The organism is Neomoorella sulfitireducens, assembly GCF_024733845.1.
Classification (GTDB): Bacteria; Bacillota; DSM-521; order Neomoorellales; family Neomoorellaceae; genus Neomoorella; species Neomoorella sulfitireducens.
The window spans coordinates 346,030-403,700 of sequence record NZ_JANRHG010000001.1; the positions used below are offsets into that span (position 1 = coordinate 346,030).

51 protein-coding genes, 4 tRNA genes and 1 pseudogene (2 of these 56 only partly in view) are annotated in these 57,671 nt (G+C 56.5%); 11 read left to right on the top strand and 45 right to left on the bottom strand.

The window, feature by feature from the left end; translation table 11 throughout:
* From NWF31_RS01600 to NWF31_RS01625, 6 genes are all read right to left on the bottom strand, one after another.
* On the bottom strand, window positions 1-924 hold the 5' portion of the coding sequence (locus tag NWF31_RS01600; protein WP_258358748.1) for an acetylornithine transaminase. The gene continues 285 nt to the left of window position 1, outside the view; the window shows 924 of its 1,209 coding nt (coding positions 1-924); the start codon lies at window positions 922-924; its stop codon lies off the left edge, out of view.
* A 17-nt stretch (window positions 925-941) separates the two neighbouring features.
* Complete coding sequence (gene argB / locus NWF31_RS01605) at window positions 942-1,832, bottom strand: acetylglutamate kinase (protein WP_258358749.1); 891 nt, start codon at window positions 1,830-1,832, stop codon at window positions 942-944.
* A gap of 42 nt (window positions 1,833-1,874) precedes the next feature.
* Window positions 1,875-3,092, bottom strand: a complete 1,218-nt coding sequence (argJ, locus tag NWF31_RS01610) for a bifunctional glutamate N-acetyltransferase/amino-acid acetyltransferase ArgJ (RefSeq protein WP_258358750.1) — start codon at window positions 3,090-3,092, stop codon at window positions 1,875-1,877.
* Between the two features lie 297 nt (window positions 3,093-3,389).
* A complete protein-coding gene (gene argC / locus NWF31_RS01615) occupies window positions 3,390-4,430 on the bottom strand; it encodes an N-acetyl-gamma-glutamyl-phosphate reductase (RefSeq protein WP_258358751.1) in 1,041 nt (346 codons plus the stop codon).
* 285 nt (window positions 4,431-4,715) lie between these two features.
* Window positions 4,716-5,675 (bottom strand): hypothetical protein, encoded by a 960-nt coding sequence (locus NWF31_RS01620; protein WP_258358752.1) that lies wholly within the window; start codon window positions 5,673-5,675, stop codon window positions 4,716-4,718.
* 27 nt (window positions 5,676-5,702) lie between these two features.
* Window positions 5,703-6,890, bottom strand: a complete 1,188-nt coding sequence (locus tag NWF31_RS01625) for a M20 family metallopeptidase (protein WP_258358753.1) — start codon at window positions 6,888-6,890, stop codon at window positions 5,703-5,705.
* A 110-nt stretch (window positions 6,891-7,000) separates the two neighbouring features.
* Here NWF31_RS01625 and NWF31_RS01630 point away from each other — a divergent pair, with 110 nt between their 5' ends.
* Window positions 7,001-7,273: a hypothetical protein gene (locus tag NWF31_RS01630; protein ID WP_258358754.1), complete on the top strand. Its 273-nt coding sequence runs from the start codon at window positions 7,001-7,003 to the stop codon at window positions 7,271-7,273.
* Here the strand turns inward: NWF31_RS01630 and NWF31_RS01635 are convergent.
* From NWF31_RS01635 to amrA, 3 genes are all read right to left on the bottom strand, one after another.
* On the bottom strand, window positions 7,270-8,202 hold the full coding sequence (locus tag NWF31_RS01635) for an aminopeptidase (RefSeq protein ID WP_258358755.1): 933 nt from the start codon (window positions 8,200-8,202) through the stop codon (window positions 7,270-7,272). The two genes, NWF31_RS01630 and NWF31_RS01635, sit on opposite strands and share 4 nt — an antisense overlap.
* A gap of 119 nt (window positions 8,203-8,321) precedes the next feature.
* On the bottom strand, window positions 8,322-9,314 hold the full coding sequence (gene amrS, locus NWF31_RS01640; RefSeq protein ID WP_422880233.1) for an AmmeMemoRadiSam system radical SAM enzyme: 993 nt from the start codon (window positions 9,312-9,314) through the stop codon (window positions 8,322-8,324).
* 80 nt (window positions 9,315-9,394) lie between these two features.
* Complete coding sequence (amrA, locus tag NWF31_RS01645) at window positions 9,395-10,771, bottom strand: AmmeMemoRadiSam system protein A (protein ID WP_258358757.1); 1,377 nt, start codon at window positions 10,769-10,771, stop codon at window positions 9,395-9,397.
* A gap of 227 nt (window positions 10,772-10,998) precedes the next feature.
* Between amrA and NWF31_RS01650 the strand changes: the two genes are divergently transcribed.
* From NWF31_RS01650 to NWF31_RS01660, 3 genes are all read left to right on the top strand, one after another.
* Window positions 10,999-12,714, top strand: a complete 1,716-nt coding sequence (locus NWF31_RS01650) for a sensor histidine kinase (RefSeq protein WP_258358758.1) — start codon at window positions 10,999-11,001, stop codon at window positions 12,712-12,714.
* The gene (locus tag NWF31_RS01655) at window positions 12,702-13,460 is read left to right on the top strand and encodes a LytR/AlgR family response regulator transcription factor (RefSeq protein WP_258358759.1); all 759 of its coding nucleotides are present in this window, start codon (window positions 12,702-12,704) and stop codon (window positions 13,458-13,460) included. Before NWF31_RS01650 ends, NWF31_RS01655 begins: the two co-directional genes overlap by 13 nt.
* 117 nt (window positions 13,461-13,577) lie before the next feature.
* A complete protein-coding gene (locus NWF31_RS01660; protein WP_258358760.1) occupies window positions 13,578-15,014 on the top strand; it encodes a carbon starvation CstA family protein in 1,437 nt (478 codons plus the stop codon).
* A gap of 62 nt (window positions 15,015-15,076) precedes the next feature.
* On the opposite strand, the gene NWF31_RS01665 is transcribed toward NWF31_RS01660, so the two are convergent.
* A complete protein-coding gene (locus NWF31_RS01665) occupies window positions 15,077-15,808 on the bottom strand; it encodes an N-acetylmuramoyl-L-alanine amidase family protein (RefSeq protein ID WP_258358761.1) in 732 nt (243 codons plus the stop codon).
* Between the two features lie 143 nt (window positions 15,809-15,951).
* Here NWF31_RS01665 and NWF31_RS01670 point away from each other — a divergent pair, with 143 nt between their 5' ends.
* Window positions 15,952-16,932, top strand: a complete 981-nt coding sequence (locus NWF31_RS01670; RefSeq protein ID WP_258358762.1) for an ATP-binding cassette domain-containing protein — start codon at window positions 15,952-15,954, stop codon at window positions 16,930-16,932.
* 13 nt (window positions 16,933-16,945) lie between these two features.
* Window positions 16,946-17,740: an ABC transporter permease gene (locus NWF31_RS01675; protein WP_258358763.1), complete on the top strand. Its 795-nt coding sequence runs from the start codon at window positions 16,946-16,948 to the stop codon at window positions 17,738-17,740.
* A 101-nt stretch (window positions 17,741-17,841) separates the two neighbouring features.
* Here the strand turns inward: NWF31_RS01675 and NWF31_RS01680 are convergent, their stop codons facing one another.
* The 26 genes from NWF31_RS01680 to NWF31_RS01805 all read right to left on the bottom strand — a co-directional run bounded on the left by NWF31_RS01680 (window position 17,842) and on the right by NWF31_RS01805 (window position 45,569).
* Window positions 17,842-19,485, bottom strand: coding sequence for a sodium:solute symporter family protein (locus tag NWF31_RS01680; RefSeq protein WP_258358764.1), 1,644 nt, complete (start codon window positions 19,483-19,485; stop codon window positions 17,842-17,844).
* A gap of 66 nt (window positions 19,486-19,551) precedes the next feature.
* The gene (locus NWF31_RS01685; protein ID WP_258358765.1) at window positions 19,552-20,010 is read right to left on the bottom strand and encodes an OsmC family protein; all 459 of its coding nucleotides are present in this window, start codon (window positions 20,008-20,010) and stop codon (window positions 19,552-19,554) included.
* A 221-nt stretch (window positions 20,011-20,231) separates the two neighbouring features.
* Window positions 20,232-22,334: a sigma 54-interacting transcriptional regulator gene (locus NWF31_RS01690; RefSeq protein ID WP_258358766.1), complete on the bottom strand. Its 2,103-nt coding sequence runs from the start codon at window positions 22,332-22,334 to the stop codon at window positions 20,232-20,234.
* Window positions 22,335-22,416: 82 nt separating this feature from the next.
* On the bottom strand, window positions 22,417-24,144 hold the full coding sequence (locus tag NWF31_RS01695; RefSeq protein WP_258358767.1) for an aldehyde ferredoxin oxidoreductase family protein: 1,728 nt from the start codon (window positions 24,142-24,144) through the stop codon (window positions 22,417-22,419).
* 51 nt (window positions 24,145-24,195) lie between these two features.
* Window positions 24,196-24,810, bottom strand: a complete 615-nt coding sequence (locus NWF31_RS01700) for a cyclase family protein (protein ID WP_258358768.1) — start codon at window positions 24,808-24,810, stop codon at window positions 24,196-24,198.
* A gap of 30 nt (window positions 24,811-24,840) precedes the next feature.
* Window positions 24,841-26,355, bottom strand: coding sequence for a glucose-6-phosphate dehydrogenase (gene zwf / locus NWF31_RS01705; protein ID WP_258358769.1), 1,515 nt, complete (start codon window positions 26,353-26,355; stop codon window positions 24,841-24,843).
* Between the two features lie 67 nt (window positions 26,356-26,422).
* Window positions 26,423-27,673 (bottom strand): multidrug effflux MFS transporter, encoded by a 1,251-nt coding sequence (locus NWF31_RS01710; protein ID WP_258358770.1) that lies wholly within the window; start codon window positions 27,671-27,673, stop codon window positions 26,423-26,425.
* 241 nt (window positions 27,674-27,914) lie between these two features.
* Window positions 27,915-27,989 (bottom strand) — tRNA-Gly (locus tag NWF31_RS01715).
* Window positions 27,990-28,042: 53 nt separating this feature from the next.
* Window positions 28,043-29,722, bottom strand: coding sequence for a ribulokinase (locus NWF31_RS01720; RefSeq protein ID WP_258358771.1), 1,680 nt, complete (start codon window positions 29,720-29,722; stop codon window positions 28,043-28,045).
* Window positions 29,723-29,765: 43 nt separating this feature from the next.
* Window positions 29,766-31,232, bottom strand: a complete 1,467-nt coding sequence (locus NWF31_RS01725; protein ID WP_258358772.1) for a rhamnulokinase — start codon at window positions 31,230-31,232, stop codon at window positions 29,766-29,768.
* A gap of 30 nt (window positions 31,233-31,262) precedes the next feature.
* A complete protein-coding gene (locus NWF31_RS01730) occupies window positions 31,263-32,480 on the bottom strand; it encodes an acetate/propionate family kinase (RefSeq protein ID WP_258358773.1) in 1,218 nt (405 codons plus the stop codon).
* A gap of 143 nt (window positions 32,481-32,623) precedes the next feature.
* Window positions 32,624-32,902 carry a EutN/CcmL family microcompartment protein gene (locus NWF31_RS01735; protein WP_258358774.1) on the bottom strand — a complete coding sequence of 93 codons (279 nt, stop codon included), beginning with the start codon at window positions 32,900-32,902 and terminating at the stop codon, window positions 32,624-32,626.
* A 4-nt stretch (window positions 32,903-32,906) separates the two neighbouring features.
* A complete protein-coding gene (gene pduL / locus NWF31_RS01740) occupies window positions 32,907-33,590 on the bottom strand; it encodes a phosphate propanoyltransferase (protein WP_258358775.1) in 684 nt (227 codons plus the stop codon).
* An 85-nt stretch (window positions 33,591-33,675) separates the two neighbouring features.
* Window positions 33,676-34,221, bottom strand: a complete 546-nt coding sequence (locus tag NWF31_RS01745; protein ID WP_258358776.1) for a BMC domain-containing protein — start codon at window positions 34,219-34,221, stop codon at window positions 33,676-33,678.
* Window positions 34,221-35,582 carry a 4Fe-4S dicluster domain-containing protein gene (locus tag NWF31_RS01750; RefSeq protein ID WP_258358980.1) on the bottom strand — a complete coding sequence of 454 codons (1,362 nt, stop codon included), beginning with the start codon at window positions 35,580-35,582 and terminating at the stop codon, window positions 34,221-34,223. Before NWF31_RS01750 ends, NWF31_RS01745 begins: the two co-directional genes overlap by 1 nt.
* 20 nt (window positions 35,583-35,602) lie before the next feature.
* Window positions 35,603-37,075 carry an aldehyde dehydrogenase family protein gene (locus NWF31_RS01755; protein WP_258358777.1) on the bottom strand — a complete coding sequence of 491 codons (1,473 nt, stop codon included), beginning with the start codon at window positions 37,073-37,075 and terminating at the stop codon, window positions 35,603-35,605.
* A 14-nt stretch (window positions 37,076-37,089) separates the two neighbouring features.
* On the bottom strand, window positions 37,090-37,362 hold the full coding sequence (locus tag NWF31_RS01760) for a BMC domain-containing protein (protein WP_258358778.1): 273 nt from the start codon (window positions 37,360-37,362) through the stop codon (window positions 37,090-37,092).
* Window position 37,363: 1 nt separating this feature from the next.
* Window positions 37,364-37,660 carry a BMC domain-containing protein gene (locus NWF31_RS01765; RefSeq protein ID WP_258358779.1) on the bottom strand — a complete coding sequence of 99 codons (297 nt, stop codon included), beginning with the start codon at window positions 37,658-37,660 and terminating at the stop codon, window positions 37,364-37,366.
* A 58-nt stretch (window positions 37,661-37,718) separates the two neighbouring features.
* Window positions 37,719-37,991, bottom strand: a complete 273-nt coding sequence (locus NWF31_RS01770; RefSeq protein WP_258358780.1) for a BMC domain-containing protein — start codon at window positions 37,989-37,991, stop codon at window positions 37,719-37,721.
* Window positions 37,992-38,069: 78 nt separating this feature from the next.
* Window positions 38,070-38,870: a class II aldolase/adducin family protein gene (locus NWF31_RS01775; protein ID WP_258358781.1), complete on the bottom strand. Its 801-nt coding sequence runs from the start codon at window positions 38,868-38,870 to the stop codon at window positions 38,070-38,072.
* A 35-nt stretch (window positions 38,871-38,905) separates the two neighbouring features.
* Complete coding sequence (locus NWF31_RS01780; RefSeq protein ID WP_258358782.1) at window positions 38,906-39,880, bottom strand: sugar phosphate isomerase/epimerase family protein; 975 nt, start codon at window positions 39,878-39,880, stop codon at window positions 38,906-38,908.
* Window positions 39,881-39,956: 76 nt separating this feature from the next.
* Complete coding sequence (locus tag NWF31_RS01785) at window positions 39,957-41,003, bottom strand: autoinducer 2 ABC transporter substrate-binding protein (protein ID WP_258358783.1); 1,047 nt, start codon at window positions 41,001-41,003, stop codon at window positions 39,957-39,959.
* Between the two features lie 116 nt (window positions 41,004-41,119).
* On the bottom strand, window positions 41,120-42,130 hold the full coding sequence (locus tag NWF31_RS01790) for an ABC transporter permease (RefSeq protein ID WP_258358784.1): 1,011 nt from the start codon (window positions 42,128-42,130) through the stop codon (window positions 41,120-41,122).
* 14 nt (window positions 42,131-42,144) lie between these two features.
* On the bottom strand, window positions 42,145-43,143 hold the full coding sequence (locus NWF31_RS01795; RefSeq protein ID WP_258358785.1) for an ABC transporter permease: 999 nt from the start codon (window positions 43,141-43,143) through the stop codon (window positions 42,145-42,147).
* Between the two features lie 36 nt (window positions 43,144-43,179).
* The gene (locus tag NWF31_RS01800) at window positions 43,180-44,694 is read right to left on the bottom strand and encodes a sugar ABC transporter ATP-binding protein (RefSeq protein ID WP_258358786.1); all 1,515 of its coding nucleotides are present in this window, start codon (window positions 44,692-44,694) and stop codon (window positions 43,180-43,182) included.
* Between the two features lie 59 nt (window positions 44,695-44,753).
* Complete coding sequence (locus NWF31_RS01805) at window positions 44,754-45,569, bottom strand: DeoR/GlpR family DNA-binding transcription regulator (protein WP_258358787.1); 816 nt, start codon at window positions 45,567-45,569, stop codon at window positions 44,754-44,756.
* Between the two features lie 244 nt (window positions 45,570-45,813).
* Here NWF31_RS01805 and NWF31_RS01810 point away from each other — a divergent pair.
* The 5 genes from NWF31_RS01810 (at window position 45,814) to NWF31_RS01825 (ending at window position 46,594) form a co-directional block, all read left to right on the top strand.
* Window positions 45,814-45,889 (top strand) — tRNA-Lys (locus NWF31_RS01810).
* A 7-nt stretch (window positions 45,890-45,896) separates the two neighbouring features.
* Window positions 45,897-45,971 (top strand) — tRNA-Glu (locus NWF31_RS01815).
* A 5-nt stretch (window positions 45,972-45,976) separates the two neighbouring features.
* Window positions 45,977-46,053: transfer RNA gene (locus NWF31_RS01820), tRNA-Asp, on the top strand.
* 107 nt (window positions 46,054-46,160) lie between these two features.
* Entirely contained in the window at window positions 46,161-46,295 is a 135-nt protein-coding gene (locus NWF31_RS14875) for a DUF4160 domain-containing protein (RefSeq protein ID WP_422880234.1), read from the top strand.
* Window positions 46,296-46,309: 14 nt separating this feature from the next.
* The gene (locus tag NWF31_RS01825) at window positions 46,310-46,594 is read left to right on the top strand and encodes a DUF2442 domain-containing protein (protein ID WP_258358788.1); all 285 of its coding nucleotides are present in this window, start codon (window positions 46,310-46,312) and stop codon (window positions 46,592-46,594) included.
* Window positions 46,595-46,689: 95 nt separating this feature from the next.
* Here the strand turns inward: NWF31_RS01825 and NWF31_RS01830 are convergent, their stop codons facing one another.
* The 9 genes and pseudogenes from NWF31_RS01830 to NWF31_RS01870 all read right to left on the bottom strand — a co-directional run.
* Window positions 46,690-47,391 (bottom strand): FadR/GntR family transcriptional regulator, encoded by a 702-nt coding sequence (locus NWF31_RS01830; protein ID WP_258358789.1) that lies wholly within the window; start codon window positions 47,389-47,391, stop codon window positions 46,690-46,692.
* An 85-nt stretch (window positions 47,392-47,476) separates the two neighbouring features.
* Window positions 47,477-49,681, bottom strand: coding sequence for an L-lactate dehydrogenase (quinone) large subunit LdhH (gene ldhH / locus NWF31_RS01835; RefSeq protein WP_258358790.1), 2,205 nt, complete (start codon window positions 49,679-49,681; stop codon window positions 47,477-47,479).
* Window positions 49,671-50,234, bottom strand: coding sequence for a LutC/YkgG family protein (locus NWF31_RS01840; protein ID WP_258358791.1), 564 nt, complete (start codon window positions 50,232-50,234; stop codon window positions 49,671-49,673). Before NWF31_RS01840 ends, ldhH begins: the two co-directional genes overlap by 11 nt.
* Window positions 50,235-50,262: 28 nt before the next feature.
* On the bottom strand, window positions 50,263-51,558 hold the full coding sequence (locus tag NWF31_RS01845; protein ID WP_258358792.1) for a (Fe-S)-binding protein: 1,296 nt from the start codon (window positions 51,556-51,558) through the stop codon (window positions 50,263-50,265).
* A gap of 7 nt (window positions 51,559-51,565) precedes the next feature.
* Window positions 51,566-51,757, bottom strand: a pseudogene (locus NWF31_RS01850) (FAD-binding oxidoreductase); the annotation flags it as partial.
* A gap of 293 nt (window positions 51,758-52,050) precedes the next feature.
* Window positions 52,051-53,334 (bottom strand): adenylosuccinate synthase, encoded by a 1,284-nt coding sequence (locus NWF31_RS01855; RefSeq protein WP_258358793.1) that lies wholly within the window; start codon window positions 53,332-53,334, stop codon window positions 52,051-52,053.
* A gap of 99 nt (window positions 53,335-53,433) precedes the next feature.
* Window positions 53,434-54,822 carry an NAD(P)/FAD-dependent oxidoreductase gene (locus NWF31_RS01860; RefSeq protein ID WP_258358794.1) on the bottom strand — a complete coding sequence of 463 codons (1,389 nt, stop codon included), beginning with the start codon at window positions 54,820-54,822 and terminating at the stop codon, window positions 53,434-53,436.
* A gap of 190 nt (window positions 54,823-55,012) precedes the next feature.
* Entirely contained in the window at window positions 55,013-56,182 is a 1,170-nt protein-coding gene (locus NWF31_RS01865) for an aconitase family protein (protein WP_258358795.1), read from the bottom strand.
* 222 nt (window positions 56,183-56,404) lie between these two features.
* Window positions 56,405-57,671, bottom strand: the 3' portion of a protein-coding gene (locus NWF31_RS01870; protein ID WP_258358796.1) for a GntP family permease. It continues 80 nt past the right edge of the window; the window shows 1,267 of its 1,347 coding nt (coding positions 81-1,347); its start codon lies beyond the right edge, outside the window — the gene reads right to left on this strand; the stop codon is at window positions 56,405-56,407.

A 57,671-nucleotide genomic window follows, 5' to 3' on the forward strand; every position in this document is an offset into this window, starting at 1 on the left:
GGCGTTTTCCACCAGCCCTTCCTCCAGCAGGGATTTGAAGGCCGCCACCCCGGCGGCCGTAGCCAGGGGATTGCCGCCGAAGGTGGAGGCGTGGTCGCCGGGGGCGAAGGCGGAGGCTACCTTTTCCTTGGCCAGCATGGCGCCGATGGGTACCCCGCCGGCCAAAGCCTTGGCCAGGGTCATAATATCCGGTTCCACCCCGTAATACTGGTAGGCGAAAAGATAGCCCGTCCGCCCCAGGCCGCACTGTACTTCGTCAAAGATAAGCAAGAGTCCTTCATCGTCGCAGAGGGCCCGCACCGCCTGGAGGTAATCTTTATTGGCCGCGTAGACGCCGCCTTCCCCCTGGACCGGTTCCAGCATGACGGCGCAGGTGCGGGGGTTCACCGCCGCCCGCAGGCCAGCCAGGTCGTTGAAGGGAACGTATCTGAAACCTGCCGGCAGGGGAGCAAAACCGCGGTGGAATTTCTCCTGACCGGTAGCCGTCAAGGTAGCCAGGGTGCGGCCGTGAAAGGAACGGCGCATGGTGATTATCTCGTAGCTTTCCGGCCCCCGGTGTTCTTTGGCATACTTGCGGGCGAGTTTAATAGCACCTTCATTGGCTTCCGCCCCGCTGTTGCAGAAAAAGACTTTATCCAGGGCCGAATTTTCCACCAGCAGGCGGGCCAGTTCCACCTGGGGTTCAATCCAGTAAAGGTTGGAGCAGTGGAGAAGCTTGCCCGCCTGTTCCCTGATGGCCGTTACCACCCGGGGATGGCAGTGCCCCAGGGAGTTGACCGCCAGGCCGCCTACAAAATCCAGGTACTCCCGGCCGTCGGCATCCCATACCCGGGCCCCTTCGCCCCGTACCAGGGCCACGGGATAGCGGCCGTAGGTCCGCATCACGTATTTTTCCCCCAGAGCTATAATAGCCGCGTTATCCATTCCGGCCACCTCCGTCTCTATGGCACCACCATGGTGCCTACACCGGTATCGGTGAATATCTCCAGTAAAATAGAGTGGGGTATGCGCCCGTCAATGATATGGGTTTTCTTCACACCGCCTTCCAGGGCGCGGATGCAGCAGTTGACCTTTGGGATCATGCCGCCGTCGATAACGCCCTGGCGAATGAGTCCCGGCACCCGGCCGACCTCCAGGGCAGAGATTAACGAGCCGGGGTCGTTGCGGTCGGCTAAAATCCCTTCCACATCCGTAAGCAACACCAGCTTGTCGGCCTGCAGGGCCACGGCCAGCTCTCCCGCCACCAGGTCGGCGTTAATATTGTAGCTCTCCCCGTCGGGGCCCACGCCGATGGGCGCCACCACAGGGATGTAGCCTTCGGCGATGACGGTTTCGATAATACCGGGATTGATCTTTTCCACCCGGCCGACAAAACCCAGGTCCAGGTCAACCTCAGCCCCATCTTCCCCCTGGATATGGACCACCTGTTTCCGGGCTTCAATGAGGTTGCCGTCCTTGCCGCAGAGGCCTATAGCCTTGCCGCCGTAGCGGTGGATGTTGGTGACGATCTCTTTATTAATCTTCCCTACCAGGACCATTTCCACAATCGCCATGGTCTCGGCATCGGTCACCCGCTGGCCCTGGACAAACCTGGACTCTTTACCCAGGCGTTTGAGCATGCCGCTAATCTCCGGCCCGCCGCCGTGGACGATTACCGGCCGCATGCCTACCAGGTGCATGAGGACGGCGTCCTGCATGACGGCCCTTTTCAGGTCGCAGTTGGTCATGGCGTGGCCGCCGTACTTGATCACCACGGTTTTGCCGTAGAACTGGCGGATATAGGGCAGGGCTTCAATGAGGATTTCCGTTTTTTCCAGGGGTGAAAGGGGCATCTTACCTTCCCTCCAGTATGTCATATCTAAGGTTGTTGCTATTTAAGTACGGTAAGAAGCGTTGATTTTTACATAGTCATAGGTCAGGTCGCAGCCCCAGGCGGTAGCCGCAGCCGCACCCTGTTTTAAATCCAGGGTAATGGTGATCTCCTCTTCCCGCAAGATAGCCGCCGCCTTATCTTCGCTAAAAGGTAAAGGCTCGCCATCCCGGGCCATCTGCTCCCAGCCGGCCCGGCTTTCCAGGTAAATGTCTACCTTGCCCGGATCGATCTCGGCCCCGGAGTAACCGGCGGCGCAGAGAATGCGGCCCCAGTTGGCATCGGCGCCGAAGATGGCGCTCTTTACCAGGTTGGATCCGGCCACGGCCCGGGCAACCAAACGGGCTTCCCCTTCGCTGGCCGCCCGCCGCACTTTCACGGTGATGAGTTTGGTCGCGCCCTCACCGTCCCGGGCAATCAGGCGGGCCAGTTCACGGCAGACGTACTCCAGGGCGGCGCGAAAGGCGGCATGATCTTCAATGGTCAGGGGCGGGTTGCCGGCGCAGCCGTTGGCCAGGATGACGGCCATGTCGTTGGTGCTGGTGTCGCCGTCCACCGTAACCATATTGAAGGTCCGGTCCACCACCGCCCGCAGGGCCTGGTCCAGGTCATCCTGTTCGATGGCGACATCGGTGGTCAAAAAGCAGAGCATGGTCCCCATATTGGGGTGGATCATGCCGGAACCCTTGGCGATGCCGCCGATGGTTACCGTGACCCCTCCCAGGGACAGGCGGACGGCAATTTCCTTCTTGATAGTATCGGTGGTCATAATGGCCGCCGCCGCGTCTTCACCGCCATCCACGGCGAGCAACTCTGCCGCCGCCCGGATGCCTGCTCTAATTTTATCCATAGGCAAAGGCACGCCGATAACACCGGTAGAGGCAACCGCCACCTGCCAGGGTTCGCAATCTACCGCCGCCGCTGTTAGCGCCGCCATTTCCCGGGCGTCGCGGCAACCCCTCTCTCCCGTACAGGCGTTGGCATTGCCGCTGTTGCAGACAATAGCCCGCGCGATCCCGCTTTTAAGATGCTCCCTGGTAACTAGCAGGGGTGCTGCTTTGACGCGATTCCTGGTGTATACGGCCGCTGCCGTTGCCGGCACCTCGCTTACAATCAGGGCCAGGTCCTTCTTTTCCTTTTTTAGCCCGGCGTGGACGCCAGCAGCGACAAAACCCAGGGGAGCGGTAATACCGCCGGAAACAAGCTGGATATCTTCAGTCATTTCTTCCTTCCTCCGCAAAAAACTCGATCGCAGGCTGGCATTGTCTCGCTCGCACCAAAGCCCTTATGGAGCGGCCTACGGCTCAGCCGGGGCTTAAGGCGGGGTTCCCGGCCTATTCGGCATCCTTGCCTCAAAGGCCGGCCTCGGACCTCCTGTCCTCGGCCCCGCCCTCGCTCCTCGGCTTCGCCAGGACTGCTTAGCCGCTCGGGCCAAGTCGCTCGCTTCCGACAAATGCCGGCCAGGCATTTTCAGGCCCTCGCTGATGGCGGCCCATCGCCATGGAAGGCTCCTTCGTATTTAAGGGCATAGTCCCGGTGCGGCCAGAGCAGTGGTCTCCGGGAAACCGCACATGAGATTGAGGTTCTGCACCGCCTGGCCGGACGCGCCTTTGGTCAAGTTATCAATGGCGCTGGCTACCACCACCCGGCCGGTACGGCTATCCACAGTAAAGTTGATATGACAGTTGTTGCTACCGTAGACCCAGCGGGTGTGGGGCCAATTGCCCGGCGGCAGGAGATGGATAAAGGGCTCCCCGACGTAAAAATCCTGGTAAACCTGCCGCAGTTCCCCTTCCGTTGCCGGCCGGGCCAGGGCGGCGTACATGGTGCTTAAAATTCCCCGGCTGATAGGCAAGAGGTGGGGTGTAAAGGTAACCTTAACCTCTCGGCCCGCCAGGGCGCTCAGTTCCTGCTCGATCTCCGGGGTATGGCGATGGCCGGCCACACCGTAGGGATTGATATTTTCATTGCATTCCACAAAAAGGCTGGTCACCCTGGCGTCCCGGCCGGCCCCGGATACCCCTGATTTGGCATCGATGATGATGGTCGCCGGGTCGATGTAGCCGGCCTTGAGCAGGGGCGCCAGGCCCAGGATGACGCTGGTGGGGTAACAGCCAGGATTGGCGACCACCCGGGCCCCGCGGATGGCTTCGCGATGGATTTCCGTCAGGCCGTACACGGCCCGGGCCGCCAGTTCATGATCGGTATGGGATACTTTATACCATTCCTCGTAAACCCCGGCGTCCCGGAAGCGCAGATCGGCGCCCAGGTCGATGACTTTTACGCCCTTTTCAACGGCTCGGGCGGCCACCTTTACCGCGTGACCGTGGGGCAGGGCGATGAAAACCACTTCCGCCCGTTCCAGGACTTCCTCCGGGGTTAAGTCTTCGCAGGGAAGATTGGCATAACCTGTAAGTGACGGATAAACGCCGGCCATATCCTCACCGGCATAGTGCCTGGAAGTCAGGGCCACCAGTTCGACTTCCGGGTGCCTGCTTAAGATCCGCACCAGTTCAGCGCCGGTATAACCGGTGGCACCGATAATGCCTGCTTTGACCAATGGCGGGAACCTCCTTGATTCGGTGTTATAATTATACAACGTTACTGCATATTAATGCAATACACCGGCAAAAAAAATAATAAATCCTTAATTTTAAATTAACCCTGGATAAAAAAGCATTTGTTCCTCCTGATTTTATCCCCTGCGGGGTGACTGGAAAAAAGCAGCCTGATAGGCTGCTCTCCCGGTACCGGCTATTTATATCACCCTTGCCGTCCCTTTCCTGGTCCACTTTGCCATGCGCGGGAAGCAGGGAGAAACGGCTGGCCTCCTTAAAGGACAAACTTAAACCCTGCCCGGTAATACATCTAGATGGGGTTTTAAAATATATCCCACCTGACCGCCCCTGGTTTTAACCCGCCAGTAAGAAGGTTCCCCCGCTTTCAACCATGACAGCAGGTCCTCATCCTCCAATACGGCCACCTCCTCACCGGCCGGCAGGTTAAGCAAATCAACATACTTATTCCCCACACGTTCTTTAAGGGGTGTAACTTTATTTACCCTGCCGACGGCCATGACCATGGCCCCCCAGGCCGGTTCCCAGCGGTAGGTGTGGGTGACCGTCCGGCTCTGGATATTCGTCCGGGGCCCGGTTGCTTCCGGGGCCGACCAGAGGGTCTGGCTACTAATGGTTTTAATGATCAGCCGTCCTTCTTCCCTGGTAAAATTAGTCGTTACCTGTTCACTGACCCCCTGCCATCCTTCCCCCTGGTCCAGCCATTTTTTATTCCAGCGTTCTTCATTGCCGGCAACTTTTCGCCAGATTTCCTGCAGGCCTTCTCCCTGCCAGCTGTACAGAACATAAAAACTGCTCAAAAAATAGCTGCCAAAGCGCTCATCCAAGAGTTCCCGGATTAACACGGCGTTGCGCCCGGTCTCCAGCTGGACCACCTTTACCTCCTGTAGGGGCAGGGTATCCAGGCAGGCAAGCATTACCTGCCGGCCCTCGGGGTTGCTGAATACACCCAGCAGGCCCCGGTCTTTAGATACCGTAACGCCGATAATCTTTTCCGTTCCTGCCGCCGGGGCAATATCCCCTTCAGCCTGGAGGTGATAAATTCCAATTTTACGTCCTTCGGCCAGTTCCTGTAAGATCTCCCTGCCTTCTCCGGTGTTCCGGCCCATCACGGCCAGGGCCCGTGCTTCATAAACATTTACTTCCCCGTCTGCCACCCGCTGCCAGAAGACGACGGCTGCCAGGGCAAGAATAATTAGTGCCCTTAACCAGCGCCGGCGATTATCCATGTCCACTCCCCCCATCCTTTTAAATTCTTATGCATCAGGATGGCGGGTATGAATGGTGCCGGCAAATTCCTCCTTAATCCGCTGCAGCAAATGCCCGTCAAGCATGACGTCGGCCGCCGTCCAGGCCAGGGCCGTGGCCGCCAGGATTACGACCCGGCGCCCCGCCTCGCCCCGGACTGCCCGGGCAAACTGGTGACTGTGGGGTACCAGTTTGCCGGCGTTCAAGGACAGGTAGGGGTGGATGGCGGGTACCACCTGGCTGACGTTACCCATATCCAGGGAACCGCGGCTACAGCTGGGTGAGGCCGGAACCATTACACCCAGCTCCCTTAAGTTGTCGCGCCAGGCTGCGGCCAGGGCACGATTTGTCAGCATGGGTTCATAGGAAGGCTCGTAATTGTGGTACCAGTAGCGGCAGCCCGTCGCCAGGGCCGCCGCCGCGGCGCAGTTTTCTACCCGTTTAACCACTTTATTTAAAGCACCCCGGGTCCGGGCGCGGGCGTAGAAGCGGGCCACGGCCCGTTCGGGGATAACATTGGGTGAAGTCCCCCCCTCGGCAATAATACCCTGGATGACGGCTCCTTCCTCCAGATAGGGGCGCAGGCTGTTGATATTGTTAAATAGCTGGATCACGGCTTCCAGGGCATTGATGCCTTCCTCCGGCCTGGAAGCGGCATGGGCCGGCCGGCCCTCATAAACGAACTCCAGGGCATCCAGGGCCAGGGAATTCACTTCTGCGGCATCGGTATCCGCGGGGTGAAACATCATGGCCGCATCCACGTCGTCCAGGACGCCCTGGCGAACCAGGACAACTTTGGCCCCGCGGGTTTCCTCGGCCGGTGTACCTAAAACAACGACGGTACCCCGGAGTTCTTTAATTACAGTCGCCAATGCCAGGGCCGCCCCGAGGCTGCCGGCAGCTATCAGGTTGTGGCCGCAGGCATGGCCCAGTTCCGGCAGGGCGTCGTATTCGGCCAGCAGGGCCACCCGCGGGCCGGGACCTCCGTTAAGCTCGGCCCTGAAAGCCGTCGGCAACTGGCAAAGGGGGCGGGTAATTTTAAAATTGTGCTCCGCCAGGATGCCGGTCAGGAGTTCGACGGCAAAAAACTCCTGGTTACCTAATTCCGGGTGATCAAATATGGCTTCGGCCACTTCAATAATTCGTTCTTTTAAATTCTCAACGGCCCGGGCAATTCTTGCTTTTATGGCCAGCATATCTAACTCCCTGCAGCTGGTAGATTAGATTCCCCGGTGGTGGAAATAATAACTAGAGGAGCTCAAAAGGGGCACCCTTGATACTAAAACGAAATAAGGGAGGTACCCCATTGACCCTGGCCACCTGTAACCGGCGTTGCGCCTGTTTAAATGAAAATACCTGCGGGCTGTCCGCAATCATGGAACCCGGCCAGCCCTTCCTCTGCCCTTACCGTCACCATGAAGAAACAGCCCTTACCAGGGAAGCAGGCTTCCCGGCAGCCGGACTCCCGCGCAACTTCGCGACTGTCTCCCATGCTCGCTACCCCGGAACTGGCCCTGCCCCCGGGGGCGGTCCCGCTTTTCAAGGGTTGGGCTTACCGCCGGGGCCAAGGTTAAACTAAAGGAGCTCCTGCCTGTCAACCTTTAACCGGGGCCGGAGGAGAATGCCGTCCAGGTGGCTGGGAGCCTCTACCTGGCCGCCAAAGGTGCTATTATCCCCCAGGGCGATATGGACGGTGCCCCGCACCTTCTCGTCTTCCAGGACGTTGCCGGTGAGCCTGGCCAGGGGATTGAGCCCGATACCCAGCTCGGCAATGTTACGGCTGGCGGGGCCGTAACGGTTAAAAATTTCTTCCAGCAGGCGGGCTTCCCGGCCGCCGCTGACGGCAACGGCCTGTCCTGCTTCCACTTTTATTCGTAAAGGTTTTTCTAAAATACCGATGCCGGCCAGGGCCCCGTCAATGACAAGCAGCCCCCGGGCAGTTCCTTCCACCGGGGCCACATAAGCCTCCCCGGCAGGCAGGTTGCCAAAGCTTCCCGGACGGGTGTAAAGGCCGGTATCGGGGTGTCCCGGACGGCCGGCAATACTGAAGGTAAGATCCGTCCCCGCAGGGGTCGTCAGGTGAACCTCCCGGCCGCTGGTAAGCAGGGATGCATAATGCTCACAATCGGCAGCCAGGGCCTTGTAGTCGACGGCCAGGGTGCGTTCCAGCATATCCGCTGTAGCACCGGGCAAAGAAGCGATGCGGGCGCCGGCGGTGTTAGCCTCCCTGCGGGCCCGGGTGTGGGATAGGGACCTGGAGGTAGCCAGTACGACAACCTGGCTTTCCCGCATGGCGGCCGCCACTACAGGCGGGGGTTCCTGGCCGTGGTTATCCCGCGGCAGCATGGTGATGATGGCCGCCTCGGCTTTCAGTTCCCGGGCGGCGGCAAAAAAAGCCTCGCCAACTGGCTGTAAATCAGTATCGGTAACGATGAGTACTGTTTCGTTACTCGTCACCGCCAGGCATTCCGTAAGGGCCAGGCAGCAGGCTGAAGCTAGGTCCGGCATGTTAACAACTCCTTCATATCTTAATACCCCTTATCGCAATCTGGCTTTGTTTTCGCTCGCTCCAAACTAAAGCCAGCCCTCTAATATTTTACCTGTCGTTGAGTTGATGGCGGCAGGTCTTAATCCCTTATAATAGCCAGCTCGCTTCCACAGGCGCGGCAACTGCGCCCTGCCAGGCCCGGCAGGGAAACATGATAACCCGCCCGCCGGATGACCAGTTCACCGCAAACCGGGCAGTAGGTGTTGTTAGCCTTCTCGTCAGGCACATTACCCAGGTAAACATAATGTAAATGCCGCCGGGCCATTTCCCGGCTGCGGCGCATGGTTGCCAGGGGCGTCGGCGGCGCCTGCAGGCGGTAGCGGGGAAAGTAGCGGGAAAAGTGCAGGGGCGTATCCACGCTTAGATTGCCAGCTATCCACTTTACCAGCTCTTGCAACTCCTCCGGGTCGTCGTTTAATCCCGTCACCAGGAGGGTCGTTATCTCTACATGACTGCCGGCTTTGACTGCCGCCGCCGCCGTTTCCAGGACGGGCCGGTAGTCGCCGTGAACGACTTTGCGGTAAAATTCCAGGTTGAAACCCTTGACATCAATATTCCAGGCATCGATCCAGGGAAGGAGCCCGGCCAGGGGTTCCGGCCGTATGTACCCGTTGGTAACCATAACATTCTTTAGCCCCGCTTCCCGGGCCAGCCGGGCCGTATCCAGGACAAATTCATACCAGACCAGGGGCTCGGAATAGGTATAGGCTATGCCCAGGCTGCCAGTTTCCCCGGCCTTGCGAACCAGATCCTCCGGAGTGATGGTTACCGTTTCCGGTTCTCCCTGGGCTATCTCCCAGTTCTGGCAGAATTCACAGCGAAAATTACAGCCCACAGTACCGGCCGAGAGGATAGGGCTTCCCGGATAAAAATGGTAGAGGGGCTTTTTTTCAATAGGATCCAGGGCCAGGGAGGAACAGCAGCCGTAATTGCGGGTGTAAAGCCGCCCCTCCCGGTTTTCCCGCACCCGGCAGGTACCCCGGCCGCCCGGGGCAATAACACAGGTATGGGGGCAGAGGCGGCATTCAACCTTCTCCCTAGGTAACTTAACATAATGCAAGGCCTCAGTCAGGGCCATTAAAAACCCTCCCTCAGTTTCCTGGCGTACCGGGTCCTGCTTCCCACGACCGGAGACGGCAGATATAACTTATCCTAATGATAGCGGGTAACCTTAAATCTTTCCAGCCGGTACGGCTCATCGGGTCTGATGCCGCCCTTCTGGCGGGCAATGGCCACCTGTTCTTCAACGGTGTCGATGCCCTCCAGATCCGGGAGGAGGAGTCCCCGCCGCCGGCCGCAGCTGACAATGACGCCGTAAACTCTCGGGTCCAGATCGGCCAGGGTGGCCGGTTCGGGTTCGCCCAGGACGTCAACCGAATAAGTAAGTTCCGGTAACTCTTCAATTGTTACCGGGGTAAAACGGGGATCTTCCAGGCCGGCTGCCAGGGCGTTGTAGATAATCTCCTCGGCCAGGTTGGCCCTCGTGGGGCCGATGGTGCCGATACACCCCCTTAGATTGCCATGTTTTTTGATCGAGACAAAAGCCCCGGCCCGGGCGGCCAGCTCCGCGGGCAGGGGATCGGGCGCGGGCAATACTTTGCCTGTCCGCAGGTAATGCTCCAGGCTCCGGCGGGCCAGGCGCACCGGCAAGGACTCTCCTGCCGGTTTCTTGCATTCAACGAGCAGGCTCCGTCCCGGCTCTTTCCTTATTGGTTCCAGGTGGGCAATTAGATAACCAACACCAAAAGGACCTTCATAGGATAAAACTTCCCCGCGCACTTCCCAGCCGTCCAGGGCACCCAGGCCCATTATAAAGGAACGCAGGCCGCACTCACCGGCCCTTTCCGCCAGGTCATCGGGTATGGCCAGCAAACCTTCCATGTCCAGGCGGGCCAGAAACTCCTTCACCCGGGCGTCGAACTCCCTGCCCCGGGGATCGTACCCGGCGGGAGCCCCGGGCAGCAGCCGGTGGGATAAATCGCCGCTGGCCACCAGGAGGACACGGCGGGGACCGGCCTCAACGGCCCGGCCCAGGGCGGCGCCAAAGGCATAAAGCTGCTGCCGTTGCAGGAAGGCCATCCCTATGGCCACCAGGGGGGTAGCAATACCCGCCCGGCGCAGGTAGTAAAGGGGCACCATCATCCCGTGGTCCAGTTCCGGGGCTAGTCCGTAACGGCGGCAGGCGGTTTCGTCCAGCCAGGCCACCGGCACCCCCTTTTCCCGGGCCGCTTCGGCTATGACGCGGCTGAGTTCCAGTTCTACGGAATATGTAAACCTGACGTCGCCGGCCCTAAACGCCGCCAGGTCACCGCGCAGCTCCGGGACCGCCCATATTCCCACGGCGTCGCGGAAAACAGGCCCGTGGGGGGAAATAATGACCACCACTTCTGGCTGATGGGCCGCCGCCCTGGCAGCCACTTCCCTTGCCGCCGTAACCGTAGCAGTAATTTTTTCCACTTCCCGTCCCCCGACCTCCGGCACCATAATGGGCGGGTGGGGCATAAAGGCCACATCCAGTAAGCGTCCCATACAATCACCCCTTATAATATGGCCCGGTAACCATTCTTTAATGTAATCACTCCAACCCGGGACCTGCCCTCAGGTTTACTTTACCACATCTACCAGCTTTTTGACAGGGGTAAATTCCTGGTGCCATTTGCTATTGTGCCGGCGGCCGTCCCTGCATTAGAATAAAAAAGTGCGGCAATCGGCTACAGATATACATAGAAAATTTATGCTAAGGGAGGTGGACAGAAATGCCCCTTTTTATAGCCCTGGTGGAGCGGATGAGTGTTGTTATAACCCTGGCCTTCGTCCTGACCCGTTCCCATACATTCCGCAAGCTACTCCAGGAGCAGGCCAGTTCTCGCCAAAAATTTCTTTTAATCCTGGTCTTTGGTTTTATGGGAATTTTTGGTAGTTATACCGGCGTCCCCGTCCAGGATGCCCTGGCCAACTCCCGGGTCATTGCCCCCATGGTCGGCGGGCTGTTCGGCGGTCCCCTGGTCGGATTACTGTCCGGATTAATTGCCGGTGGTCATCGGTTTTTCATGGGTGGTTTCACCGCCCTGGCCTGCGGCGTTTCCACCACAGTGGAAGGCCTGCTGGGGGGACTGGTGGCCCGTACCTACCACCGGCGCCCCATACCCTGGCCGGTGGCCTTTGCTGCCGGTTTTGCTGCTGAAGCCCTGCAAATGGTGATAATCCTGGCCCTGGCGCGACCTTTTGCCGCCGCCTGGAGCCTGGTCAAGGTCATCGCCTGGCCCATGATGCTGGTAAATGCCAGCGGTATTGCCCTGGCAGTAATCATTATCCAGAACGTCCTCCGGGAACAGGAACTGGCCGGTGCCGTCCAGGCCCAGAAGGCCTTAAAAATTGCCAACAAAACCCTGCCCTACTTGCGCCGGGGTCTGAATAGGGATTCCGCCAGCCAGGCAGCAGCTATTATTATGGAAACTACCGGTCTGGAAGCTGTTGCCATCACCAGTGACGACGAAATCCTGGCCCATGTAGGTGCCGGTAGCGACCACCACTACCAGGGACAAAAGGTTCTCACCAGTGCCACCCGCCAGGCCCTGGAAACCGGCAGAATTCAGGTAGCCCAGACAGAAGCGGAAATCGGGTGCTACCACAAGGACTGTCCCTTAAAGGCGGCAGTAGTCGTTCCCTTAAACTCGCGGGGCAAGGTGATCGGTACCTTAAAGCTTTATCATACCCGGGCCAACGCCGTCGGCCCCCTTGATCTGGAGCTGGCCGCGGGCCTGGGCCACCTCTTCTCAACCCAGCTGGAACTGGCGGAAATCGACCGCCAGGAGCAACTGGTTACCAGTGCCGAGATCCGTGCCCTCCAGTCCCAGATCAACCCTCACTTTTTGTTTAATGCCCTGAATACCATTATGTCCGTCTGCCGCCTGGACCCGGAAAAGGCGCGGCAGCTCCTGGGCTACTTGGGGGACTTCTTCCGCCGCAACCTGCAGCACCCGGATCGGCCGATCACCCTGGCTACGGAAATTGACCATGTGCGTTCTTACCTGGCCATTGAAAAGGCCCGTTTCGGTTCCCGCCTGGAGGTATCCATTGATGTCGAACCGGGAGCGGCCAACTACCTGCTACCGGCCCTAACTCTCCAACCCCTGGTAGAAAATGCCGTCAAACACGGCCTTTTACCCCGCCGGGAAGGAGGCCGGGTAACCATCACTGCCCGGGAAGTCAACGGTGAAGCCCTGATAACCGTCAGCGATAACGGTGTGGGTATAGATCTAGATAAGGTAAACAGTTTATTAACCGGTAAGACGGGCAATAGTAACAATGTCGGCCTCCTTAATGTCCATGAGCGCCTGCGCCTGCTCTACGGCCCGGAATACGGCCTGCGCTTTAGTCCCAATCCGGGGGGCGGTACACGGGTAGAATTCTTCCTGCCCCGGCAGGGCCGGGCAGGTTGTGAGGAAGGGGTTGCCAGTTGCGCCAGCTAATCAGGGCCCTCATTGTTGATGATGAAGAGCCGGCTCGCCAGGAATTACGCTACTATATCGAACAAAACGCCGATTTTACCGTATGCGGTGAAGCCGCCGGCGGCAGCGAAGCCCTGGAACTGGCTTATTCCCTGCTGCCGGACGTCGTTTTCCTGGATATTGAGCTCTGGGATCTGGACGGGGTAGAAGTGGCACGGTTGCTGTTAAAACAGGAGCGCGCACCTTTAATCATTTTTGCCACTGCCTATGACGACTACGCCGTCCAGGCCTTTGAACTCAACGCCGTCGACTACCTGTTAAAGCCCTTTACCGCCGAAAGGGTAACCACCACCCTGGCACGGGTGCGCCAGTTGCTCCAGCAGCATGAAACCCCGTCCCTGGCCGGCCTCCTCAACCAGCTGGCGGCCAACCGCAAAACTACCAAGGTGGCCGCCTGGAAGGAAGACCGGCTGCTCATTATCGATCCGGGGGAAATTATTTACGCCGAAGCCCAGGGCCACCAGGTCCTCTTAAAAACCCACCAGGGTATTTTGCGCTTTACCGGTACCCTCCAGGAACTAGAAGAAAAGCTGGACAGGAGCTTCTTAAGGGTTCACCGCAGTTTTATTATCAACCTCGATCAGGTACGGGAAGTAGTACCCTATTTCCACGGCACCTACAGATTGCTCCTCAAGGATCAAGAAAAAACCGAAATACCCGTCGGCCGTACCTATCTCAAGGACGTGCGTTCGGTCCTGGGTTTTTAAGTCTAGCCGGCGCCGTTCAGGTTTAAATAGCGTCGTTGGAGTAAAATTAATGGTCGCATCACTCCTCTGGCCATAAAATTTAAAAAAGATAATCAGCCAGAGGAGGTTTAAGGCTTCATGGTTACTTTTTGGGTTTCTATCATCATCCTCCTGGTGGGTTATTCCCTTTACGGCGCCTTTGTTGAAAAGGTCTTTGCCCCCCAGGAAAAACGCCCCACCCCCGCGGTAAGGCTCAACGACGGCGTTGACTACGTGCCCATGGATTGGAAGCGCGACTTCCTGATCCAACTCTTAAACATTGCCGGCCTGGGACCCATTTTCGGTGCCATCCAGGGAGCCCTTTGGGGTCCGGTTGCCTTTATCTGGATCGTCCTAGGAGGCATCTTTGCCGGCGCCGTCCATGATTACCTCGTTGGTATGCTCTCCGTGCGCAACGACGGCGCCAACCTGCCGACCATCGTCGGTAATTACCTGGGCCCCAGAATGAAGCAATTTGTCAATATTTTTACCGTCATCGTCCTGATCCTGGTGGGGACCGTCTTTATGACCGGCCCGGCCCAGCTCCTGGCCAAGCTAACCCCCACACACTTAACCTATACTTTCTGGCTGGGCGTCATTTTAGCCTATTACTTCCTGGCTACAATTTTGCCCGTCGATAAAATTATCGGCCGGATTTATCCCTTCTTCGGGGCCGTTCTAATTATTATGGCCGTGGGGATTGTCGGCGGGATTATGATAGAGGGTTATCATATCCCTGAATTAACCCTGGCCAACCTGCATCCCCAGGGCGCCCCCCTCTGGCCCCTCCTCTTTATCACCATTGCCTGCGGCGCCATCAGCGGCTTCCACGCCACCCAATCGCCCATTATCGCCCGCTGCCTGGAAAATGAACGCTACGGCCGCCGGGTCTTTTACGGGGCCATGATTGCCGAATCAATTATCGCCCTCATCTGGGCAGCCGCAGCCATGACCTTCTTCGGCAGCACCGGCGGCCTGGCTAACGGTTTGAAGGGCCTGGGCGGGCCGGCCGGCGTAGTCAACCAGGCCTCCTTTACCCTCCTGGGCGCCGTCGGCGGCGTCCTGGCTATCCTGGGTGTTGTCGTCTTGCCCGTTACCTCCGGGGACACCGCCTTCCGGGCGGCACGGCTCACCATCGCCGAATTCTTGAACCTGAAGCAGGGTCCCATCATAAATCGCTACAAGATTGCCGTCCCTATCTTCGCTGTCGGCTTTATTTTAAGCCAAATCGACTTTACCATCGTGTGGCGTTACTTCGCCTGGTCCAACCAGACCCTGGCCATGATCGCCCTGTGGACCGCCGCCGTCTACCTGGCACGGCAGCGTAGTTTCCACTGGGTGGCCACCATCCCCGCAATCTTTATGACGGCCGTAAGCATCACCTATATCCTCCAGGCACCGGAAGGCCTGCACCTGGCCACCACCATTTCCTACCCGGTAGGTTTAGCCGCAGCCGTCCTGGCTTTGCTGGCCTTCCTGTGGCGGGTTTACAGCCGGCAAGCCGTACCCGGCGCAACGAAACCTCAAAAGTTATAAAAACGACCTGCAAAGGTAGAGCGATAGGGCCCGTGACCCAACCCGGCACGGGCCCTATTTATTTATGGCGACCGGCTTCCAGGGGGAGATCCCTTTCCCTCGAGGAAGTAATTAACGATACCGGCATAGATAGCAAAAGCCATCTGGCGCTGGTAATGAGGATCGGCCAGGAGCTTTTCTTCCTGGGGGTTGGAGATAAAGCCGACTTCAACAATGACGGCCGGTATCTTCTGGGTACGCAGGACAAAGGCGTCAATGCTTAAAGGTACCCGGTCGGTATTGGCCAGGCGGCGCCTGATTTCCGCCTGGATAGCCTCAGCCAGTTCTTTCCCTTCCCGGGATTGGGGATCGTAAAAGATCTGGGCACCCCTTTCGCGATTGTCGAAGGCGTTGCAGTGAATGGAGATAAAGAGGTCGGCGCCCACCTTCCCGGCAAGCCTGACACGCTCTACCAGGTCATCCCCCGTTTCCCCTTCCGGGACGTTTTCATCCTGGCGGGTCAAGAAAACGCGAGCCCCCCCCTGGCTTAAGAATCCGGCCAGGTGCCGGCTGATGGCGAGATTCACCCGGTCTTCCAGATTCCCTCCAGGGCCTATGGCTCCGGAATCAATACCCCCGTGGCCGGGGTCGACCACCACCACCTGGTTGGCCACCGCCCAGGAAAGGGCACGGATGGCCCGCTCCTCTTCCAGGTCCCGGTAGCGATTTAAGACCAGAAAAACAGCGACAACTGCCAGCAGGGCGACCATAACCTTCAGGCTGCGCCGCCGGGGAGTAATTACCACCCGCGCCATTAACCCCGCCTCCTCCGTAAAAAATATGCCCTAAATTAATCCCCTAAACCAGGGAACTATTTCCTGCCAGTAAATATTCCTTGATCTCCCTTCCTTATATTGTTAAAATTAATTCTCAAGCAAAAGCGAAGGGAAGAAAACCCGTGGCATTAATTATTGTCCAGGACCTTAGCAAGCGCTTTAACGACCTTACCGCTGTAGACGGGGTGACCTTTAACGTTGAAGAGGGAGAGATCTTCGGCTTCCTGGGACCGAATGGAGCCGGTAAATCGACCACCATTAAAATCCTCTGTACCCTCTTGAAGCCTACCAGCGGTCAGGTTACCCTGGCCGGTTTTGACGTTGCCCGCCAGCCCGATGCCGTACGCCGTGCCATCGGCCTGGTTTTCCAGGACAACTCCCTGGACGACCGCCTGACGGCTGAAGAAAACCTGCGTTTCCACGGCCTTCTCTACGGCCTCTCCCGGGCTACCATCAAGGAGCGTATAGATGAAGTCCTGGCCATGGTGGACCTGGCCGCTCGCCGCCGGGATATCGTCCGCACCTTTTCCGGGGGCATGCGGCGGCGGCTGGAAATAGCCCGCGGTTTCCTCCACCACCCCCGCGTCCTCTTCCTGGATGAACCGACGGTCGGGCTCGATCCCCAGACCCGCAGCGCCATCTGGCAGCACATCCACCGCCTGCGCCGGGAGAAAAACATTACCATCTTTATGACCACCCACTACATGGACGAGGCGGAAAACTGCGATCGCATCGCCATCATTGACCACGGCCGCATCCAGGCCCTGGATACCCCTGACAACCTGAAGCGCCGGCTTGGGGGGGATGTGGTTACAATAATAACAGTTGATGACACCCGCCTCCAGGAAGAAATTGCTGCCCGCTACGACGTAAAAGTAATTAAAGATGAAGAAGGACTGCGCCTGCAGGTGGAGGACGGAGCCGCCTTTATCCCCCGGGTGGCTGCCGATTTCCGGGGGCAGATTAACAGCATCCATTTGCGGCGACCTACCCTGGACGATGTTTTTTTGAGCCTTACCGGCCGCGCCATACGGGATGACAGGGTCTCTTCAACCGAGCTTATGCGTTTAAACCGCCGTCACGGCCGCCGGCGACAGCACTAAGGAGGTCAATTGCATGAAACCTGCCCTGCGGGCGATATATACCATCTGGTACCGGGAGTTTATCCGTTTTATCCGCGAGCGCAGCCGCATCATCGGTATGATTGGCCAGCCCCTCCTTTACCTCCTCATTGTCGGTCAGGGAATCTCGGCGGCCATGGGCTTTCGCGGCGTACCCGCCGCTGTACCCGTCAACTACGTCCAATTCATGTATCCCGGCATCCTGGCAATGTCCGTCCTCTTTACCTCAATATTTTCCGGCGTCTCTATTATCTGGGACCGGGAGTTCGGTTTTTTAAAAGAAGTCCTGGTGGCCCCCGTACCCCGCTGGGCCATCGCCCTGGGTAAAGCCCTGGGGGGTAGCACCGTGGCCCTTATACAGGCTTCTATTATGCTCCTCCTGGCGCCTTTGATTAAAGTCTCCCTTACTCCGGTTACAATTCTCAAGCTCCTGGGCATCCTGTTTCTAATTTCCCTGGGATTGACCTTCCTGGGGATTGCCATTGCCAGCCGCATGTCTACCATGGAAGGTTTCCAGATGTTCATGAACTTCCTGGTCATGCCCATGTTTTTCCTGAGCGGCGCCATGTTTCCCATGACCAACCTGCCCGGCTGGATGAATTTTTTAATGAAACTTGATCCCTTGACTTACGGGGTCGATGCCTTGAGGCGCCTGATATATGCCGGTACCGATCCCCGGGCCTTGCAATATCTGGTCCACTACAGCCTGGGATTTGACGTGGCCGTAGTTATTGCCCTGGCCCTGCTCCTGGGCTTCCTGGGCTCCCTGTCCTTCAGCCGGCAGGAGTAAATAACAAAAAGGCGTCCTGGAGACAGGCCTTTCCTCCAGACGCCTTACAATAAGCGTTCTAAGCCGGCGCTTTTTATCCCCGCCAGGCGATTCCGGCCAAATTATTTACCCGCCGGTCCTGCCTGGGGGTTAACCTCTGTTACAACCACATTCTCTTCTCTTTCTTTCGTAAAGGCAATCACCATGCAGAAAGCACAGATAAAGATCAGGAAAAGGATCATACCGAAAACGCCTCTGGCATAAAGCCAGGAAAACTGGTTGACCGCCAGGATTGCCAGGGCCAGCCAGACAAATATGGCCCCTAAGCCCACATTTTTGGCTACCCCTTTCTCCGGTAATGCCCAGCGGTAGCTGCCAGCCCGTTCGATTAAGGTCACCAGGGTTAAAGCGGAAACGTTAAAAATCATCCCGATCCATACCGGGTGGATATTCAAGTAAAATTTAGCAGGATGCCAGCCACCTAGATGATACCAGGTTATCCCGGAAACAAAGCCGGCGACCAGGGCGCTGACGGCCGCTTTGCGGCTGGCCAGGGGCCAGAAGAGTACGCCGATTATTGGAGCAAAGGTGGCCCCGTTACGAGCCGTCCAGGCCAGGACATTCCACCACGCGGCCTGTTCTGTCCGCAGGAAGCCAAAGATAATCATCAATACTGTCAATACTACCAGCGACCACTTGGTGTAAAAAACCATCTGCTTATCGCTTATTTTGGGATTTAAAGAGGAAGCCACATCCCGTCCCAGGCTGGTCGCCCCGGAAAACTGGCAGGGAGCTCCCCAGCCCAGGGCGCAGGCCCAGATACCCATGAAGAAGATGCCCACCAGCGGGGGCGGTAAAACCTGGGCCAGGTATTTAGGTACGGCTACCAGGCCGCGGCCTACACCAGGTGCAACAACGGCAGCGGCCATCCCAAAGAGAACCCCCAGGACAATAAAGACGATATTAAAGCCTGCCGCCCAGAGGAGACCCTTTTGTCCCTCTTCCGGCGTACGGCAGGAAAGGGCCATCTGGAAAGCCGCCTGGGCCAGGAAAACATTGACCAGGAAGGTACCGAACCAGGCCAGTATCGTCTGCAGGCCCACGGTAGTCAGGCCAAACATGGCCGGTTTAACCGCCGCCAGCTGGGCCAGGCCGGCAAAACCCGGTTTAATAAAGAAAGCGATAAGGCCGATGATAAACATTAAAGCAAAAGCAATACTATTTGCAGTTTGCGTAAAAACCACCGACCACATGCCGCCCGCCTGCAGGTAAATTAGCAGGAGTATTGCGCTAAAGATTACCCAGGTAGATAAGGACATGCCTGTAAAAGCGCTCATGGCGGCGGCAAAGGCCAGGGCATTGGCGGTGGCGTACATGGGAAAGGTAAAGGCCGTAACAGCGCCGGCAATGGCCTTGGCCGTCCGTCCATAGCGGTCGCCTATTAAACCGGAGACGGTCACTACCAGGCGCTTGCGAAAGGGTATCACAAAGAATAAGGCAATAATTATCACATGGATTAATTCGGCTACACCATACCATCCTGCGGAGATCCCCGTCGTATAGGCCAGTTCCAGGATGGCGATATACGAAGAACCGGAGAAAAGGCCGGTGATGCAAACAGCCACCATCCAGGGCTTGAACTTACGGCCTCCAACCCAGAAGTCCTCACCACGGGCGGCCCGGCTCCTGGCAATGTTGCCGGCGATAATAAGGACGACGGTATAGATAACCGCCATAAATAAAATCCAGAAAGCATAGGTATTCACTTCAGCATCCCCCCTGTAAGCCTGTTAAAATAATTCTCCCTTGATCATCTTTCCCGAGTCATGTCTTTAACTACCACTTGTCTCTTCCGGGAAGGGGTAAGGGTACTCCTCGCCGTTGATTTTAAAAGCATAATCAATGGATCCGGCCGCCTTCATCATATTGGCTGCCGAGCAATATACCTCGTCGGCCAGCTTGATGGCCTGGGCCACCTTTTGCGGCGGGATATTATCGCCCTGGAAATCATAAGCCACCCGCATCCGGGTAAAAATCTTGGGATGGTCTTCCGCCCTCTCCCCTTCTACTAAAATAGTTAGTTTATCGAAGCCGACCCGCATTTTTTGTAAGATGTGGGTGACCTCAATTCCGGTGCAACCGCCCAGGGCGATAAGCATCAGGTCCATTGGCCGGGTACCCTGGTTTTCACCGCCATAAACAGGGCTGGCGTCCATGGCCACCTGATGGCCGGCCCCATCATCACCTACAAACTGCATTTTACCCGTCCAGTTGACTGTGACTTTTCCCATAAACCCTTCCTCCTTGCAGTTATTCTTGTGCCCTCAAGCACTTGGCTTATATTGCAAAACCCGTGCCAGGGCATAAAAATCCCCGCGAACCCCATGGGCCCGCGGGGGGCAAGGTATAAGTCAAATTTAATTTCCGGTCTATTTTTGCACCAAACAGTTAGCCGACACTCCTTTCCCCGGCCGCTTCATAAAGACTTAATGCAATCTTTGCTGGTGCAATTTTAAACCGCATCGGTTCGATTTTGCACCACAAGACCATAGGCCTGGGCCTTGCGAAGCAAAGTTGAATGGGATATTCCCAGGGCCCGGGCGGCCCGCCGCAGGGTGCCGTACTCTGCGATGGCAAGGGTTATTAACTGCCGTTCAAGTTGCTCCCTTGCCTCCTGGAGGGGTAAAACATCCTTGAGTTGCAACCATTTACAGGTATTCCCACCGGTCCCTTCCTGAAATTCGATGGGCAAATGTTCCGGCCGGATTACATCTCCTTCGCCCATAATGACTACCCGTTCCATGACATTCTGTAGTTCCCGCACATTGCCCGGCCAGGAATAGGCTTCAAGCACTTTACAAGCCCCAAAGGACAGGCGTTTGTCCGTACCGTACTTATGATTAAATATTTCCAGGAAATACCTGGCCAGGGGCAAAATGTCTTCCCTCCGCTCTCGCAAAGGAGGGATCCTTATAGGTACCACATTTAAACGATAATACAGGTCTTCACGGAAGGTTTTTTCCCGGACCATAGCGGCCAGGTCCTTGTTGGTCGCGGCAATGACGCGAACGTTGAGCTTAATGGCCTGGCGGCCGCCCAGGCGATAAATCTCTTGTTCCTGGAGAAAACGCAACAACTTGACCTGCAAGCCAAGGGATAAATCCCCTATTTCATCTAAGAAGATTGTGCCGTTATTGGCCACCTCGAGGAGACCTATCTTGCCCTCTTTACTAGCCCCGGTAAAGGCTCCTTTTTCGTAACCGAAGAGCTCGGATTCCAGCAGGTTTTCCGGGATGGCGCCGCAGTTAATCTCTATAAAAGGCCCCTTACAACGCGGGCTGTGCCGGTGAATTAGCCCGGCAACGACTTCCTTGCCGACGCCGGATTCCCCGGTTATGAGGACGGTGGAATCAACGGCCGCCACCCTTAAAGCCTGGTCCACCACCTTTTGCATGGAAAGACTATGGCGGATTACCTCAGGGGCTGCCAGCTGGCGGGCTCGCAAGACCTGTATTTCCGCTGCCGCTCGCATGGCTTCTTCTTTGAGATGGCGCAGTTCCGTCATATCGCGGATGCTGATTACTACTTGAGAAACAGCTCCCTCCTCATTGAAGACGGGGCTGCCGGTCAGAATGGCCTCCCTATCGGAAGGAGTCTGGTACATAACTGTTACGGCCTTGCGGCTTTCACGGACAAGGTGCCAGAGCTGGTACAGCTGTTCTTCTGCCTGGCCGGTACCGGGCTGCAACTTTTCACCAACAACAAGCAGCCGACCGGTCTCCGGTGCCATGATACGTTCATATGCCTCATTAGCCCCTCGGACAATGCCCTGGCTGTCAACAATAACCATGCCGTCATAACAGGCCTCGATTACACTCTTTAGCTGCCGGTTTAAGGACTTAACCGCTTTTAATTCACTGGAGATGGCCTCTAATTCGGAAATATCCTGCAGGATCAGGACGACACCCTGTTCCTGGCCTTCTTTGTTAATAGAACTGCGCCGGATGGCCAGGGTTCTATCTCCTACCCCGGCTTTATGAAACTGGTCTCCTGCTTCTTTTGCAAGAAACCGGGTTAACCCTGCCGCCGCCAAGATGCTATTCGCCGGTTGCTCCATGGCTGTCGCCACCGGCACGTCGAGGAGCCGGGCGGCCGCAGGGTTGATGTGGCATATTTTCCCTTCCCGGTCGACGGCCACGATACCGTTGGGGACCGCCTCCAGGACTGCCGCCAGCTCGCGTTCCGCCTTTTCCAGGGCATGGTGCACCTTATTGATCAGGCCAATCCTGGTCAGGACCCCGCTCAAACGCCGCTCTTTGTTTAAAACAATCAGGCGGTCAATGGGTAAATTGGCCACTTTCTCAAAACCTGTATCCTCATCGATGCAGACCAGCTTTCTCTCCATGACCTCTTCAATGGGCGTAGCCATGGTAGCCCCCTCTTGCAGGGCTTCCAGGAGGCGAAAGACGGTAATAATGCCCACCACTTCGCCGCCAGCGTCCAGGACGGGGGCACAGTTGACCTGCTGTCGCTGGTAGACGGCCACGGCATCGGCAAGGGTCTGCCAGTAGTATAACGTCTCCGGGTTGTTGAGCATGACCTGCTTGACCTGCACGGGATACACCTGCCCGTAAAATTTGGACCATCCCTATTATAACAGGCGGTTTATTTTTGCACCAGATGCCCCTTCTTCTTTTCTATTTGGTCAACTCCCGGCTGAAGGCGACCTTGAACTCCCGGGTCTGATCCAGGCGCACCAGTTCCAGGCCCAGGCGGTCCAGGGTGGCCGGTGTGGGCCGGCCCTCCTCGTCCCAACCGCGGCGGTGGTAATAGGCCTGCACCAGCTCCGGTAACCTGGTAAAGGGCCCGGCTTTAATTCCCCCGTCTGCAATCCCTTCTCGCAGGAAACGCTCCGGCAGGGTGTCGGCTTCCCGGCCCAGGCCCTCCCGCAGGTTGAAGGCCCGCTCCAGGGCCAGGCTGCGCTCGGCGGCCATGTGGAGGTCCTCCAGGGCCAGTTCCGTACCGGTAACGGCCGTCAACATTTCAGTCATCAGTTCCAGGGGCAGCCAGCCGCCCAGGTAGGCAAAGAGACAGCCGATACCTGTTTCCAGGGCTACTGTCGTCTCCTGGATGCGGTTTACCTGGTCCACCAGGTCTTCCCCTTCCCGGTCGGCAGCAAAGAGCCCGGCGTGAAGGGCCTTGCCATAACAATAACTGCCACCGAGGGCCGAAACGACCATCCCTAGGCCGTGAAGGGGGCGCACCCGCGGGTCATAACCCGGCATCTCAATCCCTTTAACGGTCATGGCGTATTCAGCCGTGCCGGAACCAATATACTTTGCCGCCCTGCTTACTCCTTCAGCCAGGAGCTCGCCCAGGCCTTTCCGGTAGGCAATCATATTGATCAATTCCAGGGTGGCCTGCGGCCTGTCCCACCCCAGGTCAAAGCCCTCGGTTTTTAGGAGGCCCCGCTGCTGTAATTCACAGGCAAAGGCTATGCTCACCCCGGTGGAAACCGTGTCCAGGCCCAGGTCGTTACAGCGCTCGTTGGCCCGGGCCACCAGCTCGGGATCAAAATACCCCAGGTTGGCCGCCAGGGCCCAGTAGGTCTGGAATTCCGGTCCTTCTCGCTCCAGAAGGTAAGGCTGGTTAACTGTATCGGTATCTGCCTGCCGGGCACCCTGGAAATTGCGTGCAGGTAAAACAGCGCCCCTTATGGCCCCCGGCAAGGGCGCCCGGCGGTCGCGGCGGTGGATTAATTCCCGCTGTCGCTCCAGCAGCCGGGAGAAACGTTCCCCGGCAGCCACAGGAATATCCAGTGAAGTATCTACAACCACGGCTTTAAGTTTTTTTGCTCCTATGACGGCGCCCGTCCCGCCACGGGCGGCGGTACTGTTGTTGCTGACTATACCGGCATAGCGCACCAGGTTTTCCCCTGCCGGGCCGATGCAGGCCACCCGCGCCTCCCGGCCATGGCGCCGGCGCAACTCGGCCTCGGTAGCCCGGGTCCCCAGGCCCCACAGGTCTTCCGCCGGCCGCAGTTCTACCCGCCCCCGGGGGCCCAGATAGAGGTAAACGGGCCCGGCAGCCCGGCCGGTTATAAGGAGCATTTCGTAACCGGCACCGTGGAGCCGGGCCCCGAAGTCGCCGCCGCCGACGGAGCGGATAAAGCCGCCGCTCAACGGGCTTTTGGTCACCGCCAGCCAGCGGTTGACGCCCCGGGCCCCGCAGCCGGCCAGGGGACCGGCGTTAAAAATTAAAATATTCTCCGGGCTTAACGGGTCCGCTCCCGCGGCCAGTTCACCATACAGATACCTGGCCGCTAGAGGACGTCCACCAATAAAATCACGGCATACCTTTACCGGTATTTCTTCCTGGCGAATGCTGCCGTCCCTTAAATTTACCCGTAAAATTTGCCGCTCCATAAAAACACCCCGCCTGTATTTTTCCTTTAGTATCGGCAGGGCGTCGCCAGGCTATTCCAGCAGGACCACCCGGGCCGGCGCCGCTTCGGCCCCTATGAGGGGGAGGGGCAGGGCCACCATGTGATAAACACCCGGAGGCACGTCCTTGAGTCGTAAACCTTCAATAATAATGACCCCATTTTCCAGTAAAGTCCGATGGGTGGGATGGCCCGGCTGGTCCCGCTCCACTCCCAGGGCGTCCAGGCCGACGCCGCGCACCCCTTTCTGCACCAGATAGAAGGCCGCCCCGGCATCCAGGTAGATGAACCCGGCTTCATTGCCGCCGGCCCATGAATTACCGGTTTTCAAAAGGACAAAATCCCCGGAACAAATGGGTTGATTCTCCAGGTCCCCGGAAGTGATGTGGTCGCTGACGGTCGTCAGGTCCAGCACCCGGCAGGGACCGATTAAAGGTGACAGATCCAGTTGGGCAATGGTGGCTCCGCCGGGAAGCACATGGGCAGGGGCATCAATATGGGTTCCTGTATGGCTGTCCAGCAGCCAGCGCGTTTCCCTGATACCCTTTTCATAGTTGCAGGTGACTTCTAGCTGCGGCTGTTTTTCCGCCCTGTTTTTATAGACGGGCATGCCGTGATATATGGGCATGGATATGTCGTAGATACGCAAGCTTTCACCAGCCCGTTCATTTATTTCTAGCTACCCACGTTCCGGCAGCAATTCATCTTCCTGCCACCAGTGGCGGCCGTCGCGGATTAAGAGTTCCCTCGCCGCCGGTGGTCCCCACTGGCCGGCGGCGTAATTGGGAAAAAGGGGTGGCCTCGCCGTCCAGGCAGCGGCAATGGGGTCCACAAACCGCCAGGCCGCCTCCACCTCATCCCAGCGGGTGAAAAGAGTGGGGTCCCCCCGCATTACATCATAAAGCAGGCGCTCGTAAGCCTCGGGTGAATTAACGCCCACCTCGCAGTTCTGGCAAAAGTCCAGGCGGATGGGTACGATGTAATTATTATTCCCCGGCCGCTTGGCATTGAGCTGGACGTAGACACCCTCCAGGGGCTGGACGCGGATGACCAGGAGATTGGGGCGTAATTCGCCGTATTCCTTAAAATACAGGATATCCGGCAGGGATTTAAACTGGAGGATAATTTCCGTCACTTTAACCGGCAGGCGCTTGCCCGTACGCAGGTAAAAGGGCACGCCGGCCCAGCGGAAGTTTTCGATGAAAAGCTTTAAAGCGACAAATGTTTCCGTCGTGGAATCAGGGGCCACTTCCTTTTCCTGGCGGTAAGGCGGTACCACCTGCCCATCTATCTCCCCGGCACCGTACTGGCCGCGGATGGCGTTCTTGCTGACTGCTGCCGCGTCCAGGGGTTGCAAAGAGCGCAGCACCTTTACCTTTTCGTCGCGGATAGCTTCAGTGGCCAGGCTCGCCGGCGGTTCCATGGCCACTAGGGTCACCAGCTGCAGGAGGTGGTTCTGGACCATGTCCCGCAGGGCCCCGGCCCTGTCGTAATAGCCGCCCCGGTCCTCCACGCCCACCGTTTCCGCCGAAGTGATCTGGACGTGGTCGATATATTTATTATTCCAGACCGGCTCAAAAAAGGTATTGGCAAAGCGGATGACCATGATGTTCTGGATCATTTCTTTCCCCAGGTAATGGTCGATGCGGTAAATCTCTTCCTCGCTGAAAGCCGCCCGGAGCTGGCGGTTTAATTCTGCCGCCGAAGGCAGGTCATGGCCGAAGGGTTTCTCAATAACAACCCGCTGCCAGCCCCGCGCCGGTACCAGGCCTGTTTCCTTTAAGCTCCGGACCACGGGGCCAAAGTGTTCCGGGGCCACGGCCAGGTAAAAAATGCGGTTGCCCTGGCAGCCCGACTTTTCTTCCAGTTCCTCTATAAATTGCCTGAGGCGAGTATAACCCCCCTGGTCATAAAGGTCGGCCTGAAAGTAATGGACACGGCCGATAAAGGATGCAAAATGGCCGTCCGGGTTGGAGGCGCGGCGGGAAAAGGCCTTAAGGGAAGGTAAGACTATTTCATTATGAAAACCCTCGCGCGTAAAAAAGCGCCGCCCCACGGCAACGATCTGCAGGGCATCCGGCAGGAAATCATCGACAAAGAGATTATATAGGGCGGGGTATAGTTTACGGCGGGCCAGGTCCCCGGTACCGCCGAAAATCACCAGCAAACAATTATCCGGCTTTCCCAGGCCCATGTTTAACCGCCTTCCTTTACGCAACTTCTTACCTATTTTGCTCCATGGGCCCGGTTTTTATAGGACCTCACGCGCGTTGCGACAAAGTCTTCTCCACCCTTGCACCACTACCCCGCGCGGCCAGCAGCCAGTATGCGAGGGCGGCCGCCAGGTGGCAAAGGACAATCACTGCAGCCATTGACACGGCAATACGATTGAAGCCCAGGCCCACAAGGGGCGAAACCAGGGCGCCGAGTAGCATTCCAGTTACGCCGAGCCACGCCGAAGCGCTGCCGGCAACGCGGCCCTGGTTTTGCAAAGCCAGGGAGGTGCATGTCGTGCCTACTGCGCCGGCAATGGCAATGGCGACAAATAACGATATCAGCACTATAGCCAGATTCGCATGACCAAGAACGGCAAAAAGCAACGCCAGGCTGCCCGCAACAGCAATAATCAACGAGGCCACCAGGACCCGCCTTTCATCCCAGCGCCCAGAGGCAATCGCACCGGCCTGGCCGGCCAAAATAAGCCCGGTAGCGTTGACGGCAAAAATGACGCTGAACACCTGCGGTGATACGCCGTACTCTTCCTGCAAGACAAAGGATGAACCTGATATGTAACCGAACATGGCGGCATATGCAAATCCCTGGGTCAGAACATAACCCATAAACCCTGCGTTTGTGGCGAGGCTACCGAGGGCTCCTATCGTAGCCTGTAACCCTCCCTGCACCCTGCGCTGCGGCGGCAGGCTTTCCGGCAAAGCGCTCAAGACTATCAACAACAAGGAAATACTAAGTAATGCCAGCATGATAAACACACCGTGCCACGAGGTAAAACGCAAAAGTATACCGCCCAATACCGGTGCCAGCACCGGCGCCACCCCGTTAACCAACATTAATAAAGCAAAAAAACGCGTCAGTTCCTTGCCTTCATAATAATCACGGGCGATAGCACGAGCGATGACAATACCGGCCGACCCGGCCAATCCCTGGAAGAACCTGAGAACGATAAAAAGGCCAATAGAACGGGTCCACACGCACATCACCGAGGCAAACCCGTAAATCAACAGTCCCAAAAGCAGCGGCCGGCGCCTGCCGTGGGAGTCACTGACCGGCCCTGTTACCAGCTGCCCCAAAGCCAAACCCAGCAGGCATGCGGTCAAAGTCAACTGGGCCATTGACGGGGTGGTGCGAAGGTCCTCTGTTAGTAAAGGCAACGCCGGAAGATACGCATCTATGGAAAACGGCCCTAGCCCCGTCAAGGCACCTAATATCAAGGCCAGGACAAGACGTCGAGGCTGCCTGCCGGTACGCGTCCCGGCCATCTGTCGTGAAATCATCAGAGATAATAATCTCACTCCTTATTTCAGTATTCTACCTCGTTTAAATACGTGGTTATTGAAAAGGGGGACGGCTTACAAGGAGACGTAATGACTTACAAGGCAACAGGATTGGGCGTGACTAAAAAAATGAGGAGCAGCTACTGCTCCTCACCACCGGTCTTAATAATGACCTCCTGCTCCAGTCCGTGCACCGGATTTCTGGCAGGCCGAAATTTGTAATATCCATAAATAATATAGCTGGAGCGGAAAACGGGATTCGAACCCGCGACCCTCGGCTTGGGAAGCCGATGCTCTACCGCTGAGCTACTTCCGCATGTGTAAACTATTTTACCCCCTTTCTGTACGTTTGTCAAGTTTTTTAGGGCTCTATGTCAATAGTTTTGGGAAAAGGATCTTGCCCAGGTCCAGATAGTCCCGGTACAGTTCGCGGTACCTGGCGGCATTTTCAGGGTCAGGGGTATATGTTTTGGCAAAGCCGCAGCCCATCTTTTCCTGGGCCGCCTCCACCGTTGGGTACAACCCGGCAGCAACGGCGCCGAACATGGCGGCCCCCAGGGCGCAGGTCTGGTCCGAGGCAGCTACCTTGATAGGCATGGCCAGAACATCGGCCAGGACCTGCATGGCAAAGTCGTTCTTCCTGGCAATGCCGCCCAGGGCGATGACTTCTTTAATTTCCAGGCCTTCTTCCATAAACCTTTCGTTGATGGCCCTGGCCCCGTAAGCCGTAGCTTCTACCAGGGCACGGAAAATCTTCGGCGCGGTTGTTCCCAGGGTCAGGCCGGTAATAGCTCCTTTAAGAGTCTGGTCCGCATAGGGGGTCCGCCGGCCGTTGAGCCAGTCCAAGGCCAGTAAGCCCGTCGCGCCGGCTTCGATCCTTCCCGCTTCTTCCGAAAGGCGCCGGAGGAGGCGGCCTTCTATCTCTTCCTGTAACTTCTCACCGGTATCCCTGGCAACCAGGGAGGTTTCCGGCAGCAGGGCCTTAAGGGGCCAGGAGAGGAGGTCTTTGAACCACGCATAGACGTCGCCGTAGGCTGACTGGCCCGCCTCCAGGCCGATGAGGCCGGGGATGACCGAGCCGTCTACCTGGCCGCAAATGCCGCCAATTAATTTAGCGCCCATTGTTTCCTTGGGGACAACCATTATGTCGCAGGTGGAGGTGCCTATGATCTTCACCAGGGCGCCGGGGGTGATCCCGCCGCCCACAGCGCCCACATGGGCGTCCACAGCCCCTACGGCTACCGAAATGCCCGGGGGTAAACCGAGACGCTCCGCCCAGGCGGGCGTGAGGTCTCCGGCCCTGGTAGCTGTGGTGTACGTCTTGGTGTAGAGCCGTTCGCGCAAGCCCTGCAGGAGGGGGTCGATACGGACCAGGAATTCCTCCGGTGGCAACCCTCCCCACTCTTCGTGCCACATGGCCTTATGTCCGGCCGCGCAGCGGCTTCTCTTGAATAGCCGTGGATTTTCGTAGCCTGTGAGCAGGGCCGGTATCCAGTCACAGTGCTCAACCCAGGAATAGGCTGCCGTCCTTACCGCCGGGTCGTGACGTAATATGTGGAGGATCTTGGCCCAGAACCACTCGGAAGAATAGACCCCTCCTTCATATTTGGTGAAGTCGGTGCCGCCCCAGTGGCGGGCCGCATGGTTAATCTCCCCGGCCTCCTGCACGGCAGTGTGGTCCTTCCAGAGTATAAACATGGCGTTGGGGTTCTCGCTGAATTCCGGTAGCAGGGCCAGGGGGCGTCCATCGGCATCGACGGGTCCCGGTGTGGAACCGGTGGTGTCGATGCCGATACCCACCACCCGCTGTGCCAATCCTGGCGCCAGTTTGGCCAGGGCTCCCTTGACGGCGGCTTCCATCCCTTCGAGATGGTCCAGGGGGTGCTGGCGGAATTGATTCTTGCCCGGATCGCAGTACATACCTGCAACCCAGCGCCGGTAATATGCTACCTCACCGGCCAGTTCTTCCCCGGTGGCGGCGTCGACCACCATCGCCCGTACCGAATCGGTACCAAAGTCAAGGCCGATGACCAGGTTATGGTCTTTCATCACAATCTACCTCCCTGGTAACCCAACAAACCCCGGAAAGGTATCAGCTCACCAGCTTATCAAGTACTTTATATTTTTCTTCCCACGCGTCTATATTTTCCGGGTCATAAGTTTTCAAGGCGAAGGAGCGGCGTACTATCTCCCGCGCTTCAGCCAGGTTTTTTACTTCACCCATAGCCATGGCCTGGACCAGGAGATTGCCGGCGGCCGTGGCTTCCACCGGACCGGCCACAACAGGGCGCCCGGTGGCACCGGCGGTAAACAGGCAGAGGAGCTCATTTTGCGTACCGCCGCCTACCATGTGGACGACGGGGAGTTTTTTCCCCAGAATATATTCAAGCTTTTCCAGTACCCAGCGGTATTTCAGGGCCAGGCTCTCCAGGGCGCACCTGACGGTCTCGCCCTTCGTGCCGGGAACCGGCTGGCCAGTTTCCCGGCAATAGACCTGGATGGCCGCCGGCATGTCCTCCGGGTTCAAGAAGGAAGGGTGGTCAGGGTCGACAACTGCAACCAGGGGTCGGGCTTCCCGGGCCATGGCCGTAAGCTCGCTGTAACTTAAATTTTCCCCCCGGCGCGCCCAGGTGCGGCGGCACTCCTGGACCAGCCACAGGCCGGTGACATTTTTGAGGAGCCGGAAGGTGCCGCCGACCCCACCTTCGTTGGTAAAGTTGAGACGCAAGGTTTGTTCATTGATTACCGGTTCCTTTACTTCCGTCCCTACTAAAGACCAGGTGCCGCAGCTGATGTACATGTAGTCCGGTCCTGCCGCCGGTACGGCGGCTACGGCGCTGGCGGTATCGTGGCTGCCGGGGGCGATAACCGGTATCGCACCTGTTTCCGTTTCCCGGGCCACCCGGGGCAGTAAGGGGCCTATAATCGTACCCGGCGGGTTGACTTCCGGGAGCAGGTTAACGGGTAAATCCAGCTTTGCCAGCATATCAGTGGCCCAGGTTCCGGTACGGGGGTTATACATCTGGGTGGTAGTGGCATTGGTAAATTCCCCGGCTTTTATGCCGGTAAAAAAGAAGTTGAAAAGGTCAGGTACCATTAAAAAGGACTGCGCCCGGCTTAACAGGTCCGGATGTTGTTGCCGCAGAGCCAGGAACTGGTAAAGGGAGTTGAAAGGGAGAAATTGAATGCCGGTCTGGGAAAAAATCTCTTCTCGCGGTACTATCTTGAAGGCTTCCTCCATCACACCCCCGGTACGGCCGTCCCGGTAGTGGTAAGGATTGCCCAGTAGGATATCCTTTTCCCCCAGGAGCCCGAAGTCCACGCCCCAGGTGTCGACGGCCAGGCTTTTAATGCCCGTCCCGTAGCGGGCCGTAGCCCGGCGCAGGCCTTCTTTCATCTCATGAAATAGGCGTAAAACATCCCAGTGCAGGCCGTCGGGAATCCGGACAGGCTCGTTGGGAAAACGATAAATTTCTTCGAGGTTGAGGCGGCCATCCATCAGGGTGCCGATTATGGCCCGGCCGCTCTCGGCCCCCAGGTCAAAGGCAAGATAGCGCATACTTGCCCATCTCCTTTGAGAATAATTGCGTTAAAGGGAGATCCACCCCTGGCCAAAAGCCCCGGAGGGCTCTTTCCCGGCCAGTACCTTTACCGTTTCCCGGGCGATCATTACTTCTTCATCGGTATGCACCACCAGAACCCGGACGCCGGCCTCCGGCCTGGAGATTACGCGGTCGCCGTTCCCGTTTTCATTGCGTTCGGCGTCCAGCTTGATGCCCAGGAACTCCAGGCCGCGGCAGATTTCCCGGCGCAGGCTGCTACTTTTTTCGCCGATGCCACCGGAAAAAATCAGGACATCAATCCCGCCCATGGCCGCGGCGTAAGCACCAACATATTTTTTTGCCCGGTAGGCCAGGACCTCCAGGGCCAGGCGGGCTCGTTCGTGTCCCAGAAGGGCGGCTTCTTCCACGGCCCGGTAGTCGTTGCTGACGCCGGAGATACCCAGCCAGCCGCTTTTTTTGTTGATTACTTCCTCCAGGGCATCAGGGTCAAGGCCTTCCTGCCGCAGGAGATAAACAAGGACGCCGGGGTCGACATCACCGCAGCGGGTGGACTGGAGCAACCCCTCCGTAGGCGTAAAACCGGTGGAGACATCAATTGATTGTCCACCGCAGCAGGCGTTGGCCGTGGTGCCGCTGCCGAGCATGAGAGAGACGATTTTTAGTTCCTTCAGGTCTTGCCCTAGCAATTGGGCGGCGCGGTTGACCATATAGGTAAAGGTGATGCCGTGGAAACCATAGCGGCGCAGGCCGTAACGCTCATAATATTCATAGGGCAGGCCATAGAGATAGGCCCGGGGCGGCAGGGTGAGATGGAAAGTGTTATCGCAGACGGCCACCTGGGGTACTTGGGGCAGGAGCCGCGCCACGGCCTCGATACCGGCAACGTTGGCCGGGTTATGCAGGGGGGCCAGCTGGCAGCAGGCCTTTAAAGTGGCCAGGACAGCGGCATCAATGCGGGCCGGTCGCCGGAGGCCCGCGCCGCCGTGAACCACACGGTGACCGACAGCCTCAATCTGGTAAGGCTGCAATAACTTGAGGATTTCTTCCAGGGCTTCGCCGTAGTCACCCCGGGGTAATTGCTTTTGGCAATCAGGCGCCTCGCTTGTTAAATCTTGATGCCGCAGGGTGGTCTCCTGGCTGCCTATGCCTTCAACGCTGCCCAGGACCAATACTTTTTCTTCGGGCATGGAAAAGACTTTGTACTTTATCGAAGACCCACCACAGTTTAAGGCCAGGACTTGCATCTTTTTCCCCCTTAGGCCTTATTTTCATGTTAATCGCCCATGCCCGGAAGGGCACAAACCATCGAAAAAAGCCCCTTTGCCCTCCCAGGCCATAATTTTTTTGAAGGTAACAGGTTGTTGCCACCTGTCTTGCTGGCACAAGCTCAGCGTGGCAGCCCCTTGATGTCACCCTCTACCTGGTCGATAATGCCCACAATGGTCAGGTCCACCGGGGCCTGGGAGACACCAAGGCCCAGCCGGGCGGCGCTCCCGGCGACTACCAGTACCAGTTCCCCCCTGCCGGCACCGACGGCGTCTACGGCCACCAGGGTTTCCCCGCGGCGACCGCCATGAAGGGGGCGAATGAGAAGAAGCTTGCTGCCGGTAAGGCTTTCATGTTTACGGGTGGCGACCACTGTGCCGGTAACTTCAGCGATGAGCATCTTCTCACCTTATTTCTACTTCGTCATTGCACTGCAGCCCGGCGGCATTGGCATCGTCGGTGTCGATGTGCATGACGAGCTTGAATTTGGGACTTACCCGTACCTGGACGCCGCCGAAGATGGTGGGCCGTTCGCAGTTAACGGTGCGCACGGTGACTTCGTCGTTGTCTTTGATACCCCATTTCTCAGCTTCAACCGGGCTCATGTGGATGTGGCGGTTGGCGATGATGGCCCCTTCGGGCAGAGTAACCGCGCCTTTCGGCCCGACCAGGGTAATTGGGGCCGAGCCGGCCAGGTCCCCGGAGCGGCGCACCGGTGCCGGGATGCCTAAGGTTATGGCGTCGGTACGGGAGATCTCCACCTGGGTGCGGTCGCGAACCGGCCCCAGGATGCGGACGTTGGTGAGGGGACGCAACTTCGGACCTACCAGGGTGACCACCTCGTTGGCAGCAAATTCTCCCGGCTGGTAGAGATCGTTTCTTTTGGTAAGCTGGTAACCGGGGCCGAAAAGGATGTCGATCTCCTTTTGGGCCAGGTGGACGTGGCGCGCCGAGACGGCCACGGGAACGCGTTTGGCTGCCGGGGTGGCAGGAGCTGGAGTACTGGTCCGGGTTGTTTTATCACTGCGTTCCTTTAGTACGGCCAGGACTTCCCTGGTGATTAATTCGATAAGGGCAGCATTGGACATTTAGCAGTCACCTTGCTTCACAAAGGTTAAAGGTCAAACTACAACTTATTTAAGCCCTTGTTCGGGCCCGTCCCGTTGACGGCCTTTACCCCAGTTGCTCCCATAATCCTGGATGGGGAGATGGGATAACAATGGCATCCACCAGTTCCCCTTCTTCTTTGAGGGGGGGTGTAACAGCATCAACGGCAGCCCGGACGGCGCCGACGCCGCCAGTCAGGATGACTACCCCTTTGCCCCCCAGCCCGTAGGCGGGACGGATGTCCAAAAGCTCCACAACGGCGGCCTTGGCGGCTATATCGGCGGCTTTGATGGCGGCCGTAACGCTGAAAGTCTCGAGGACTCCCATGGCCCCTTTAGGGATTACCTCGGCTATCCCGCTCAGGGCCGGCAGGACTCCCGGATGGAGGTTGCCCAGGATCAAGCTGCTGACGACCGTTACCCCGCCGGCGGTGACGCCGTGTTCTACGGCGCTGGTCACGGCGCTGATCTCGCCGGTTAAGACAATCAGGCTTTTGCCGGGGCAGGTGGTGCGTATTTTTACATCTACCGGCGCAGCCTTAAGACAGCTATCGGCTACCATTAATCCCCGCGCCAGGCTCTTAAGTTCAATAAGTCCGACGGCGATACCCATCAGTCACCACCTCCCTCAATTATAATTTCGCTGTTGAGGGTAATAATGGTGCCACTAATGCTGGCGTGAAGGCCGGATCCCAGGGTATCATCGTCTATGCGCGCCAAAAGGGAACCCTTTTCTACCCGGTCGCCTACCCTGACTACCGGTCGAGGAGCGACGCCAGCACCCTGCCTTAAGGGGAGGTGGACCCGGTTAACCGTGATGCTGTCTTCTATGAAAGTTACCGGGCGGGCGGCGTATTCTTTTAAGCCCAGGCGGTCGATAAGGCGTTTTGTGGGGACCTGCCGGCCTTCCCGAAAAGGAGAAGGAGTTGTAGCCTGCCAGGGGCCGGGCCGGAAACCTTTCTGCTGTAGTTCGGCCTTGATTTTCCTATTGACCTGCCGCGGGGAAAGGCTGAAGGGGCAGGCATAAAAATCGCAGAGGCCGCACTCGCTGCACAGCAGGGCCTGGGGCAGGGTTATATCGGCCAGGCCACAGGTAACCGCGCGCATGACCCTGTGGGGTTCCAGGGGATGGCCTAAAAGGTGCCGCGGGCAGAAGTCACTGCACTGCATGCACTGGCAGCAGGCTTTGAGGGCTATCTTCAGCTCCCGGTTCAGGTCCCGCCGGTAACGGTCAGCCAGGGGGTGATCCAGTGGCAGGACAATGATGCCCTTGGTAGTTTTAGTAACCGGCGCATTAAAGCTTGTAACCTTACCCATACAGGGACCCCCGGCGATAAGCAGGTATTCGTTTTCAATCGGACCGCCGGCCAGGTTCAGGAGTTCTCGCACCGGGGTGCCAACAGGTAACCTGGCGGTGACGGGTTGCCGGACGGCGCCGGTAACGGTGACGTATTTATGGGTTACAGGTCTACCTGCCAGGGCGTGGTGAATATTATATAAGGTCTCGACGTTTAAAACCACCGCTCCAGCCTGCAGGGGTAAACCTCCCGGCGGAATTGTTTGGCCGGTGACGTTATAGGTCAATAAGTGCTCGTCCCCCATGGGGTAGACGTCCGGCAGGAGGTGGAGCCTTAGGCCGGGATAATTCCTTATTTCTCCTGCCAGGACAGCATGGGCCTCCCGGTATTTTTCTTTGAGGGTTATGACCCCTGTCTCGGCGCCGGTGGCCTGAACAAGGGTGGCTAAAGTGGCCAGGAGTTCCTCCGGGTAACGGGCCATTAGTTCCTGGTCGACTTTAAGTAAAGGTTCGCACTCGGCCCCGTTAATGATGACGGTCCGGATAGGGGTTTTAGTCTTCAGTTTAAAGGCGGTAGGGAAACCGCCCCCGCCGGCGCCGACCACCCCCGCGGCGGCAATTTTATTGATGATGGCGTTCAGTTCGCTGGCAGCTATTTCCTTCAAGGCGGTATTCACTCCGCTCAAGTTCCTTGTTCCTAGTCTACCGTCCGCAGCGCCCCGGCGATTACCGTCCGCTGTTCCCGGGTGTAGGTGCGGGGGGTGCAGATGCCCTCGCCGGTGGGGCTGGCGATGGTGTGGCTGAAATGCCCTTCGCCGCCGATGTTTAACCCGGCGGCCGAGGAGGCGTTGGCCACCAGGATGTCGGTCTGCAGCCTGCGGGCGTAAGCGGTGATGCGGCCGACGTCCCGGCTGTGGATGATGGCCGTGTGTTTAAAGCCGTGTTCCACCCGGGCAGCCAGCTCCAGGGCGGCGTCAAAGTCCGGCACCCGTACTAGGGGCAGGACGGGCAGCAGCTGTTCTTCCTGCACCAGGGGATGCTCCGGGGGACATTCCATGAGGGCAATTCTGGTGCTTTCAGGGGCGTTGATGCCGGCTTGTTTTAATATAATGGTAGCGTCCCGGCCGATGAGGTCTGGATGGAAGCGCTTGCCGTCGGGCAGGATGGTGCGCATGAGTTTTTCTTTATCTCCTTCATCCCGCACGAGATAGGCGCCGTGGTTCTGCAGGTGGAAGAGGAGCTCATCGGCTATTGCTTCTACGGCGATGATGACCTTCTCGGCTATGCAGAGGACGGTGTTGTCAAAGGCGGCGCCGTCGATGATACACCTGGCGGCGTAGTCCAGGTCCTGGACGGTTTCGTCAACGACTACCGGGGGATTGCCGGGGCCGGCGGCAATGGCTTTTTTGCCGCTCCTTAAGGCGCGGTTGACTACTTCCGGCCCGCCGGTGGCCACAACCAGATCTACCCCGGGATGGCTTAAGACCAGGTCCAGGTTTTCCAGGCTGACTTTATCGCCTACTACCAGCAAATCTTCGGGCCCGCCGGCTTCCTGGATGGCGGTGTTAAAAAGGCGCACCAGGTACTGGGTGGTTTTAAGCCCGTGGGGATGGGGCAGGAAGATGATGCTGTTGCCGGCGGCGACCATGCTGATGGCGTGGTTGATGACACAGGAGCCGGGATGGGTGGCCGGCTCGATGGAAGCAATAAGGCCGAAGGGCGCCCGCTCAATCAAAATGAGGCCGTTGTCGCCGCTGATGGCTTCGGTCTTTAAGTCTTCAATGCCGGGTGTTAACCGGGCGGCAAAGAGCTTCTTCTGGATCTTGTCTTCTATCCGGCCGTAGCCGGTTTCTTCATGGGCCAGCCGGGCGATTGTTGCTACGTTTTCGATGGCTGCCCGGCGGATGGCGGCGACGATCTCGCCCCTGGTCTTGAGATTTAACTTGACCAGTTCTTGCTGCGCTCTTTTGGCGGCATGGATGGCTGTGTTGAGGTCGCTGTATACACCTCTGTCACCAAGGGAGGTAGCTACCGCGGCCCGGCCGGCCCGCGCCTGGCAGGCACCGCTACACGCTGTTGCTGCGGTAGCCGTCGTCCCATTGCGGGACTGCTGCTGGATGTTCTTTAAAACTTCGGCCACAATGCCGGCGATAATGTTTTCGTCGATCATTTCTGCTCACCGCTTTATGCCGGTAATACCCTGCTGAGGTCCGTATGGGGCCGCGGGATTACATGGACGGCAACAATCTCGCCGAGCCTCCCGGCGGCTGCGGCCCCGGCTTCGGTAGCCGCCTTGACGGCACCGACATCACCGCTGACCATGACGGTGACCAGACCGGACCCGATCTTCTCCATGCCGGCCAGTTCGACACTCGCGGCCTTGAGCATGGCATCGGCTGCTTCGATGGCAGCGACCAAACCTTTGGTTTCGATAAGCCCCAGGGCGCCGTCCTTCATGTTAATCTACCCCCTTAGTTTTGTCGTCTTTTTTAGCTGGCAGGATACGGGCTACATCGGCATGGGGACGCGGAATCACATGGACGGCAATGACTTCCCCGAGCTTAGCGGCGGCAGCACCGCCGGCTTCGGTGGCGGCTTTCACGGCACCGACTTCGCCGCTGACCATGACGGTCACCAGACCCGAACCTATCTTTTCCATGCCTACCAGTTCGACGCCGGCGGCTTTTAGCATGGCGTCGGCGGCTTCGATGGCCGCGACCAGTCCTTTGGTTTCGATGAGGCCTAAAGCGCTCATGGGTTGAATCTTCCTCCTTAATTTCTAAAGTTCTCCGGAATTTCTACTTAGGAATTCCTTAGCTTAAATACTCCGCCAGTTCTTCCTTGGGCCGGGCGATGACCCGGCTGGCAAAAACGGTGCTGACGTTAACAACCTGTTCCTTTGCCGCTTCGATGGCTGCCGTGACGGCGCTGACTTCACCGCTGATTTTTAATACCACCAGCCCGCCGCCTTTGGTAGGCTCCCAGCCGAGGATCGTAACTGCCGCTGTCTTGGCGGCAGTGTCTGCGGCGGCAACGGCAGCGGCCAGGCCGCGAACTTCAATGATACCCAGGGCTTGGTTATTCATGGTGTGCCTCCGTAATTGACTTGCACCGGTTGTAATTAATTTAACTTAAGGGTAGGATGTGGGTACATTAACCCTTCTTTACTGTTTCCTATACCCAAGGGAAGCCAGGACCTGCCCGGTTACCGCGCTGATGATTTCCTGGAGTTCTTCGGCCGGGATGCCGCTCGCCCCCTTATCCGCCTGACCGGATATGTTGCAGGCTCCGCATCCCGTGCATCCCGGGTGACGGCCGCTGACGCCTAACTTTTCCCGGATCTGCAGCAGTTTCTCTACTTCCTCGCCGGGGAGAACCCGTTCCCCGCCGAGCTGCCGGGCTGCCAGGCTGATCTTGGCAAAGTGCTCGATGGATTCCATCTTGTAAAAGGCGTTGTAGACATCCGTCCCCATGGTCAGGGCACCATGATTTTCCAGCAGGACGGCATCGTATTTATCCAGGTACTCCCTGACCGCCAGGGGGATCTCTTCAGTAGAGGGAGTGCCGTACCTGGCGATGGGAACGGCGCCCAGGCTGATGATGATTTCCGGCAGTACCGGTTTGTCCAGGGGAATACCGGCGACGGCAAAGGCGGTGGCCACAGGCGGGTGGGCATGAACTACCGCCCGTACATCCGGCCGGTGCCGGTAAACATCCAGGTGCATTTTGATTTCCGATGAAGGTTTAACGTTAACGCTGCCGGCTATTTTTCGCCCTTCCAGGTCCACCTTGATGATCATGTCGGGTGTCATAAAACCCTTGCTCACGCCCGTAGGGGTGGTTAAAACTTCATTCTCCCCGATGCGGACGCTGATATTACCGTCGTTGGAGGCGACAAAACCTTTAGCGTAAATACGCCGGCCTACTTCACAAATGTCCTGCCTGATTTGATACTCGGAAGCCACTATGATGTCTCCTCTCTTGCTAGCTACCTATTTCTTCAGGGCAGGAGGTGCTGCCGGATAAAGCTCAAGGTAGCAATAGCATCACCTTTTGCGATTAGCTCGTCCAGCTTGTTGATTCCCAGCCGCTCTAAAAGGTTTAAGATGCCTTTCAAAGTAGCAATGCTCTCCCGGCATACCTGTACCGGATCCTCCCGGTAAGGAAAGACGTCCAGGGAATACCAGCCGTCATAACCCACTTTTTGCAGCCAGTAAAGGAGCTCAATGTACTCGACCAGGTGGACCGAACCTACCAACAGGTCGTCGTCCCAGCTGCGATAGTTGTCATTGAAGTGGAAGTGGAACATCTTGCCGTGGCCGGCCAGTAACGCCAGGGCTTCAGCCACATTTTCCCCGGCATTGAGGGAATGGCCGACATCGATGGTAACCCCGATATTTTCCAGCCCTACCTCCTGGACCAGCAGGAGGGCCTTAGCGGCGTTATTAATGAAAGCATGAGTCCGCGGCTCCTTGGGCTTGTACTCTACGCAAACCCGGACATCGCTGCGATAACCGGCTATCTCCTTCAGGCTCTCTACCAGCCAATGCCATGCCTTTTGATAATCCACCTGGAAGCAGTAATCAAAACCGTCCTGTCCCAGCCAGATATTAATCTGGTTCGCCCCCAGCCGGGCTGCTACGTCCATACCTTTTTGGGCCAGGGCTACGGCTTCCCTGCGGATAGAAGCATCGGCCGCCGCCAGGCTGCCAAACTGCCACCTGCGCTGCCCGCTGTGATCTACGCCAATAATAGAAGCCTGAAGGTTGTTAGCTTGCAGGGCCTTTTCAACTTCATCCAGGTTGGCATCGGTCACGTCGGCCGGGTAGTTTAACTCTACGCCGCTCAAACCGGGAATGCTGGCAGCCTCTTTGATGCGCTCCGCCACGGGTTTGCCTTCGCGATAACCGCTTAGTAAGAAGCGGTCACCGCAGCCGTCAAAGGCCCAGACGCCGGTGGAAAATCTGGTTTCCATGCTTATTACACCTGCCTCTAACGTTACTTCAGGTTAAAAGGGGAGGGGCAAACCCCTGTCCCTCCCCAATTAACGTTTAGAAGTTGAATTGATCGACGTTATCTTTGGTAAAATCGGTAGGCGGTCCCATAATGACCGTCTTGCCGTCTGATTGGACCTGGATCTTGCCTACATTGGGCACTTCCTGCCCGTCGGTGGGCTTCTTGCCATCCAGCATGTCTTTAATTAAGGCAACCGTAAGATAACCCAGTTTGGCCGGTTCCCATAAAGTCGCAACATCCAGGGACCCGTCCTTCAGATAGGTTTTGGAGTCATTGGGAAGGCCGGTCCCGACGACGCTGACTTTATCCTGCAAACCTTTTTCCTGAACCGCCTGGGCAGCGCCGATAGGAGCCGGGGTACTGATGCCAATAATACCCTTCAAGTTGGGATAAGCCTTGATCAGTTCCAGGGCCTTCTGGTAAGCCACCTGTTGCTTTTCATCGGATGGGATCTTGTCGGTAACCAATTTCAGGTTGGGATATTTGCTTTTGGCATACTCCAGGCCATAGTTAATCCAGGTATTTAAATTAGCCGCTGAGAGACCTCCGGTAATAATTGCATATTCAGCACTATCGGTGCCCATACTCTGGACAAGCAGGTCCCAGATATGCTCACCATATTGCTTATCATCTATCTGGTGCACCGATAGATCGACCACCGACTTATCGGCCGGTGTATCCCAGTCGACAACCAGGATACCTTTATCCTTGGCCTTCTTTAACACAGGGGTCAAGGCAGCCGGGTCGTTAGGCGCCACGGCAATAGCGTCAACGCCCTGGTTAATAAGATCTTCAATCATTTTTACTTGCTCAGCGGCATCGGCCTTGGTGGGACCGGTATAAATCACCTCTACGCCCAGGTCCTGGCCGGCCTTTTTGGCGCCCTGCTCGGAAGCGTTAAAATAGGGGATGCCTACCAGTTTGGGCATGACAACAATTTTATATTTATTGTCCTTGGTCGAAGCGGTCTGCTGCTGTCCTTGTTGCTGCTGCGACTGGGTGTTAGACTTGTCGCTGCCACAACCAGCTAAGAGGGAAACCATAAACAACACTGATAATAGAAGCGCTATAATTTTTTTCATTAATTCGATAACCTCCTTTTATCAAAGTGCGAAAAAAGGGATATAGTTGAATTTATCCAATTACTGTACTTTTCCCCTCACCTCCTTAATCTCGTCTTTAATCCCTACTTCTCTTCTCACACGGCAATACCAATCTTTTTCGGCTCTTTTTTTACCCCCTTTCCCTGCTTTCTTTTACTAATGAAGGAGTTTAATAACAATACGGCAATTAACAGGACTCCCATGGTCACGTCGACCATAAACCTGTTAATACCAATTAAATTCAATCCGCTGGATAGTACCTGGACTATACCTGCTGCCACAACCGTTCCTACAACCTTACCATAGCCCCCTGCGATATCGGTCCCACCCAGGACCACAATGGCCACGCTTTGTAATAAATAAGACGAACCATAATCCACCTTGGCCGAATTATAGCGGGAGGTCATAATGATGGCGGCCATGGCAGCCATCATTGCTGCATAGAGATAAACAAGCATTACCACTTTTTTGGTATTGATGCCTGAAAAAAAGGTAGCCACCGGGTTACAGCCAAACATATAAACGCTTCTTCCCCAGGCCGTTCGCTCCAGTAAAATCAAAGTCAAAACGGCAAAGACGATAAATATTAAGATTGGAACGGGAATAAATCCCAAATAACCATTGCCAATCCACTGGTACTGTCCCGGAAATCCAGATATGGCACCGCCTTTGGTCAGCCAAACACTCATCCCTTCAAAAAGCGTCATGGTTCCGAGGGTGACAAGGATGGGCGAAACACCCACATACGATATGAGTAAGCCGTTTACAAAGCCACAGATTAAGGCGGTGATTAGGGTTGCCAGCAGGGCCTTTATGATTAAAAATATAACTGCTGTTCCCTCAACCCCGGCACTATAGCCGGAAGACAGGACCAAAGCGCCAACTATCCCAGATAAGGCGGCAGTAAAGGTAATCGAAAGATCTATCCCGCCCGTAATAATAACCACCATCATACCCAGGGCTATCAGGCCTAATTCGGGCAGCTGGGTGGCCATGGACTGGAGGTTCCCCAGGGTTAAAAACTTCGAGGGAGAAGCAGCTGACATTAGCAAAAAGAGACCCACAAAAACATACAGGAGTATCATTTCTTTGCTTGTTTTTAACAAAGATTCCACCCTCTTTAATATTCTACATCCACTCTAGGCAGGCTCTTTTCCATCCGTTTCCTCTGGATTACATCAAAGCTGACAGCCAAGATAATGATTAACCCAACAATAATTTTTTGCCAGAAGGTCGGGATATGAGTCAGGATAAGCCCGTTATTCAGAACCGCCATAAATAAGACACCCAGGACTGTGCCAATGATAGAACCGTTACCACCCGCGAGACTGGCCCCTCCGACCACCACTGCCGCGACTACTTGTAATTCAAACCCCAAAAAGGCATTGGGATCAACCTGTCGCATAATAGACGTATGGGTAACTGCCGCCACGCCCGCCAGGAAGCCCATATAGGCATATACAAATATCAAAGTGCGTTCTATATTTATACCAACTCTTTTGGCCGAAACAGGATTGCCGCCCACGGCATATACCGCCCTGCCCATGAGGGTATATTTTAATAGCGCCCAGGTCAATAAAGCCATTATCAGGAAAATTATTATCTGAATAGGGATTCCCACCACATTCCCACCGGCATCATGAAACTTAAAAAGGGTGATTTTGCCGAAATCTATAAACCAAGCAGGAAGATCGTTAATCCAGGAGCCGTTGGTGTAATAAAGCATAAGACCATTTATAATGCTCATGGAACCCAGGGTAACTACAATGGCAGGAATATTAGCCCGGGCAATTAAAGTGCCGTTTATTATTCCAATGATAACCCCGCCTGCAACAGCAACTAAAAAAGTCAGTAGCAGGTTGCCGCCAAAAGTCACCATAAATTTGCCGATTAAAACCGTCAGCACCGCCACCGCCGCGCCGACGGATAGGTCGATTCCTCCTGTAATAATGACCAGCGTCATTCCTAAAGCCATGATACCCAGGACGGCATTGTTTTTTAGCAGGTCAATTAAATTATCCGGCCGCAGGAAAACATTGCTGCGAGCACTTATCAAGACTGATAGAACCACCAATATTATAAAAATCCATAGTTCCTTTGATTTGGTGCGTTGTTTCATTTTTTACACCTTCTCCCTGTATCGCCGAAGGCAGGTTTAAGCCGTTACCCTGCCCGGCATTCCCATAAAAGCCCTGTTCATAATTTTTTCCTGGGTGGCTTCTTCGATAGCAAACTCGCCCACCAACCGGCCCCGGCGCATTACCAGAACACGATCGCTAACTGCCAAAATTTCAGGCAGCTCGGAGGAGATCATAAGGATACCCATCCCCTGCGATGCCAGCTGCCGCAGGAGTTTGTGAATTTCCGCTTTGGCACCGACATCTATGCCATTGGTTGGTTCGTCAATAATTAATATTTTAGGGCGTGTGGCCAGCCATTTGGCCAGAACTACCTTTTGCTGATTGCCGCCGGAAAGCTGCATCGCCAGCATATTGGGCAGCCGTGGCCTTACGTCCAGGGCCTCCATATACTCCTCTACAAGTTCTTTCTCCTTGCCGGCATTCAAAAGACCAAATTTGCCCCTTATTTTTTTGAGCAAGGCCAGGGAAATATTTTGGGCTACCGATTGCCTTAATACCAGCCCTTCACGTTGTCTGCCTTCCGGAATATAACCAATACCCAGACCCATGGCTTCTTCCGGTGAGCGTATATTAACCTTGACGCCGTCCAGATAAATTTCTCCGCTATCCGGAACGTTAAGTCCGAATAAGGCCTGGACTACTTCTGTCCGCCCCGCGCCGACTAAACCCGTAAGGCCCAGTATTTCTCCTTTATGCAGGGTAAAAGAGATGTCTTTAAAATTACCCTTCTTGGTTAGGGATTTTACTTCCAACAAAACTGGTCCCGTTTTGCTTCGGGATTGCTTTATGAATTCTATCCTGCGGCCTACCATTAAGGAAATGAGTTTTTCTTCATTGAGTTCATCCTTAAGATAGGTACCGATATATTTGCCATCACGCAAAACAGTAAAACGTTCGGCAATAGTAAATAATTCCTGTAATCTGTGACTAACGAAAAGAATAGCGATTCCCTTTTCTTTTAGGGTACCGATGATTTTAAATAAGCTCTCAACCTCCCCGCGGGACAGGGAAGAAGTGGGCTCATCCATGATTATAAATCTCGCATTAAAGGCCAAAGCACGGGCAATAGCTACAAGTTGCTGTTTGGCTACAGGTAATCTTTCTAATTGTAGATTAAGATCCAATTCAACCCCTAGCTCAGCCAGGGCATTTGTAGCTGTTTCTTTAATCTCGAACCAGTTAACAAAGCGCTTGCCCAGGCCTATTTCCTTGCCAAAACTTATATTTTCAGCCACCGTCAGGTTAGGGAAAAGGCTGAAATCTTGATAAATAACAGCTATACCTTGCTGATTGGCGTCAATGGGCTGCCGGATGTTCGCCGGTTTCCCATCGATTAAAATTTCCGCCCCTGGATCGGGTTGTTCCACACCGGCCAATATTTTTATTAAAGTTGATTTGCCGGCACCGTTTTCACCCACCAGAGCATGAACTTCACCCGGCAGAATTTCCAGCCGGACCGCATCCAGGGCTCGGACGCCCGGAAAAGTTTTGTTTATATTTCTCATTTGTAGAAAAGGCATTTGACTCATTCAAACCCGTCCTTCCCCGATCGGCCAGGATGCTTGTTTGATTTTTACAGCCTATACCCTTATGACGTCAATCTCTTTTCAGCCCGTGGCCCTACCGAGACACCGCTCGCCCCTCCGACTACAAGTACTTCCACTCCGGCCCGGCGAAATTTTTCTAATTCCTCCTCAGAAGTGCCCATATCAGTAATCAATTTGTGTACTGCCGTTACCGGTGCCACTGTAGCCAGGGCTACCGTACCAAATTTATCATGATCCGCTAAAAGAATTATCTCTTTAGCTCCCCGCAACATCTTCGCTTTCACCCTGGCCTGCACTTCGGTAGATTCGGTGATCCCTTCCTCCAGGGTTACCCCCTTGCAGGAAACAAAAGCCTTCTTAATGTTGTAGCTCGCCAGGGCATTTTCCACCAGGGGCCCTACGAAGGAAAAAGTACGGGAATGCAGGGTGCCGCCGGTGCAGATGACCGTTATGTCCGGGTTCCCCACCAGGGCCATCACAACCTTTAAAGCATGGGTAATTACCACCAGGTCCTTTTTATCTTTAATATAATGGACCAATTGCAGAGCAGTAGTACTGGCGTCAACGACGATAACATCCCCGGGCTGGACCAGTTCCGCTGCCTTCCTACCGATGAGCTGCTTTTCGTAGCGGTTGCGCATATTGCGGATGTGGAAAGCCGTCTCTTCCTGGTTAGAGGCAATTTTTACGGCGCCGCCGTGGGTGCGCTTTAAAAAGCCCTCGCTCTCCAGGCGTTCCAAGTCGCGGCGGATGGTTTCTTCGGTCACTTGAAAGATATCGCTGAGTTCGGTAACTTTAACGATGCCCTGCTCGTTCAGATGCCGGATTATCTCCTGCCGCCGGTCTTCAGCCCGCATGCCCCAGCCCCCTTTCCGGAAACAAGCTACTATTTTTTGTTTTGCTTAATATATTCGCTATTAAATCATCGATTCCTTCCGGTATCAAAATTTTTTTTGATTCTATTTTTGGTTTTACAGGCATTTTATTTTTGTTTTCCCAAATACGATTACGATCCGCGGCCCTGGTTTATCCTGGGCCCAGGCTGGGAATTTAATCCCCCCCTTGACAGGGGTGATATAAGCATGTAATATAGTAACCTGTGGGCCATTAGCTCAGGCGGTAGAGCACCTGACTTTTAATCAGGGTGTCCGGAGTTCGAGTCTCCGATGGCCCACCAGATATATGGCCCGTTGGTCAAGAGGTTAAGACACGAGCCTTTCACGCTCGTAACGGGGGTTCGATTCCCCCACGGGTCACCAGACCTGGAGCCGTAGTGTAGCGGTCTAACATGCCGGCCTGTCACGCCGGAGATCGCGGGTTCAATTCCCGTCGGCTCCGCCACGAAAGATTAAAGCCCCGGGAAGGGGCTTTTGTGATACGTATAGCATGGTATAATAATAAATAGCAGAAGCAGTTTTTAGGGAATGATGAGACTGTAATAATTAATTATTAAAGGCCAGCTTCCCAAAAAGCAGGCAAGTTTGGTCATAGCCTGGACCTTATTGCACCAGGATGAATTAATGGATAACTGGCATAATGCTTATCATAAGAAAGAGCTGTTTAAAATTGATCCCCTCAGATAGGAGCGTTGATAAACATGATTCCACCAGCATTAATACAGGTATATGCTGATAAAGAAAGGGATTACGCCATTATCTGCCAGTTCGTTGACGGCAAAGTGACCCGCTACGATATGAAAAATCAATTATACGGGATTTTTGAACCCCTGCAAAATAAAGAGGTATTTAAAAACACTTTGACCATCCTGGATAATACAGCGGCCTGGGATTTAACTGGAAAAAGGGATGAAAGCAACTGCCTGACCGTTGACCCCTGGACATTATATAATGCCGAAGATATAACCGGCGATATGATTCATTAGACCCACCTGGATGTCCCCGGTGGGTCTAATGCATATTATCCCGCCTTTTTGACTGCCGGGACTCTTTGACAAAGAAGGTCCGGGCGGCAGTTCTCCTATTCCCTTTGCAATTCCCGCTCGACAAAACGGAGGTGTTCACAAATTGCCCTCCGGGCAGCGCGGGGATTGTGGGCCTTGATGGCTTCGTAAATGCGTTTATGTTGCTCAAAGAGCAGTTCCGGGTTGCCGGGGGTAGTATAAAGACGCTGGCGACTGGTATGCAGGGCCTGGCGCATGGTGTCGGATACCGTATGCATCAACCTGGCCAGTACAGAATTGCGGGCCGCTTCCGCCATGGCCAGGTGAAAGCGCAGGTCGGCCTCTTCTCCCAGGGTGCCCTTCCGCAGGTCTCGTTCCATTTCCTTTAAAATCTCGGCCATTTTTTCTAAATCCTCCGGCCCGGCGCGGCGGGCCGCAAGCTGTGCGGCCTCGCCTTCCAGGGCCTGGCGCGCTTCCAGGAGCTCTATGGCTGCCTGGCGGTCCAGGAGCAGGGCCATGGCCAGGGGCTCAACAATGGAACCGTTGCGGATATTCCGGACAAAAGTACCCTCTCCCGGCCGGATATCAATGACGCCCATAGCCGCCAGGGCACTCAGGGCTTCCCGGACGGAGGACCGGCTGACGGCCAGGCGCTCGGATAGTTCCCGCTCCGAAGGCAGGCGGTCCCCCGGCTTCAAGTTGCCCTCACCAATGAGGTCCTTAATCTGCTGGACGATTTCTTCATATATTTTTTTTGGCCGTATAGGTCTTAATTCCATCCCTGCTCCCTCCTCTATAAATTGTTGTTAACTATTATGAACCTCATGGCAAAATGAATCTCATCCATCAAACATTAACGTCACTTCATTCTTCAGAAGCCGCAAGTATCTCGGCCGTGTGCTTTACCTCTACGTCGCTCCCCAACTGGTCCAGACCGCCGCGGAGCTGGAGGACGCAGCCCGGACAGTCGGCCGCCACCAATTTCGCACCGCTATCCATTATATTTTTCAGCTTGCGCTCCAGGATGGGCCTGCTGATTTCCGGGTATTTAATGCTATAAGAACCGCCGAAGCCGCAACAGCGGTCGCTTTCGCGCATCTCTACCAGTTCTATCCCCTGCCGGCCCTTTAACACCTCCCGCGCCACCCGGTCCAGGCCCAGGTGACGCTTGAAATGGCAGGAATCGTGATAGGTGACTTTGACCGTCTGTTTACCGGCTGGTATCAATTCCCCCGGATGCTGTTTTTCACCATTGCCGGCTGGTGATCCGGGAGATTCCTGTCGCCCGCCGGTCAATTCATAAACCAGTTCGGTAAAGTCCTTGACCTTCGCCGCAATAGCCCGGGCCCGCCCTTCCCAGGCAGGGTCACCGGCCAGGAGCCCGGGAAAGTCCTTCTTGAGGGCCACGGCGCACGTGGGGCAGGCGGTAACGATTACTTCGGCACCGGCGCCTTCCAGGGCGGCAATATTCTGCCTGGCCAGTTTAACCGCCGTCTCCCGGTCGCCGGCGTAAATAGCCGGTGCGCCGCAGCAGGCCTGTCCCCGGGGAAAAGTTACCTGCACGCCTTCACGGCCCAGCACTTTATAAACGGCCTCGCCGATCTCCGGGTAGACAAAGTCAATAACGCAGCCGCTGTAAAAGGCGGCCCGCAGGCGGGGCCAGCTTAAAGGACGTTCCAGGTCCTTCACCCGGTCGCGCAAGGGCTTACCGGCAATGGCCGGGAGGCTCCGCCCTGCCGTAAAACTGCTGAAGAAGAGGGGCAGGTGCCGGATGAAAGGCCGGCCGCAGGTCACCGGCCCCTGGAGGCGGGACGCCGCCCGCAGCAGGGTATGCATGAGTTCCGGTTTGGCCACCACCCCGCGGAGGGCGATGCGGTAACCGCCGGAAAGGCCCTGTTTCTCCACCACCCGCTCCCGGAGTTTTAATACCAGGTCGGGGATATTGATCTTCGCCGGGCAGACCTCGGCGCAGCGCCGGCAGCCGATGCACAGGCTCTGGGGGTCGGCAGCGTCTTCCAAAGAGTTAAAGAAGGCCGTCAGGATGCTGCCGATGCCGCCGCTGTAGATATGGCCGTAGACCTGGCCGCTGACCAGCTGGAAGACAGGGCAGACATTGGTGCATGAGGCACAGCGGATGCACTGCAGGGCTTCCTTGAAGACCGGGTCGGCGGCCATCCGGGTACGGCCGTTGTCCAGGAGGATGACGTGCAGTTCCTTAATCCCCTCACCTTCGCCCAGCCAGGCCGGGACCGGGCCGGTAATCATGGTCACATAGCTGGTAATGGGCTGGCCGGTACCGCTGCGGGGCAGGGCCTCCAGGATGGGCACGATGTCTTTCAGCTCCGGCACCAGCTTCTCGTAGCCGACGATGGCCACGTGGACCGGCGGTACGGTGGTAGCAAGGCGGGCGTTGCCCTCATTGGTGCAGATGACGATGGTCCCTGTCTCGGCCACGGCAATGTTAGCGCCGCTGATGCCCATGCCGGCGGTAAGAAACTTTTTCCTCAACTCACGGCGGGCGATGCGGACCATGTTTTTAATATCCGGCTCCACCGGTTCACCCAGGTAACGGCTGAAGACCCGGGCCACCTCCTCCTTGGGCAGGTGGATGGCCGGCATGACCATGTGGGACGGCCTTTCCCCGGGCATGAGCTGCAAGATCCATTCGGCCAGGTCGGTCTCATGGGGAGTAATACCGTGTTCCTGGAGGAACTCGTTGAGGTGGATCTCTTCCGAAGCAAAGGACTTGGACTTAACGATATCGGTTATGCCGTGTTCTTTCGCCACCCGGTAGATATATTCCCTGGCGGCCGCCGCGTCCTTCGCGCGAAAGACTTTGCCGCCCCGGGCCTCTACCGCCCGGGTGAACTGCTCGGCCAGTTCCTCGTAACGGCCGGCGGCGCCGGCCTTGATGGCAGCAATCCTCTCGCGCAGGGCGGCAAAATCCCGGCCGGCGTAGACCTGTTCACGGGAAATGATATAAGCGTCGGCAAAGCGTTCCAGTGCCCCGCGCAGGCTGGCATTATTGAGAGCCCGGTGGATACGACGTCTAAACTCTTTACCGGCCAAGGCGGTCACCCCCGTTGTCCTTTACCAGGATAATCAACAGCCTTTCCGGCCCGTGCACACCAATGGTCAGGCTGCGCTCGATGTCGGCCGTACGGCTGGGACCCGTGACCAGGGTAAAATACCCCGGCCAGTTGCCCCGTTCCAGGTAGGCGTCGATTACCCCGGACAAATTGGCCCGGATTCGCCCTGCCCGCAGCAGGGCTACGCAGGTAAGGGGCAACATGGCCGCCAGGCGCTCTTTCAGGCCGGTGGCGTCCATGGCCAGGGTCCCCGTCTCGGCGATACCATAATCAAACTCGACAATGCCGGTATCCACCTGGCGGGCAAAACCGGCGCCGTCCTTTTCAATGTGAAAACCGGCTGCCGCCAGGGCCGCCTCCAGGCCCGCTTCCCTGGCGACAGGAGAATCGACCAGCGCAACCTTCCGGCCATAGGACTTTAAAACCTCAACCAGTTGCGGCCCGATGTCCCGGACGCCGTCTACCGGTATAACCTGCGCCCCCATAGCTTCAGCCTGGCGGGTAAAGAAAGAGATTAAATCATCTTGAGCCAAGAATAACCCTCCCGTGTCCGGATATTCTTTATCCCACCTCTAGCCCATCTCTTCCTGCCTCACTGCCGGCATAAGCCTGTTCCAGCAGCTGGACGACATGAAAAACCCGCAGCGGCAGCCCCGCCTGGGCCAGGCCGTCTTCCAGCTGCATGCGGCAGGCCGGGCAGGCGGTAACAACCGTATCAACCCCGGTGTCCTTGATGGCCGCCACTTTATGGGCCTGGACCCGCATGGACATATCATAATGGGTAAGGCTGAAAGAACCGGCGCCGCCGCAGCAGCAGCCGGCGTTTTTCATTTCCCGCAATTCAAGGCCGGGAATAGAGCGCAACACCTGCCGCGGTTCCCTGCTGATGCCCTGGCCGCGCACCAGGTGACAGGGATCATGGTAGGTTACCTCAAAGGGCAAAACGGCCGCCGGCCGGCGAAAATCAATTTCCAGCAGCAGTTCGTTAATGTCCCTGGTCCTGGCGGCCATGTTCCGGGCTATTTCTCCCCCGGAACTATCCACAAAGACCTGCGGGTAAAAATGCTTCCAGGCCTCGCCGCAGGTGGCGCAGGCCACCACCAGATAATCAAAGTTATAACCCTGAAAAACATGCAGGTTGGAAGCTGCCATTTCTTTGAACGTGACAGCGTCGCCGTGGAACAACACTGGGACGCCGCAGCAATGCTGGTCCCCCGGGATTACGACTTCAATATCATTGGCCAGCAGGACGTTAACCACTGCCCTGCCGATATCGGTATAAATATAATTTTCCAGGCAACCGGTAAAAAAGGCCGCCCGGGCCCGTGGTTTTACCGGGCGGGCTACCCCGGGAAACTCTTCTTTCAGAGTCCTTCTAGCCAGGGGCGGTAATACCCGCCGCAGTTCCAGCCCGATGGGAAAGCGGGGCTGACAGCGCTGGATGTCAGGCCGGTAGCGCAGGGCCAGGGGCTGGAAGCGACGACCGGTTTTAAGGGCCGTGTCAAAGAGCAGGGGGCGCTTTAAGCCCTGGAAGATCACTTTTTTTACCCAGGGCAGGCCCTTTTCCCGCACCATGGCCGCCCGGGCGGCCAGAACTACCGTATCGATGCGGACACCGCTGGGACAGTTGGCGACACAGGCCATACAGGTAAGACAAAAGAGCAGTTTCTCTGCCAGCCGGTGGGTTGCCCGTAACTCTCCCTTGAGGTAAGCGTAGGCCAGCTGGACCTTGCCCCGGGCTACCGCCGCCTCCCGCAGGGTTTCTTTATATAAAGGGCAGACCGCCTGGCAGTTACCGCATTTCATACATCTGGCCATTTCCTCTTCTACCAGGGCCAGGTCATCAAAAGGATTCACGGCAGGATCACTCCTTTGCCGGCATGGGACCCACCAGCTTGCCCGGGTTTAAAATACCCAGGGGGTCCAGGGCTTCCTTGAGCCGCTGCATGACGGCAACGCCGCCGGCGCCGAATTCCAGCTCCATATATTTTTGTTTGGCGATGCCGATGCCATGTTCACCGCTTAAAGTCCCGCCCAGGAAAATGGCCGTATGGAAACCCTTCATCACAATATCTTAAGGCTCGCAATGGTCTGGTAATTTTGTCCGGCCTGACCACCTGATGGTTCTATTATAACATTTTTTTGCAGCAATTCAATAAGTATTTTGCCGGAGGCCTCTTGTTTGTTGCGGCTCCCTTTAAAAAGGCCCCGTATAATATTTAATGTTTGTGTTATCCATTTCGCAAACTTGGTTACAAATATTAACCAGCACCGCTGCTATTCATGCCGGCAATCTTACCCCAAAATAAAAACTGGCCTTCCCAGGCCAGTTGTAAACATGAACATGGCTTATAAAACTTCTTCCACCACAATAGTCTCGTCCCGGCGCGGGCCGACGGCGATAAGATGAATGGGTACACCGGCCAGTTCCTCGATTCGCCGGATATATCCCCGGCAGGCGGCCGGCAAATCTGCCAGGGTCCTGGCCTTGGTGATATCTTCATGCCAGCCGGGCAGTTCTTCATACACCGGTTCGCACTGCTCCAGGACTTTCAACCTGGCCGGGAAATCCCGCAGGATCTCCCCACCGTAGCGATAACCGGTACAAATACGAAGAGGCTCTATGCCCGTCAGGACGTCCAGCTTGGTCAGGGCGATGCCCGTCAGGCTGTTGACTTCAGCGGCATGACGCAGGATTACCGTATCCAGCCAGCCGCAGCGGCGCGGCCGCCCGGTTGTAGTACCGTACTCCCTGCCCTGCTCCCTCAAAGTGTCGCCGAGGCTTCCCGTTATTTCAGCCGGGAAAGGCCCGGCTCCCACCCGGGTTGTATAGGCCTTGGCCACTCCCAGGACCTTGTTGATCTTCGTCGGGCCGATGCCGGCACCGATACAGGCCCCGCCGGCCGTGGGATAAGAAGAAGTCACAAAAGGATAGGTCCCCTGATCCAGGTCCAGGAGCGTCCCCTGGGCGCCTTCAAAGAGAACTTTGCGGCCCTCCTGCAGGGCCCCGTTAACCAGGCGGCCGGTATCGGCGATAAGGGGCCGCAGGCACCCGGCATAACCGGCATACTCGTCCAGGATGGCCTCTAGCTCGTAGCCCGGACGGTCGTAAATTTTTGCCAGCACTTCGTTGACTGCGGCCAGGTTGCGGGCCAGTTTGTCACGAAATTCCTCCCAGTCAAGAAGATCGCCCACCCGGATGCCCGTTCTGGACGTTTTATCTACATAAGCAGGACCGATGCCCCGTTTGGTGGTGCCAATCCGGGCTTCACCCCGGCGCTCTTCCTCGGCGGCATCCAGGCCCTTATGGTAAGGTAAAATAAGGTGGGCCCGGTCGCTGATTCGTAAACCAGATGTATCTACACCCCGCTCCGCCAGGCCGTCCAGTTCCTGGACCAGGACGGCCGGATCGACAACCACGCCGTTGCCGATAAGGCAGAGCTTGCCAGGGTAGAGGATGCCGGAAGGCACCAGGTGCAGTTTGAACTCCCGTTCCCCGACCATTACCGTATGGCCGGCGTTGCTCCCTCCCTGGTAACGGACTACCACTTCCGCTTTCTCCGCCAGGTAATCGGTAACTTTCCCCTTGCCCTCATCGCCCCACTGGGCTCCCACCAGGACTACCGCCGCCATGCAAGCACCGCCTTTCAATATATTGATATTATTTGTTTATAACCCAGTTTTATTTCTTCCCCGCCCCGTACCGGGGCCGGGTGCCGACGGGACCGCCGGTTAAGCGCCGGTTATAATGGCCCGGGCGGCAATGACGCCGGCCGCCGAAGCCTGGGCCAGACCCCGGGTAACCCCGGCGCCGTCGCCGGCAGCGTACAGGCCGGGGATATTGGTCTGCAGTTCCCGGCTCAAGCTGAGCCTTGAAGAGTAAAATTTAACCTCCACGCCGTAGAGCAGGGTGTGCCGGGAATAGATCCCCGGGGCGATTTTATCCATGGCCGCCAGCATCTCCACAATAGCCGTGAGGTGCCGGTAAGGGAAGACCAGGGACAGGTCCCCGGGCGTGGCTTCGGTCAGGGTCGGCGTTACCAGGCCCTTCTCCAGGCGGTCGGCCGTAGTCCGCCGCCCCGACAGGAGGTCCCCCAGGCGCTGGACCAGAACGCCGCCGCCCAGGAGGTTGGCCAGCTGGGCCACATAACGGCCGTAGGCAATAGGTTCCTTGAAAGGCTCGGTAAAGGTTTTGCTCACCAGCAGGGCAAAGTTGGTATTGTTGGTCTTTTTGTCCGCATAGGAATGGCCGTTAACCGTCACCAGGCCCTCATTATTTTCCAGCACTACTTCCCCGTAAGGGTTCATGCAGAAGGTGCGTACCCGGTCGTCGAATTTCCGCGAGTAAAAGATAAATTTGGATTCGTAAATAACGCTGGTCAGGTGTTCCATAACGGCGGCCGGCACTTCCACCCGCACGCCGATGTCCACGGGATTGACGGCCAGCTTCAGGTTTAAACTGGCAGCCACCCGGCGCAGCCAGTCGGCGCCTTCCCGGCCGGGAGCCAGGACCACATAACGGGCACCGATCTCTTCACCCCGCCGGGTAACCACCGCGGTAACCCGGTTGTTGTCCACTAGGATTTCCTCAACCGGCGTATCGGTGCGCACCTCGACACCGCGCTCTTCCAGGTAATCCTTCATGGCCTGGAGGATCTCCTGGGTGCGCCCGGTACCCAGGTGGCGAATGGGGGCTGGGATAAGCTTTAAATCGGCCAGGACGGCCTGGCGCTGGATATCGGCAATCCGCTCATCCTCGAGGCTGCCGTAGACCTTTTCCGGCGCCCCAAAATGGCGGTAGACGCCGTCGACATAATCTATTAAAGCCGTTACTTCCCGTTCCGGTATATATTCACTCAGCCAGCCGCCGACTTCCGGCGACAGGGTTAATTTGCCGTCACTGAAAGCCCCGGCTCCTCCCCACCCGGATACTACCGAACAGGGGTTGCAGTGCAGGCAGCTGGAACGCGTCTCCTTGGACGGGCACACCCGGCGATTTAGACCGTGCCCCTTCTCCAGGATGAGCACTTTGAGCCCGCTTTCCTGCCGTACCAGCTCCAGGGCGGTGAAAATCCCTGCCGGGCCGGCGCCAACGATGACCACATCATATTTTCCAGCCATCCGTCTCCCCTCCTCAACCTGTTTCCGGGCAAAAAAATAGCCCCTGCATCGGGATTAGCCAGAACAACATTATAATTTTACCAGACCCTTTACGGGGCGTCAAGGAGAATCGGTTCTCTGCTATAGGCAGCTCCTTATAAACAATAAAGCCGTCCCTCTGGGAGGGAGGCTTATTACAAGAAGGTAATCGTCAACCGGCTACAATGGCTCCGGCGATAGCTGCCAGGCCTGCCGTCCGGGGTGAAGCCAGGTAAATTTCCGCCTCGGGAGAACCCATGCGCCCGGGAGTGTTGCGGACTGTAGCTGCCAGCACCCGGTCGCCAGGCGCCAGCAAGCCGGCATGCTGCCCCGGACAGGGACCACAACCGGGAGGCAGAATTACGGCCCCCTGCTGTAGTAAGCTCCTGCTCAAACCCCTGGCTTCCATCTCCTGCAAAACAGCCCTGGATGCCGGTACTAACAGCAGGTTTACTTCCCTGTGAACAGGTCTGCCGTTCATAGCAGCGGCCAGTTCCTCAAAATCCTCCAGGCGACCGCTCCCGCAACCGCCTACCAGAACCTGGGTTACGGTTAAGCCGGCCACTTCATGCACCGGTTGAATTTTAGTTGGAGCCGGAGGGCAGGCAACAAGGGGATGCAGCGTAGAAGCATCAATAATTAAATCGCTGCCGGCAACCTGTTCCTCTGGTGGCAGGATCATCCCCGTCATACAGCCCATTTCGCCGATCAGGTTACAAACGCTCATCCGTCCACTCGGCGAAAGCTGCCAGACACCCTCTCCCTGCAGCAGTAGGGCTTTATTTTTTAAGGCGCCTCCTCCCAAGCGTCGCAGGAGTTCCAATCCTAGATCACGCGGGGATACCCCTGGTGACAAGCTGCCATTTATTTTTACTATTACCGTTTCCGGCACCGCTAAGCGAAGTTGTCCGGCAAGCAATACCGGTACCAAATCGGCAGGGGTCAGAGAAAATGCTATGGCACCAAAGGCGCCTGACGTTGTTACATGACCATCGGCACCGGCAATAATCATGCCGGCCCGGGGCTGGAAAAATTCGGCCACCACCTGGTGGAGGACACCTTCACACTTGTCAAAAAGGTTAATTCCCTGCTGGCGGGCGTAAGCCTTTAATTGCAAATGAAGTTGCCGGCTCGCTATCGTCGGCGCCGGCATAACATGATCGAGAGTAAAAACCACTTTTGCCGGTTGCGCGACTTTTTCCCCTTCAGGCCAGGCAGCCAGGACTTTAGCGGCAGTACCATCATGAGCAAGAATTAAATCAACGTTTATGGTTATCTCTTCGCCTGGTACTATTCGCTCCATCCCGGCTGCAGCACCCAGGGCTTTAAAGAAAAAGTTCATGCCTGAAGACTTCCCTTCTAAAAATTTAGCCTTCAGTTTACCTTTTGCACATAAACGCCTATACAACCACCCGAACATACCCGGGTATATGGTAAAAACGTCTGGTGCCTGTAAAATCCATCTCGCCCAATGCAGTATCGGTTAGCCTTTTTCTGCTTTTAGCTCACCTGGCCCGGATTGGGCGCCTGCAAGCAACTTCCATCCGGGCCAGGTTTTTGTTGCTTAAATAAGATGCATAAGCCACATGACATAGACGGCAATCATGGAGAAGATACCGCCAACGAGCGTAACGCCGCCGTAGGAAATCAAGGCAGATTTAAGTTCCATCTTGGAAAGAGAAGTGCATACCCAGAAATAACTGGAATTTACATATTTGATAATTACCGAACCGGCGGCCCCGGCCAGCATGGCAGCTTCCGGGCTTAAATTAAGAGTTCCCAGCATGGGGGCTACCAGAGAACCTGCAGTAATGACGCCTACAGTCGTCGAACCGGTTATCATGTTGCCAATTACGCCTAAAACAAAGGGCAGGAAAATGGCCGGAACCCCCGTCTGGGCCACGGACTTAGCAATCAGATCTACCGCCGGTGTTCCCTTTAAAATTTCACTCAAGGACCCACCCAGGCCAGTTACAACAATGATCATAGCAGAAGTCCGCAGGGCATTTTCAATCCACTCACTGTTTTGTTTCTTTTTCTGCTCTCCCTTGGTATTGCGGTAGGCCAGCCAAACACCAATGGATAAGGCCACAACCGGCCAACCTAAATAGGTAAGGGCAAGCCTTAAAAAGCTTTCTTTAGGAAGGGCAAAAGAAGCTACACTCTGCCCGGCAATCAAAATTAAGGGGATGAGGATAGGCGCATATGCCGCCGCCGTGGTGGGCAGTTCGGCTTCCATCCCTTTTTCGGCAAATGATTGACCCAGAAACTCTTTCGACGGTGGTGAAGGCACCCGTGGCCCCACTATTTGTGCATAAACCCAGCCCGCCAGGGAGCCTACAAGGCAGGCAATGCTACCAAAAACGATAATTTTACCAACATCGGCTTTTACCAGGGCCGCGGCCGCCAGCGGTCCGGGTGTAGGTGGCACCATGGCATGGGTAAGCTGCATGGCCCCCACCAGTCCCGTAGCCATCACGCTCATATTGGTGCCTACTTTAATAGCCGCCGAATGCACTAAAGGATTCAAGATAACGTAACCGATGTCGGAAAAGATGGCAATTCCGATAACGAAACCGGTCAAAGTCAGGGCCAGGGGCATCCTTTTTTCGCCGACCCATTTAATCATGGTTAAGGTAATTTTTTCAATGCCGCCAGTATTCTTTAAGGCCTCGGCAATAATCGAGCCAAGGACAATTACGACGGCAATAGATTGGACTGTTTTACCAAAACCTGTTTCAAAAGCTTTAATAAAAGCATTTATATTCTTGCCTGTAACTAGCCCCATTAAGACGATGGGGATTAAGAGGGACAGGAAAACATGCCATTTG

Excerpts from the sequence above, each read along its gene's own strand:
- NWF31_RS01710 (WP_258358770.1), bottom strand. The coding sequence starts at position 27,673 with ATGATTTCACGACAGATGGCCGGGACGCGTACCGGCAGGCAGCCTCGA.
- NWF31_RS01765 (WP_258358779.1), bottom strand. The coding sequence starts at position 37,660 with ATGAGCGCTTTAGGCCTCATCGAAACCAAAGGACTGGTCGCGGCCATC.
- NWF31_RS01730 (WP_258358773.1), bottom strand. The coding sequence starts at position 32,480 with ATGCAAGTCCTGGCCTTAAACTGTGGTGGGTCTTCGATAAAGTACAAA.
- NWF31_RS01755 (WP_258358777.1), bottom strand. The coding sequence starts at position 37,075 with ATGATCGACGAAAACATTATCGCCGGCATTGTGGCCGAAGTTTTAAAG.
- argJ (WP_258358750.1), bottom strand. The coding sequence starts at position 3,092 with ATGACTGAAGATATCCAGCTTGTTTCCGGCGGTATTACCGCTCCCCTG.
- NWF31_RS01860 (WP_258358794.1), bottom strand. The coding sequence starts at position 54,822 with ATGGCTGGAAAATATGATGTGGTCATCGTTGGCGCCGGCCCGGCAGGG.
- NWF31_RS01695 (WP_258358767.1), bottom strand. The coding sequence starts at position 24,144 with ATGGAGCGGCAAATTTTACGGGTAAATTTAAGGGACGGCAGCATTCGC.
- pduL (WP_258358775.1), bottom strand. The coding sequence starts at position 33,590 with ATGTCCAATGCTGCCCTTATCGAATTAATCACCAGGGAAGTCCTGGCC.
- NWF31_RS01620 (WP_258358752.1), bottom strand. The coding sequence starts at position 5,675 with ATGGATAATCGCCGGCGCTGGTTAAGGGCACTAATTATTCTTGCCCTG.
- NWF31_RS01830 (WP_258358789.1), bottom strand. The coding sequence starts at position 47,391 with ATGGAATTAAGACCTATACGGCCAAAAAAAATATATGAAGAAATCGTC.
- NWF31_RS01795 (WP_258358785.1), bottom strand. The coding sequence starts at position 43,143 with ATGAAACAACGCACCAAATCAAAGGAACTATGGATTTTTATAATATTG.
- NWF31_RS01675 (WP_258358763.1), top strand. The coding sequence starts at position 16,946 with ATGAAACCTGCCCTGCGGGCGATATATACCATCTGGTACCGGGAGTTT.
- NWF31_RS01665 (WP_258358761.1), bottom strand. The coding sequence starts at position 15,808 with ATGGCGCGGGTGGTAATTACTCCCCGGCGGCGCAGCCTGAAGGTTATG.
- NWF31_RS01785 (WP_258358783.1), bottom strand. The coding sequence starts at position 41,003 with ATGAAAAAAATTATAGCGCTTCTATTATCAGTGTTGTTTATGGTTTCC.
- zwf (WP_258358769.1), bottom strand. The coding sequence starts at position 26,355 with ATGGGCCTGGGAAAGCCGGATAATTGTTTGCTGGTGATTTTCGGCGGT.
- NWF31_RS01855 (WP_258358793.1), bottom strand. The coding sequence starts at position 53,334 with ATGGCGGCGGTAGTCCTGGTGGGAGCCCAGTGGGGCGATGAGGGCAAG.
- NWF31_RS01760 (WP_258358778.1), bottom strand. The coding sequence starts at position 37,362 with ATGAAGGACGGCGCCCTGGGGCTTATCGAAACCAAAGGTTTGGTCGCT.
- amrA (WP_258358757.1), bottom strand. The coding sequence starts at position 10,771 with ATGGGACGCTTACTGGATGTGGCCTTTATGCCCCACCCGCCCATTATG.
- NWF31_RS01800 (WP_258358786.1), bottom strand. The coding sequence starts at position 44,694 with ATGAGTCAAATGCCTTTTCTACAAATGAGAAATATAAACAAAACTTTT.
- NWF31_RS01725 (WP_258358772.1), bottom strand. The coding sequence starts at position 31,232 with ATGCGCTATCTTGCCTTTGACCTGGGGGCCGAGAGCGGCCGGGCCATA.
- NWF31_RS01745 (WP_258358776.1), bottom strand. The coding sequence starts at position 34,221 with ATGGGTATCGCCGTCGGACTTATTGAACTTAAGAGCCTGGCGCGGGGA.
- NWF31_RS01805 (WP_258358787.1), bottom strand. The coding sequence starts at position 45,569 with ATGCGGGCTGAAGACCGGCGGCAGGAGATAATCCGGCATCTGAACGAG.
- NWF31_RS01635 (WP_258358755.1), bottom strand. The coding sequence starts at position 8,202 with ATGCCGGACCTAGCTTCAGCCTGCTGCCTGGCCCTTACGGAATGCCTG.
- NWF31_RS01825 (WP_258358788.1), top strand. The coding sequence starts at position 46,310 with ATGATTCCACCAGCATTAATACAGGTATATGCTGATAAAGAAAGGGAT.
- NWF31_RS01865 (WP_258358795.1), bottom strand. The coding sequence starts at position 56,182 with ATGAACTTTTTCTTTAAAGCCCTGGGTGCTGCAGCCGGGATGGAGCGA.
- NWF31_RS01685 (WP_258358765.1), bottom strand. The coding sequence starts at position 20,010 with ATGGGAAAAGTCACAGTCAACTGGACGGGTAAAATGCAGTTTGTAGGT.
- NWF31_RS01660 (WP_258358760.1), top strand. The coding sequence starts at position 13,578 with ATGGTTACTTTTTGGGTTTCTATCATCATCCTCCTGGTGGGTTATTCC.
- NWF31_RS01770 (WP_258358780.1), bottom strand. The coding sequence starts at position 37,991 with ATGAATAACCAAGCCCTGGGTATCATTGAAGTTCGCGGCCTGGCCGCT.
- NWF31_RS01735 (WP_258358774.1), bottom strand. The coding sequence starts at position 32,902 with ATGCTCATCGCTGAAGTTACCGGCACAGTGGTCGCCACCCGTAAACAT.
- NWF31_RS01625 (WP_258358753.1), bottom strand. The coding sequence starts at position 6,890 with ATGCTGGCCATAAAAGCAAGAATTGCCCGGGCCGTTGAGAATTTAAAA.
- NWF31_RS01720 (WP_258358771.1), bottom strand. The coding sequence starts at position 29,722 with ATGAAAGACCATAACCTGGTCATCGGCCTTGACTTTGGTACCGATTCG.
- NWF31_RS01780 (WP_258358782.1), bottom strand. The coding sequence starts at position 39,880 with ATGGAAACCAGATTTTCCACCGGCGTCTGGGCCTTTGACGGCTGCGGT.
- argB (WP_258358749.1), bottom strand. The coding sequence starts at position 1,832 with ATGCCCCTTTCACCCCTGGAAAAAACGGAAATCCTCATTGAAGCCCTG.
- NWF31_RS01650 (WP_258358758.1), top strand. The coding sequence starts at position 10,999 with ATGCCCCTTTTTATAGCCCTGGTGGAGCGGATGAGTGTTGTTATAACC.